At 64.5% G+C, this 57671-nt stretch carries 47 protein-coding genes and 2 tRNA genes (1 of these 49 running past the window's edge); 26 read left to right on the top strand and 23 right to left on the bottom strand.

Annotated elements, in window-relative coordinates; all coding sequences use genetic code 11:
• Together mutS and L8F97_RS17930 are read right to left on the bottom strand one after the other, a co-directional pair.
• Positions 1-6: the 5' portion of a DNA mismatch repair protein MutS gene (gene mutS, locus L8F97_RS17935; RefSeq protein ID WP_242153457.1), read on the bottom strand. The gene continues 2565 nt to the left of window position 1, outside the view; the window shows 6 of its 2571 coding nt (coding positions 1-6); it begins with the start codon at positions 4-6; the stop codon falls past the left edge of the window.
• A 59-nt stretch (positions 7-65) separates the two neighbouring features.
• On the bottom strand, positions 66-818 hold the full coding sequence (locus L8F97_RS17930) for an SDR family oxidoreductase (RefSeq protein WP_242153394.1): 753 nt from the start codon (positions 816-818) through the stop codon (positions 66-68).
• A gap of 94 nt (positions 819-912) precedes the next feature.
• Here L8F97_RS17930 and L8F97_RS17925 point away from each other — a divergent pair, with 94 nt between their 5' ends.
• Both L8F97_RS17925 and L8F97_RS17920 read left to right on the top strand, forming a co-directional pair.
• A complete protein-coding gene (locus L8F97_RS17925; protein WP_242153391.1) occupies positions 913-1296 on the top strand; it encodes a winged helix-turn-helix transcriptional regulator in 384 nt (127 codons plus the stop codon).
• A 60-nt stretch (positions 1297-1356) separates the two neighbouring features.
• Positions 1357-3615, top strand: a complete 2259-nt coding sequence (locus L8F97_RS17920) for an NADP-dependent malic enzyme (protein ID WP_242153388.1) — start codon at positions 1357-1359, stop codon at positions 3613-3615.
• A gap of 89 nt (positions 3616-3704) precedes the next feature.
• Here L8F97_RS17920 and L8F97_RS17915 read toward each other — a convergent pair whose 3' ends face one another.
• A complete protein-coding gene (locus L8F97_RS17915; protein WP_242153385.1) occupies positions 3705-4163 on the bottom strand; it encodes a hypothetical protein in 459 nt (152 codons plus the stop codon).
• Between the two features lie 203 nt (positions 4164-4366).
• Here L8F97_RS17915 and L8F97_RS17910 point away from each other — a divergent pair, with 203 nt between their 5' ends.
• Positions 4367-4915 carry a CHAP domain-containing protein gene (locus L8F97_RS17910; protein ID WP_242153382.1) on the top strand — a complete coding sequence of 183 codons (549 nt, stop codon included), beginning with the start codon at positions 4367-4369 and terminating at the stop codon, positions 4913-4915.
• A gap of 78 nt (positions 4916-4993) precedes the next feature.
• Here the strand turns inward: L8F97_RS17910 and msrB are convergent, their stop codons facing one another.
• From msrB to L8F97_RS17895, 3 genes are all read right to left on the bottom strand, one after another.
• Complete coding sequence (gene msrB, locus L8F97_RS17905; protein ID WP_242153379.1) at positions 4994-5479, bottom strand: peptide-methionine (R)-S-oxide reductase MsrB; 486 nt, start codon at positions 5477-5479, stop codon at positions 4994-4996.
• Between the two features lie 82 nt (positions 5480-5561).
• Positions 5562-6812 carry an ABC transporter permease gene (locus L8F97_RS17900; protein WP_242153375.1) on the bottom strand — a complete coding sequence of 417 codons (1251 nt, stop codon included), beginning with the start codon at positions 6810-6812 and terminating at the stop codon, positions 5562-5564.
• Positions 6809-7744 carry an ABC transporter ATP-binding protein gene (locus tag L8F97_RS17895; protein ID WP_409929060.1) on the bottom strand — a complete coding sequence of 312 codons (936 nt, stop codon included), beginning with the start codon at positions 7742-7744 and terminating at the stop codon, positions 6809-6811. Before L8F97_RS17895 ends, L8F97_RS17900 begins: the two co-directional genes overlap by 4 nt.
• 54 nt (positions 7745-7798) lie before the next feature.
• Between L8F97_RS17895 and queG the strand changes: the two genes are divergently transcribed.
• A complete protein-coding gene (queG, locus tag L8F97_RS17890; RefSeq protein ID WP_242153370.1) occupies positions 7799-8923 on the top strand; it encodes a tRNA epoxyqueuosine(34) reductase QueG in 1125 nt (374 codons plus the stop codon).
• A 13-nt stretch (positions 8924-8936) separates the two neighbouring features.
• Here queG and L8F97_RS17885 read toward each other — a convergent pair whose 3' ends face one another.
• The gene (locus L8F97_RS17885; RefSeq protein ID WP_242153367.1) at positions 8937-9335 is read right to left on the bottom strand and encodes a hypothetical protein; all 399 of its coding nucleotides are present in this window, start codon (positions 9333-9335) and stop codon (positions 8937-8939) included.
• Between the two features lie 82 nt (positions 9336-9417).
• On the opposite strand from L8F97_RS17885, the gene L8F97_RS17880 reads away from it, so the two are divergent.
• A complete protein-coding gene (locus L8F97_RS17880) occupies positions 9418-9696 on the top strand; it encodes a hypothetical protein (RefSeq protein WP_242153364.1) in 279 nt (92 codons plus the stop codon).
• On the top strand, positions 9693-11450 hold the full coding sequence (locus L8F97_RS17875) for a hypothetical protein (RefSeq protein WP_242153361.1): 1758 nt from the start codon (positions 9693-9695) through the stop codon (positions 11448-11450). The genes L8F97_RS17880 and L8F97_RS17875 overlap by 4 nt, the downstream gene beginning before the upstream one ends.
• An 18-nt stretch (positions 11451-11468) precedes the next feature.
• On the opposite strand, the gene L8F97_RS17870 is transcribed toward L8F97_RS17875, so the two are convergent.
• Entirely contained in the window at positions 11469-12686 is a 1218-nt protein-coding gene (locus L8F97_RS17870) for a UbiH/UbiF/VisC/COQ6 family ubiquinone biosynthesis hydroxylase (protein ID WP_242153358.1), read from the bottom strand.
• Positions 12687-12809: 123 nt separating this feature from the next.
• Between L8F97_RS17870 and L8F97_RS17865 the strand changes: the two genes are divergently transcribed.
• The 6 genes from L8F97_RS17865 (at position 12810) to aguB (ending at position 19748) form a co-directional block, all read left to right on the top strand.
• On the top strand, positions 12810-15149 hold the full coding sequence (locus L8F97_RS17865) for a DNA translocase FtsK (protein ID WP_242153355.1): 2340 nt from the start codon (positions 12810-12812) through the stop codon (positions 15147-15149).
• A gap of 85 nt (positions 15150-15234) precedes the next feature.
• Entirely contained in the window at positions 15235-15843 is a 609-nt protein-coding gene (locus L8F97_RS17860) for a LolA family protein (RefSeq protein ID WP_242153353.1), read from the top strand.
• Between the two features lie 268 nt (positions 15844-16111).
• Positions 16112-16918, top strand: a complete 807-nt coding sequence (locus L8F97_RS17855; protein ID WP_242153350.1) for an exodeoxyribonuclease III — start codon at positions 16112-16114, stop codon at positions 16916-16918.
• Positions 16915-17976 carry a GTP cyclohydrolase II gene (ribA, locus tag L8F97_RS17850; RefSeq protein ID WP_242153348.1) on the top strand — a complete coding sequence of 354 codons (1062 nt, stop codon included), beginning with the start codon at positions 16915-16917 and terminating at the stop codon, positions 17974-17976. The genes L8F97_RS17855 and ribA overlap by 4 nt, the downstream gene beginning before the upstream one ends.
• Before the next feature lie 60 nt (positions 17977-18036).
• Entirely contained in the window at positions 18037-18831 is a 795-nt protein-coding gene (locus tag L8F97_RS17845) for an EcsC family protein (protein WP_242153345.1), read from the top strand.
• Between the two features lie 68 nt (positions 18832-18899).
• Positions 18900-19748, top strand: a complete 849-nt coding sequence (aguB, locus tag L8F97_RS17840; RefSeq protein ID WP_242153342.1) for an N-carbamoylputrescine amidase — start codon at positions 18900-18902, stop codon at positions 19746-19748.
• Positions 19749-20041: 293 nt separating this feature from the next.
• Here the strand turns inward: aguB and L8F97_RS17835 are convergent, their stop codons facing one another.
• Positions 20042-20740, bottom strand: coding sequence for a uracil-DNA glycosylase (locus L8F97_RS17835; protein ID WP_242153454.1), 699 nt, complete (start codon positions 20738-20740; stop codon positions 20042-20044).
• A gap of 25 nt (positions 20741-20765) precedes the next feature.
• Here L8F97_RS17835 and folK point away from each other — a divergent pair, with 25 nt between their 5' ends.
• The 3 genes from folK (at position 20766) to L8F97_RS17820 (ending at position 23622) form a co-directional block, all read left to right on the top strand.
• On the top strand, positions 20766-21257 hold the full coding sequence (gene folK, locus L8F97_RS17830) for a 2-amino-4-hydroxy-6-hydroxymethyldihydropteridine diphosphokinase (protein ID WP_242153339.1): 492 nt from the start codon (positions 20766-20768) through the stop codon (positions 21255-21257).
• Positions 21258-21273: 16 nt separating this feature from the next.
• A tRNA-Lys gene (locus L8F97_RS17825) sits at positions 21274-21349 on the top strand.
• 143 nt (positions 21350-21492) lie between these two features.
• Complete coding sequence (locus L8F97_RS17820) at positions 21493-23622, top strand: TonB-dependent receptor (protein ID WP_242153336.1); 2130 nt, start codon at positions 21493-21495, stop codon at positions 23620-23622.
• Here L8F97_RS17820 and L8F97_RS17815 read toward each other — a convergent pair.
• The 7 genes from L8F97_RS17815 to L8F97_RS17785 form a co-directional block, all read right to left on the bottom strand.
• Positions 23619-23990 (bottom strand): tRNA-binding protein, encoded by a 372-nt coding sequence (locus tag L8F97_RS17815; protein WP_242153334.1) that lies wholly within the window; start codon positions 23988-23990, stop codon positions 23619-23621. The two genes, L8F97_RS17820 and L8F97_RS17815, sit on opposite strands and share 4 nt — an antisense overlap.
• Positions 23990-24661, bottom strand: coding sequence for a glutathione S-transferase family protein (locus tag L8F97_RS17810; protein WP_242153331.1), 672 nt, complete (start codon positions 24659-24661; stop codon positions 23990-23992). Before L8F97_RS17810 ends, L8F97_RS17815 begins: the two co-directional genes overlap by 1 nt.
• Positions 24662-24705: 44 nt before the next feature.
• Complete coding sequence (gene gltB, locus L8F97_RS17805; protein ID WP_242153328.1) at positions 24706-29217, bottom strand: glutamate synthase large subunit; 4512 nt, start codon at positions 29215-29217, stop codon at positions 24706-24708.
• Positions 29214-29855 (bottom strand): DUF2059 domain-containing protein, encoded by a 642-nt coding sequence (locus L8F97_RS17800; protein WP_242153326.1) that lies wholly within the window; start codon positions 29853-29855, stop codon positions 29214-29216. Before L8F97_RS17800 ends, gltB begins: the two co-directional genes overlap by 4 nt.
• Positions 29852-31294: an NAD(P)-dependent oxidoreductase gene (locus L8F97_RS17795; RefSeq protein WP_242153323.1), complete on the bottom strand. Its 1443-nt coding sequence runs from the start codon at positions 31292-31294 to the stop codon at positions 29852-29854. Before L8F97_RS17795 ends, L8F97_RS17800 begins: the two co-directional genes overlap by 4 nt.
• 159 nt (positions 31295-31453) lie before the next feature.
• Positions 31454-32263, bottom strand: a complete 810-nt coding sequence (locus L8F97_RS17790) for an undecaprenyl-diphosphate phosphatase (RefSeq protein WP_242153320.1) — start codon at positions 32261-32263, stop codon at positions 31454-31456.
• A 67-nt stretch (positions 32264-32330) separates the two neighbouring features.
• Positions 32331-33266: a complex I NDUFA9 subunit family protein gene (locus tag L8F97_RS17785; protein WP_242153317.1), complete on the bottom strand. Its 936-nt coding sequence runs from the start codon at positions 33264-33266 to the stop codon at positions 32331-32333.
• Between the two features lie 132 nt (positions 33267-33398).
• On the opposite strand from L8F97_RS17785, the gene L8F97_RS17780 reads away from it, so the two are divergent.
• From L8F97_RS17780 to L8F97_RS17765, 4 genes are all read left to right on the top strand, one after another.
• Positions 33399-33485: transfer RNA gene (locus tag L8F97_RS17780), tRNA-Leu, on the top strand.
• Between the two features lie 95 nt (positions 33486-33580).
• Positions 33581-35287 (top strand): site-specific integrase, encoded by a 1707-nt coding sequence (locus L8F97_RS17775; protein ID WP_242153314.1) that lies wholly within the window; start codon positions 33581-33583, stop codon positions 35285-35287.
• Positions 35288-35391: 104 nt separating this feature from the next.
• A complete protein-coding gene (locus tag L8F97_RS17770) occupies positions 35392-35805 on the top strand; it encodes a hypothetical protein (protein ID WP_242153311.1) in 414 nt (137 codons plus the stop codon).
• A 1633-nt stretch (positions 35806-37438) separates the two neighbouring features.
• Entirely contained in the window at positions 37439-39025 is a 1587-nt protein-coding gene (locus tag L8F97_RS17765) for a hypothetical protein (RefSeq protein WP_242153308.1), read from the top strand.
• 222 nt (positions 39026-39247) lie between these two features.
• Here L8F97_RS17765 and L8F97_RS17760 read toward each other — a convergent pair whose 3' ends face one another.
• A complete protein-coding gene (locus L8F97_RS17760) occupies positions 39248-39799 on the bottom strand; it encodes a recombinase family protein (protein ID WP_242153305.1) in 552 nt (183 codons plus the stop codon).
• A gap of 750 nt (positions 39800-40549) precedes the next feature.
• Here L8F97_RS17760 and L8F97_RS17755 point away from each other — a divergent pair.
• A complete protein-coding gene (locus L8F97_RS17755; protein WP_242153302.1) occupies positions 40550-41125 on the top strand; it encodes a hypothetical protein in 576 nt (191 codons plus the stop codon).
• A 592-nt stretch (positions 41126-41717) separates the two neighbouring features.
• Here L8F97_RS17755 and L8F97_RS17750 read toward each other — a convergent pair.
• Together L8F97_RS17750 and L8F97_RS17745 are read right to left on the bottom strand one after the other, a co-directional pair.
• Entirely contained in the window at positions 41718-42515 is a 798-nt protein-coding gene (locus L8F97_RS17750; RefSeq protein ID WP_242153298.1) for a hypothetical protein, read from the bottom strand.
• A gap of 256 nt (positions 42516-42771) precedes the next feature.
• The gene (locus tag L8F97_RS17745; protein ID WP_242153295.1) at positions 42772-43143 is read right to left on the bottom strand and encodes a hypothetical protein; all 372 of its coding nucleotides are present in this window, start codon (positions 43141-43143) and stop codon (positions 42772-42774) included.
• Positions 43144-43791: 648 nt separating this feature from the next.
• Between L8F97_RS17745 and L8F97_RS17740 the strand changes: the two genes are divergently transcribed.
• From L8F97_RS17740 to L8F97_RS17730, 4 genes are all read left to right on the top strand, one after another.
• On the top strand, positions 43792-44520 hold the full coding sequence (locus L8F97_RS17740; RefSeq protein WP_242153292.1) for a hypothetical protein: 729 nt from the start codon (positions 43792-43794) through the stop codon (positions 44518-44520).
• 43 nt (positions 44521-44563) lie between these two features.
• Positions 44564-45484: a DUF2971 domain-containing protein gene (locus tag L8F97_RS17735; protein WP_242153290.1), complete on the top strand. Its 921-nt coding sequence runs from the start codon at positions 44564-44566 to the stop codon at positions 45482-45484.
• 235 nt (positions 45485-45719) lie between these two features.
• On the top strand, positions 45720-46052 hold the full coding sequence (locus tag L8F97_RS22985) for a PilZ domain-containing protein (RefSeq protein WP_409929059.1): 333 nt from the start codon (positions 45720-45722) through the stop codon (positions 46050-46052).
• A gap of 517 nt (positions 46053-46569) precedes the next feature.
• Positions 46570-46848: a hypothetical protein gene (locus L8F97_RS17730; protein WP_242153287.1), complete on the top strand. Its 279-nt coding sequence runs from the start codon at positions 46570-46572 to the stop codon at positions 46846-46848.
• 815 nt (positions 46849-47663) lie between these two features.
• Here the strand turns inward: L8F97_RS17730 and L8F97_RS17725 are convergent.
• From L8F97_RS17725 to L8F97_RS17710, 4 genes are all read right to left on the bottom strand, one after another.
• On the bottom strand, positions 47664-47996 hold the full coding sequence (locus tag L8F97_RS17725) for a hypothetical protein (protein ID WP_242153284.1): 333 nt from the start codon (positions 47994-47996) through the stop codon (positions 47664-47666).
• A 521-nt stretch (positions 47997-48517) separates the two neighbouring features.
• The gene (locus L8F97_RS17720) at positions 48518-50764 is read right to left on the bottom strand and encodes a glycosyltransferase (protein ID WP_242153281.1); all 2247 of its coding nucleotides are present in this window, start codon (positions 50762-50764) and stop codon (positions 48518-48520) included.
• A 57-nt stretch (positions 50765-50821) separates the two neighbouring features.
• Complete coding sequence (locus L8F97_RS17715; RefSeq protein ID WP_242153278.1) at positions 50822-53059, bottom strand: tetratricopeptide repeat protein; 2238 nt, start codon at positions 53057-53059, stop codon at positions 50822-50824.
• Entirely contained in the window at positions 53056-54060 is a 1005-nt protein-coding gene (locus L8F97_RS17710) for a glycosyltransferase family 2 protein (RefSeq protein WP_242153276.1), read from the bottom strand. The genes L8F97_RS17715 and L8F97_RS17710 overlap by 4 nt, the downstream gene beginning before the upstream one ends.
• Before the next feature lie 143 nt (positions 54061-54203).
• On the opposite strand from L8F97_RS17710, the gene L8F97_RS17705 reads away from it, so the two are divergent.
• Both L8F97_RS17705 and L8F97_RS17700 read left to right on the top strand, forming a co-directional pair.
• A complete protein-coding gene (locus L8F97_RS17705) occupies positions 54204-54968 on the top strand; it encodes a glycoside hydrolase family 75 protein (protein ID WP_242153274.1) in 765 nt (254 codons plus the stop codon).
• A 175-nt stretch (positions 54969-55143) separates the two neighbouring features.
• On the top strand, positions 55144-57546 hold the full coding sequence (locus L8F97_RS17700) for a DUF3772 domain-containing protein (RefSeq protein WP_242153271.1): 2403 nt from the start codon (positions 55144-55146) through the stop codon (positions 57544-57546).
• Positions 57547-57671: the final 125 nt, after the last annotated feature.

The following is a 57671-nucleotide window of genomic DNA, read 5'->3' as shown; positions in this document are numbered from 1 at the left end:
CATCATCGGCGTGGGGGCGGCGGGTTCGGTCACACCCACGCCGATAGGGGTTCGCGGCTATCGGCTCAATGCTGCTGGTTGATTGTCGCGAAGGTCTGGTCGTACCGGCCTTCGCGCTCGGCGTTGCGCAGGAACTTGACCCGCTCCACCGTGTTCTCCGGCCCCTGCGGATGCGCCTCCAGCAATGCCATTGTCTCGGCGATATAGGCTTCGAGCGGCATCGAATTGGGGTTCTCGGCATGGCCGGGCATCAGATCGGTGGCGACGGCGGGCGGCGCGATCTCGATCACGTCGATGCCGATCGGCTCCAGTTGCGCGCGCAAAGACTGGCTCCAGCTATGGATCGCCGCCTTGGTCGCGCAATAGGTGGCGGTCGCCGCCATCGGTACGAAGGCGAGGCCGGATGACACGGTCAGGATCGCGGCGTTGGGCTGCGCGCGCAGGTGCGGCAGCAGCGCGGCGGTCAGCCGGATCGGGCCGAGCAGGTTGGTCGCGATCGTCGCCTCCGCCGTGTCGAGCGCGAAGTCGTCGGCAAGCAGATCCTCCGCCTGCATGATGCCGGCATTGTGGATCACGACGTTGAGCGCCGGATGCGCGGCGGTCACGCTCTCCGCGAACGGCGTGATCGCCGCCGCATCGGCGACGTCGAGCTGCGCGACCGCGATGCCCGGCACCTCGGCGGCAAGCGCTTCGAGCGGTTCGAGCCGCCGACCCGCGACGATCACCGCGTTGCCGCGCTGGTGCAGCGCGATCGCCAGCGCGCGACCGATGCCCGATCCGCCGCCGGTGATGAGGATGGTGTTGCCGGTGATGTCCATGCTGCGTCTCCTTGCTTGGTGGACACGATGTAGCGTGCCGCTTACCGATGGGAAGTAAGCACCGAAAGGTGCGGTACTTACCGCGAGGGAACCGATGGACGCGTCGTTATGCCACCCCGACCTCGATCCGCGCGTCGAGGCGCTCGTCACCGACGTGATCGGCCGCGTCGCCGACAAATGGACGATGATCGTGCTGGAGGCGCTCACCCAGCATCCCGTGCTGCGCTTCTCCGAACTCGCCAAGGAGGTGAGCGGCATCAGCCAGAAGATGCTGACCCAGACGGTGCGCGCGATGGAGCGCGACGGGTTGGTGATCCGCACCGTCCGTCCGGTGATCCCGCCGCATGTCGATTACCGGCTGACCGACCTCGGCCACAGCCTCAGCGAGGCGTTCTGCGGCGTATGGATGTGGGCGGAGGCGAACGTCGACCGGATCGATCGCGCGCGGCAAGACTTTGACACGCGGAAACTGGGATAGCGGCGTTCCCTTTCCCAGCAAGTGGCACTAAGGCGGAACCATCCGGAGAGAGCCTGCGCCATGTCGAACGAATCCAACGTCCAGTTTTCCGAACGCGAAGCCCTGCTGTTCCATTCGGAAGGACGCCCCGGCAAGATCGAGATCATCGCCTCCAAGCCGATGGCGACGCAGCGCGACCTCGCGCTCGCCTATTCGCCCGGCGTCGCGGTGCCGGTGCTGGCGATCGCGCGCGATCCGTCGCTGGCCTATGATTACACCGCAAAGGGCAATCTCGTCGCGGTGATCTCGAACGGCACCGCGATTCTGGGTCTCGGCAATCTCGGTGCGCTCGCCTCCAAGCCGGTGATGGAAGGCAAGGCGGTGCTGTTCAAACGCTTCGCCGACGTCGATTCGATCGATCTTGAATTGAAGACCGAGGATGTCGACCGCTTTATCGACGCGGTCGAGCTGATGGAGCCGAGCTTCGGCGGCATCAACCTTGAGGACATCAAGGGGCCGGAGTGTTTCATCATCGAGCAGACGCTGCGCGAGCGGATGAACATCCCGGTGTTCCACGACGATCAGCACGGCACCGCGATCATCGCTGCCGCAGGCCTTATCAACGCGCTGTTCCTCACCGGCCGCGACATCAAGACCGTCAAAATGGTGATTAACGGCGCCGGTGCCGCCGCGATCGCCTGCGCCGGCCTCATTAAGGCGATGGGGCTGCCGGGCGAGAATCTGGTGATGTGCGATCTGGGCGGCGTGATCTATCAGGGCCGTGAAGGCGTCAACCAGTGGCAGTCGGCGCATGCCGCGATCACCGAGGCGCGCACGCTCGAACAGGCGCTCGACGGCGCCGACGTATTCATCGGCCTGTCGGCGGCGGGCGCTCTGCCGGCGGAATATCTCGCCAAGATGGCGCCCCGGCCGATCATCTTCGCGATGGCCAATCCCGACCCCGAGATCACCCCGCCCGACGCCAAGCGCGCGCGGCCGGACGTCATCATCGCCACCGGCCGTTCGGACTATCCGAACCAGGTCAACAACGTGCTGTGCTTCCCGTTCATTTTCCGCGGTGCGCTCGACGTGCGTGCGACGACGATCAACGACGAGATGAAGCTTGCCGCCGCGCAGGCGCTGGCCGCGCTCGCCCGCCAGCAGGTCGCGGAGGAAGTGCAGCAGGCGTACGGCGTCAAGCACAGCTTCGGCCCGGATTACATCATCCCCGCGCCGTTTGACCCACGCCTGATGGAGATCGTTCCGGTCGCCGTCGCCAAGGCGGCGATGGATTCGGGCGTCGCGACCAAGCCGATCCTCGATATCGACGCCTATCGCCAGACGCTGAAGGCACGCCTCAACCCGACCACGTCGGTGCTGACGCTCGCCTATGAGGGCGCACGCGCGCACCCGAAGCGGGTGCTGTTCGCGGAAGGCGAGGAGGAGACGGTGCTGCGCGCCGCGATCGCGTTCAAGGACGGCGGTTACGGCGTGCCGGTGCTGGTCGGCCGCGATGACGTGCCCGACCGGTTGCGCGCGCTCGGCGTCACCGATCCGGAGACGTACGAACTGCACAACAGCCGCAATTCGCCGCTGGTGCCGCGCATGGTCGACTTCCTCTACGCGCGCCTCCAGCGGCGCGGCTTCCTGCGGCGTGATTGCGAGCGGATGATCAACCAGGATCGCAACATCTTCGGCGCCGTGCTGCTCCAGCTCGGCGAGGCCGATGCGATGATCACCGGCACGACGCGGACCTATGCGCAGACGATGCGCGAGATCCGCCGCGTGATCGATCCGGTCGCCGGGCGGACGCCGTTCGGCATCCACCTGATGGTCGGCCAGACGCACACGGTGTTTCTCGCCGACACCACCGTCAACGAACGGCCGAGCGCGGTCGAGCTCGCCGACATCGCCGAGGATACCGCGCAGGTCGCGCGCCGCATGGGGCATGAGCCGCGTGTCGCGTTCCTCAGCTATTCGACGTTCGGCAACCCCGGCGGCGTGTTCCTCGACAATATCCGCGATGCGGTGAAGGTGCTCGACGAACGCAAGGTCAGCTTCGAATATGAAGGCGAGATGGCCGCGGACGTCGCGCTCAACCCCAAGCAGCTCGCCAACTTCCCGTTCGCGCGACTGTCGGGGCCGGCCAACGTGCTGGTGATGCCGGGCCTGCAATCCGCCAACATCTCCGCCAAGCTGCTGCGCGAACTCGGCGGCGATGCGGTGATCGGGCCGATGCTGGTCGGCATGGAGAAGAGCGTGCAGATCGCGCCGATGACCTCGACCGCGAGCGAACTGGTGACGCTGGCGGTGCTGGCGGCGGGCGGCATCGCGCGCTGACCTCGGTTCGTACGCAACGGCGATGCGTAGCGTCGTGAGCGCCGGACGTACGCGGTGGGTGTGGTCAGGTAGCGTCGCGGCGGCGGCGCTTAGCCGGCGCGCGCCTGCACGAACGCGCTTGACACCCACCCTGATTTGCACGGGCCGGTGTAACCGCGCGCAGTAGCGATCGGGGCATCGACGCCGCAGTCGGCGGCACCGCCGCCGGCGGGCGGCACAACCACCCCCTGCCACCGCTGATCGAGCGAGTGCGAGCATAGCAGCAGCGCGGTTCCGTTGGTCAGCCGCGCGACTTCGCTCGCCTCGGTGAAGGGTGCCGCGCGCAGCGAGAGATACGACTCATTCGTCGGCGACAGATTGACCACGACGCCCGACCCCGCGCAGGCGGCGAACGCGGCACCACCCTCGCCGATCCGTACCGGCTGCACGCCAGGGGAAAGCTGCGCCTCCTGCTCGCCAGCGTTATAGATCGCATCGGCATCACCCGACGATCCGCGCGATGAACACGCGAGGAGGAGCAGGCACAGGACCGGCGCTAGGGCTTTCATATCCGTGATTCTACAGGGTTTCCCGCGATCTGGCGAGCACAGACGCGTGCCAAGCGCACCGAAGCGCGGTGCCGAGAGGCAGTCATCGCCGGTGAAACACGCTTCGTCCTAAAAGGTTCCACGATGAGATGCAGATGGGTTTTCTTTATAACCGCGACCTGCTCAATAGCCTCATCGAAGCCAAATGACCTTTGGGGGGTCGCATGAAATTCCAAGTACTTGCAGCGCGTTTTGCGCTGGTGTTGACGTGCGCCCTGACGATGGCGGCCCCGGCAGCGGCTCAGTTCTGGCAGTGTGCTCCCTATGCCCGCAGCATTTCGGGCATTGAGATCCGCGGTAATGCGAACACCTGGTGGTCGCAGGCCGCCGGTCGTTACGAGCGTGGCCGTGCGCCGAAGGTCGGCGCGGTCCTCGCGTTTTCCTCGACCAGCCACATGCGGATGGGCCATGTCGCGATGGTCAGCGCGGTCGTCAACGATCGCGAAGTTCTGCTCACCCACGCTAATTGGTCGCGTCGCGGGGGTATCGAAACCAACGTTCGCGCGGTCGACGTGTCGGCCAATGGTGACTGGAGCATGGTCAAGGTCTGGTATGGTCCGCAGCACGGTCTTGGCACCAGCGCCTACCCGACCAAGGGCTTCATCTATTCGGATCATCCTGGCCATGGCGACACCGCCGAGCCCGACACGGATATGCCGAAGATGACGCTGGCCAGCGCCACCACGTCGCCGACCAACACCGCCGACTTCTAAGCCTTTCCCCCAAAGGCTTACCAAAACGCCCTCCCGTCGGCAGCGACAGGAGGGCGTTTTCGTAATTCGCGAAGGCGATCAGGCGGGTTTGAAGGTCAGCGCCACGCCGTTCATGCAATAGCGCTTGCCGGTGGGCGGCGGGCCGTCGTCGAACACGTGGCCGAGGTGGCCGCCGCACCGGCTGCAATGCACTTCCGTCCGCGACATGCCGAGCGAGCCGTCGTTGCGCGTCCGCACCGCGCCCGGCAGTGGCGCCCAGAAGCTGGGCCAGCCGGTGCCGCTGTCGAACTTGGTCTTGGAGGCAAACGCGGCCTGTGCGCAGCCGGCGCAGGCGAAGGTGCCGTGGCGATGTTCGTTGTTGAGCGGGCTGGTGAACGGGCGTTCGGTGCCTTCGTGGCGAAGCACGTTGTATGCGGCGGGCGAAAGCTTCGCCTTCCACTGCGCATCGCTCATCGTCACGGCGAAATGCTCCGGCGGACCCGCCACTGCGCCGCGACATCCGAACAACAGGAACGCCGCCGCACCCGAGGCGGAGAGCGTCAGGAAACTTCTGCGATCGTACACCGCTTGCAATCCTCTTTGCCAATGACGTCAGATATATAGGTACGGGCTGCCGCAATGCACGGATGCAACCCTGGCGATCGCGTCAGGCTACACCCTCCTCGACGACGGCGGTCTTGCTGCGTCTCTTGAACCAACTGCCGCTACCCGATTGCAGCACGCCACGCCGGAATGCGCGCGCGCCGAGCGTGATCGCGATCGCGACCCACAACGCCTGCCACGCGAGCGCGAGCAGATGCGGCCAGATGTCGGCGAAGTTCGCGGCATGCGCTGCCATCGCAAACGGCGAGCTGAACGGGAAGATCTCGGCGAAGCGTGTTACCCAGCCATCGTGGCCGCCCGCCGCGCGCAGCGCGAGGCTGAACATCAGCACCTGCACGATGGTGATCGGCAGCGACAGCATCTGGAGCTCGCGCGGGGTGGTCGCCTGCGCACCGACGCCGAGGAATACCGCGCCGAGCAGCATGTACGCCATCGCGAAATAGGCGAAGAACAACGGCACGAACAGCGGCAGGCCGATCGCGGGGCCGATTTCGCCCAGCCCGCCTGCCATGGTGGCGGGCAGAATGGCGGTGATCTGGCTGGCGAGCGTTCCCCAGAAGCCGACGAACAGCACCGCCGAGCCGAACATGCCGAGCAGCTTGCCGAAGAACACCGCCTCCAAGGGCACGGCGGCGGCGAGGATTTCGACCACCTTGTTGTTGCGTTCCTCCGCCATCGTGCCGACCGCCTGACCGGACAACAGCAGCGACAGGAAGAAGATGCCGAACACGCTGAAGAACGCCGCCTGACTATGTCCGCCCGAGGAGGCGCGCGCGCGCGCCACGCTGGTGAAGGTCGCGGTGCTGACCGGTGCGGTGCCGGTGCGATCCGCGCGCAGCGTGCCTTCGGCAAGCTCGGCGAGGTAGCGCGAATCGCCACGTCCTTGCCCGCCGTAGAGGATCTTTGGCGCAGCGAGGTCGCCGTACAGCGCCGCCGTGGTGTCCGGGCCGGCGCCGGAGAAGGCGCGGCGCGCCTGCGCCTGCGGGTCCGCGCCGGGCGTATCGAAGGTCAGCACCGGCGGTTGATCGGAGCGGCCGAACAACTTGCGTAAGCGCGCGTCGGTCGCCCGCATTGCCGCCTGTTGCTGCGGCGCGACGATCGCGACGATCCGCGCCTTCTCCGCCGCGCTGGTCGCCATCGAGGAGGCGCCGAGACCGCCGATCAGCCCAAACGACAGCATGATGACCGGAGACAGCAGGAACAGCAGGAAGGTCGGCGTGAACACCGTCGCCACGAAATCGCGGCGGGCGATGGTCAGCGTCTGGCGGACGATGCGGTTGGAATTGGCGCTCATGCCACCGTCTCCTGCTTGCCCTCTGCCGCCGCGGCGCCGACGATCCGCACGAACGCATCGTGCAGGCCGGGCCGTTCGATCGACAGGCCGGCGATGCCGTAGCCGCCATCGATCAGCCGCCGCAGCGCCGCCTCGACGCCGCCGTCCGGCACCGGGAAACGCCAGCCGTCGTCGCCGTGGACGGCGCCTTCCGGCAGATGCGCGGCAAGGTCGGGCCCATCACGATCCGGCACGTAATGCGCGCGCATCGGCAGGAGCCCACGCGCCTGTGCGACGGTGCCCTCGAAGCGGTGTTTGCCGCCGGCGATGATGACGAGACGGTCGCACAGCCGTTCGGCATGCGCCATGACATGGGTGGACATCACGATCGTCGCGCCGCGATCCCGCTCGGCAAGGATCAGTGCTTCCAGGCGCTCCTGGTTGACCGGGTCCAGGCCGGAGAACGGTTCATCCAAGACGAGCAATTCCGGCTGGTGCACCACGGAGCCGAGCAACTGGACGAGCTGCGCCATGCCTTTGGAAAGCTTTCGGATCTTCGTGTCGGCGGCGTAGCCGAGGCCGGCGTTCTCCATCAATCCTACCGCGCGTTTTCGACCGGTCTTGAGGTCCAGGCCGCGTAGCGCCCCCATGAAGGCGATCGCATCCTTGGCGCGCATCGCGGGGTAAAGCCCGCGTTCCTCGGGCAGATAGCCGACACGGTCGCTGGCATCGCGCGGGTGGCTGTGGCCGAGCAAGGTCCGCTTGCCGCCATCGGGTTCGATGATGCCGAGCAGCATGCGCAGCGTCGTCGTCTTGCCCGCGCCGTTCGGGCCGAGCACGCCGTAGATCGCGCCGCCGGGCACGCTTACGTCGACGCCGTCGACCACGCGCTTGCCACCGAAGTTCTTTACGAGCCCACTCGCGCTGATCGCCAGATCGCCTGCCACTTGCATCCTTCCGTGCACACGCGGTTTCCGCGCGCCGCTGCAACGTGGTAGCGGGCATCGATGCGCGAACACAAGCAGCTAACGGCCGGACTGAAGGCGAAGGCGGCGGAGCTGGGTTTCGCCGCCTGCGGAGTCGCGCAGGCCGATATCTCGCCGCGCGTGAGCGAGCGGTTGCACGCGTGGCTCGCCGAGGGGATGCACGGCGACATGCTGTGGATGGCGGAGCGGGCCGGGCAACGTGAAAGTCCGGGCGCGCTGTGGCCGGAGGTGCGCAGCGTCATCGCCTTGGGGATGAGCTACGCACCGGCTACGGACCCATTGGCGCTGGCCGACGAGGGGCAAATCGGGCGTATCTCCGTCTATGCGCAGGGCAGCGACTATCACGACGTCGTCAAGCGTGCGCTGAAGGCACTGGCGCGCTGGTTGGTGGCGGAGGCGCCGGGCGCGGACGTAAAGGTGTTCGTCGATACCGCGCCGGTGATGGAGAAGCCGCTTGCCGAGGCGGCGGGACTCGGCTGGCAGGGCAAGCACACCAATATCGTCAGTCGCGACGGCGGAAGCTGGCTGTTCCTGGGCGCGATCTACACCACGCTCGATCTGGTGCCCGATGCACCGGGTGGGAACGCTTGCGGCTCATGCGACGCCTGCCAGCGCGCTTGCCCGACCGATGCTTTTCCTGCGCCCTATCGGCTCGATGCGCGGCGGTGTATCTCGTATCTCACGATCGAACATGCCGGGCCGATCCCGGTCGCGTTCCGTGAAGGGATCGGCAACCGCATCTACGGTTGCGACGATTGCCTCGCGGTCTGCCCGTGGAACAAATTCGCGCAGAGTGCCGCCGCCAATCGGGCTTTCCTGCCGCGCGCGGAGCTGGTCGCGCCGGCGCTCGCCGATCTGCTGTGCCTGAGCGATGCGGACTTCCGCACGGTGTTCGCAGGATCACCGATCAAGCGGATCGGGCGGGACCGGATGGTGCGCAATTGCCTGATCGCGGCGGGGAACAGCGGCTCGGCGGCGCTGGTGGTGCCGGTGACGCGGTTGCTGGACGACCTTTCTCCGGTTGTACGCGGCGCGGCGGTGTGGGCACTTGGGCGGCTTGATGGCGCGCTGGCCGGGGCGGAGCGGACAGCCCGCGCGGCGGGCGAGGCGGATCCGGGTGTTTGCGCGGAATGGGCGGCGATCTGACGATGGCGCGCCTTCAGCTTCCCGCGTAGATCTCGACGACCAGCGCGCGCGCGACCGCCGGCTCGGCGCCGTGCAGCGCGGCGGTAAGGTCGTGCGCGAGTTGCTCGGCGTTTACCGCTTCGGCGGGGGAGGCGTAGAGGCGCGAGAATTCATTGCCGGCGCTGGTTGCTACCGCGCGCAGTTGCGGGGCCTGCGCTGCCAACCGCGCCGCGCCGGCTGCGTCGCTGGCTTGCAGCACCAGCTTGAAGCGCAGCTTGCCCGAGATGCGATCGGCATCGACGATCGGTACGGTGATGCTGTCCATCGGCACGAGGTTCTGCGTGTTGCCCGCAGCTTTCTCGCCACCTGACGCGGCGGCACTCTGCGGAAGCAGCGCCGCGGCGAGGGTGAGGATGGGCAGTTTGATCCGCAACGTAGAACTCCATTCGGCGCGCACCGCAGCATCGCTGCGCCGTTACCCTCCTATAATAGCATCAAAAGCAGGATGTCGTTTGATGAGCCGTGATCAGAAACCAGGCAAGGTGCGCCATGTCGGCGCGGTGCAGGAGCGTCGCCAAAGCGATGCCGCCGCCCAGCCGAATGCCGGCGCCGGTGCGACGAACGGCGGTGGGGCGGGGGCGACTGCTGCCGGGTCTGCTGCCGCCGATGCGGCCACGCCTGCGGCCAAAGGTGGCGGCATGGGAATGATCGCCATCGTGTTGTTTCTGGTGTTCGCCGGCGTCGGTGGCGGCGGTATCGTCGCGCTCGCGCCTGTTCTGGGATTATGGCCATGAAGCGCGCGCTTCGCATCGCCGCGCTGCTGCTCGGCAGCGCGAGTGCCGTCGCAGCGGGCGCGGTCACGGCGGGCGTGCCGGTGGCGCGACTGCCGGGGTTCGCGGCGGTGCTCGCCAATGCCGCCGTGCCGGCCGGGCCGGGTGGTTGGCAGGTGATCGACGGTGAAAAACTACGCAGCGAACTGGTGCGCGGTGGTCGTGCCGGGCGGCAGGCGGCGCGCTGGGACATGGCGCGCAGCTTCCTCGGCCGGGCGCATGGGGCGGAGGCGCTCGGTGTGCTCGAGGTGATGCAGCAGGATGATCCCGATCTCGCGCTCGTGCCTGCGTTCCTGCTTGCCAAAGGTGCGGCGCTGACCTTGCTCGATCGCCCGGTCGAGGGGCTGGCCGCGCTGAATGCGCCGATGTTGGCGGACAATGCGGAGGCCTGCGCGTGGCGGTTGCGGCTGTTCGCAGCGCAAAATACCATGGGCGATGCCGCGCTGGCGCAGGTCGGCTGCGCGCTGCCGGCGATGCAGGCGCGGGCCGGCGGCGCACGGCGACCATTCGTGCTGGCGGTCGCATCCGCCGCGCTTCAACAGAACCAGCCGCAGCGCGCGCTGCACTGGCTGGGGATGCTCGGCGACGGCGATGTTCAGGCCAATCTGCTGCGCGGGCAGGCGTTATATGCCAGCGGCGACGCGCAGAACGCCCGGCTGCGGCTGGCGCGCGTGGAGCAGGCCGGCACCGAGGAACAGCGCATCGATGCCAAGCTGAGCGGGATCGAGGCGGCGGTGGCGCATGGCCAGACCTCGCCGGCGATGGCGAAACAGATCGACCAGATCCGATTCGAATGGCGCGGCGGCGATATCGAGGAGCGCGCGCTGCGGGTCGGCTACAAGCTCGCGGGCGCATCGAACGATCTGCGCGGCGAACTTTCGAGTGGTGCGCCGTTGATCCGCTATTTCGCGATCGGCAAGGATGCCGGGCCGATGCTCGCGCAGTTGCAGGCCGCACTCGGCACCGCGATCGCGCCGGACAGCAAGCTGTCGACCGGCGACGCCGCCGGGCTGTTTTGGGACTACCGCGATTTGGCGCCAGGTGGTGCGGCGGGCGATGCGATGCTCAACCAGCTCGCCGGGCGGTTGCAGGCGGCGGGGCTGTTCGAACGCGCGGGCGATCTGCTCGCCTATCAAATGAACTCGCGCGCGCAGGATATCGAGAAGGGGCCGGTGTCGGTGCGGGTGGCGAGCCTCTACATCCTTGCCGGCAAGCCCGACCGTGCGCTGAAGGCGTTGCGCGATACCGCAGCGCCGCCCTATCCCGACGACATGCGCTACGCCCGGCAGCGGGTGGAGGCGGTGGCGCTGTTCCAGCTCGGCCATCCTGATCAGGCGATGGCGGTGCTCGACACGGTGCCGGGGTCGGAGGGGATCAAGTCCGAAGTGGCGTGGCAGAGCCGCGACTGGACGACGCTTGCCGACGCCAAGGTGGGCGCCGCGCGCGGCACGCTCGCGCCCGTCGATCAGGCGCTGGTGCTCAGGCGCGCCGTGGCGCTGGGGATGCTCGGGCGCGAGCCGGACCTGGCCAGGCTACGCGCGCAATATGTCGGGGGCTTTCGCGGCACGGCGGCGGCGGCGTCCTTCGATCTGCTCACTCAGCCGGTCGGCAAGCTGACGCCCGACACGATCGCCAAGGCGATGGCGGCGATCCCGGCGGCAAGCCCGGCGGGGGATCTGGCGGATCTGTTCGCCGCCAGGGGAGCGCTGTCGAGCTAGGCGAAGACGCGGAACAGGCTAGACCATCATCCCTTGCAACAGCTTGGGCACGTCGCCGCTTTCGCCGCGCGCTTCCGCCATGAAGCGATTCTTCAGCGGCGGCAGCCGGTCGACCGCCGCCAGCCCGAACCGGCGCGCCGCGTTGGCGGTCTTGCCGGGAATGCCGAACAGGCGGGTCAGCCCATCGGTGGCGGCGGCAACCATGAACGTGTCGAGGCTGCGCCACCGCTCGTAGCGCGCGAGCAATTGCGAATCGCCGAGATCGAGCCCGGTGCGCTTGCCGTCGACCAGCACTTCGACCAACGTCGCGACATCGCGGAAGCCGACGTTGACGCCTTGTCCGGCAATCGGGTGGATGCCGTGCGCCGCATCGCCGACCAGCGCGAGCCGCTCGGCTGTGATGGTCGCGGCATGGTGGAAGCCCAACGGATAGCTCCAGCGGTTGCCGAGCGGGCCAAGTTTGCCCAGAAACCCGCCCATCTTCTTGTCGCATTCGGCAAGGAAGCCGCGTTCGGACAGCTTGACCATGCCCGGCGCCTCATGCCGCTTGACCGACCATACGATCGCCGAGCGGTGGCCCTGATCGTCATCGTTGAGCGGCAGGATCGCGAACGGTCCCTGCGGGTAGAAAATCTCGAACGCGATGTTCTCGTGGCTATGTTCGTGGTGCAGCGAGGTGACGATCGCGCTGTGGTCGTACTGCCAACGCGCCACCTTCAGCCCCGCCGATTCGCGTGTCGGCGAGTTGCGGCCCTCCGCCGCGATCAGCAGCGGCGCGCGGATCACGTCGCCCGAATCGAGCGTGACCGTGACACCGTGCGCGTCGCGGACGGTGGAGACCGCGCGCGTCTTCATCCGCACCTCGACGCCCGGCGCGGCTTGTGCCGCCTCGAACAAGGCGCGGCGCAGCAGCCGGTTCTCGAACATCGTGCCGAGCGCGGTTTCGCCGTCTTGCGGAGTGAAGTCGAGCTTGCCTGGATCGAGCCCGTCGCTCACCCGGATGCCCTGGATCGGGCAGCCCGCCCCCGCCAGCCGATCGAGCACGCCGATCGCGCCGAGCATCCGATGCGGTGCGCTCGCGATGGCGGAGGCGCGCCCGTCGAAGCCGGCGGCGAGGATGACCTCCGGATCGGCGATGTCGATGACGATCGCGCCGAGGCCATGCGCCGACAAAGCGACGGCCAGCGCGCTGCCGACCAGCCCGCCGCCCAGAATGATGACGTCTGCTTGGTTCATGTGCGTTGATGTAGCGCCTGGGCGGCGATGCGCCAGACCTTCCGTGTCCGCTGCCCGCAAACTTGACGCCGCACCCCACACGCGCGATGATGGAACCAACAGCGCACATTCAGGGAACTTATCATGGCGAGCCGCGTGCAGCCGCCGCTTTGGCGTGAAACGGTGAAGGCGGGCGCGATGCGCAGCAGCCGGGTGATCGGCGCCATGGCGATCGTGCTTGGGCTGATCGCGTTCGTGGTCGCGCTGGCGAGCTATCATTCGGGCGATCCGTCGTTCAACACCGCTTCGGCAGGTCCGGCGCGCAACTGGCTGGGGCCGGTGGGGGCGTGGGCGGCGGACATCACGCTGTTCCTGTTCGGGCCGATCGTCGTGCTGATGATGCCGGTAATGGTGCTGATCGCGATGCGGCTGTGGCGTGACGTGCCGGTCGGGCGCTGGCGGCTGATGCTGCTGCTCGCGACCTCGGGCGTGATGCTGATGGGGACGACGCTGGCGCTGATTTCGGCGACGGCGGTGCTGTGGCTGCCGGCCGGCTTCGGGGGGCTGGCCGGGCTGACGCTCGCCGACCTGATCCGCTTCGCGCTCGGCTTCATCCCGAACCAGCAGGCGATGCTGTGGACGGCGCGCGGAATCGGCACGCTGGTGGGGCTGGGCGGGCTGGCCTGCTGGGCATCGAGCTTCGTCGTCGGGCTGGACGGGGCGACGATCAAGCGTCCGCTCAGGGCACTCGCCGACTTGCGTGAACGCTCGGCCGAACGCGCGTTCGCGGCGGACGACGATGACGAGTTTTACGAGGTTGAGGACCGGCGCCGCGCCACCCCGGACGCGCCGCGCATCACCGTGCCGCGCGCGGTCGCCGCGCCGGACGAGCGGCCCGCGCCGGTCATCAGCGATCGCACGATGGCGGCGGTGGCGGCACCGCGCCCGAAGGCGCAGCAGACCTCGTTCGATCTCGGCGACAGCTCGCAGCTGCCGTCGATCGACCTGCTCAAGCCAGCACCCGCGCCGACGGGCGGGCCGATCGACAAGGCCGCGCTGGAACGCAATGCCCGGCTGCTCGAATCGGTGCTCGACGATTTTCATGTGAAAGGCTCGATCGTCAACGTGCGGCCCGGACCGGTCGTGACGATGTACGAACTGGAGCCGGCGCCCGGCATCAAGGCCAACCGCGTCATCCAGCTTGCCGACGATATCGCGCGCAACATGTCGGCGATCTCCGCGCGTGTCGCCACCATTCCAGGGCGCACCGTGATCGGCATCGAACTGCCCAACGCGCGGCGCGAGATGGTAGGCCTGCGCGAACTGATCGAGGCGATCGAGGATGAGCCTGGCGGTCTGCCGCTGGTGCTCGGCAAGAATATCGCCGGTGACGCGGTGATCGCCAATCTGGCGCCGATGCCGCACCTGCTCGTCGCGGGTACTACCGGTTCGGGCAAGTCGGTCGGCTTGAACAGCATGATCCTGTCGCTGCTGTACCGGCTGCGGCCCGACCAGTGTCGCATGATCATGATCGATCCGAAGATGCTCGAACTGAGCATGTACGAGGATATCCCGCACCTGCTTTCGCCGGTCGTGACCGATCCCGCCAAGGCGGTGCGTGCGCTGAAATGGGCGGTCGAGCAGATGGAGGATCGCTACCGGCAGATGTCGTCGGTCGGCGTACGCTCTCTCGCCAGTTTCAACGACAAGGTGCGGGCCGCCAAGGCCAAAGGGCAACCGCTCGGGCGGAAAGTGCAGACCGGTTACGATCCCGATACCGGCGCGCCGACCTATGAGGAGGAGACGCTCGACTACCAGATCCTGCCGCAGATCGTCATCATCGTCGACGAGCTCGCCGATCTGATGATGACCGCGGGCAAGGAGGTCGAGTTCCTCATCCAGCGGCTCGCGCAGAAGGCGCGTGCAGCCGGGCTTCACCTCATCATGGCGACGCAGCGGCCGTCGGTCGACGTCATCACCGGCGTCATCAAGGCGAACCTGCCGACGCGGATTTCCTTCCACGTCACCTCCAAGATCGATTCGCGCACCATCCTCGGCGAACAGGGCGCGGAGCAGCTGCTCGGTAAGGGCGACATGCTCTACATGCCCGGCGGCAAGGGCATCGTGCGTGTACACGGCCCGTTCGTGTCGGATGACGAGGTGCATGCGGTGGCCGACCACTGGCGTTCGCAGGGGCGGCCCGACTATATCTCCTCGGTCACCGAGGAACCGGCGGAGAGCTTCGCGATGGACGGCGCGCCCGCTGGCGAGGATTCGGCGGAGGACCAGCAGTATCGCAGCGCGATTCAGTTGGTGTGCGAGAGCCAGAAGGCATCGACCTCGTGGCTGCAACGCCAGCTCCGCATCGGCTACAATTCGGCGGCGCGGCTGATCGAGCGGATGGAGAAGGACGGTATCGTCGGCCGTCCAGACCATGTCGGCCGCCGCGAGGTACTGCGCGACCGCGAGGGGCAGCCGGTCTGATCCGCTGAACAACGCCTGCCTCATGCGTTAAGAGCGGGTTCAAGCCGCGCCAGCTAGGTGCGGTCCCCGATTTCAGGAGTTCCCCATGATCCGTTCGCCGGCCTGGGCGCTGTTCGCCGCGCCTGCCCTTCTTGCCGCCGCGCCCGCCAGCACCGAACTCGCGCAAGTGCAGCAGCATCTGCGCGCGATGAAGACGATGACCGCCGATTTTGCCCAGACCGATCGCAACGGCAAAGTGGTGACCGGCACGCTGACGCTGAAGCAGCCTGGCAAGATTCGCTTCCAGTATCAGAAGGGTGTTCCGATCCTGATCGTCGGCGACGGCAAGGCGCTGACCTTCATCGACTATTCGGTACGGCAGGTGCAGCGCTGGCCGATCGGGTCGACGCCACTTGGCATCGTGCTCAACCCCGACAAGGACATCAGCGGCATCGCCCATGTTGTCGATACAGGCGACCCGCGCATCGTCTCCGTCGACGCGAGCGACCCGAAGCACCCGGAGTTCGGGCGGATCAACATGGTCTTCATCCGCGACGCGGCGGCGCCGGCGGGGCTGCGGCTGGAGGGCTGGATCGCGCTCGATTCGCAGAGCAACCGCACGACTGTCCGCTTCTCCAACCAGCATTTCAATGTTCCGGTCAGCGACGGCATGTTCCGCTGGAACGATCCGCGCAGCAAATCTCCGAAAGGCTGACGGTGACGCAAATGTCATCCAAATCGCCCAAGTTTTGTCGTTCCCGTTCATAGTGGCGACAGGTTCGCGCGCCTAAACGGGCGATGCGGTTGCGGGGACCTTGAGATTCCCCCTGTTGCTTAAGGCTCCGCTCCCCGCCTGCGTGACGAACGCCGGTCGGCCCTCGCTCCATGCCCCCGGAGCGAGGGCCTTTTGGTTTCTGGTAACGTGCGCCGCACACCAGCGTGACCTACTGGCGCGGGGCTGACGGCATCGCTACATCCCCGCAATGATTTCGACTGCTGCCGATACGCTGAAGATCGTTTCCTGGAACATCAATTCGGTGCGGTTCCGCATCGAAATTGTCGAACAGTTCCTCCGCGAAGTGTCGCCCGACATCCTGTGTCTGCAGGAAACCAAGGTGATCGACGGCGATTTCCCGACCGCGCCGTTCAAGGCGCTCGGCTACAAGCACATCACCCTGCACGGGCAGCGCATGCACCACGGTGTCGCGATCATCAGCCGCGTGCCGCTGGTCGAGGACGACCGCTTCGACTGGCAGGCCAACCGCGAGGCACGTCACGTTGGCGTGCGGCTGGAAAACGGCATGCGGATCGAGAACGTCTACGTGCCAGCGGGCGGCGACGTGCCGGACCGGGAGGTGAACGCGAAGTTCGGGCAGAAGCTCGACTTCGTTGAGCGCATGATCGGCTGGTCGCGCGATCTGAGCGTGCCGACGCTGCTGGTGGGCGATTTCAACATCGCGCCGCTGCCGTCGGACGTGTGGGGGCACAAGCAGTTGCTGAACACGGTCAGCCATACGCCCATCGAGGTCGATGCGCTGGAACGGCTGCGCGCGTCGAATAGCTGGGTCGATCTCGGACGGCACTTCTACCCTGCGCCGGCGCGGCTGCATACGTGGTGGAGCTACCGCTCGCCCGATTTCACCGTGAACGATCGCGGGCGCCGGCTCGACCATATGTGGGCGACCGCGGACGTGGCCACGAAGGCGGCATCGCACACCGTGTTCGAGGGCTGCCGCAGCTGGCTGAAACCGTCCGACCATGTACCGATCATGACCGAGTTTCGCGCATGAGCGACGCGAGGGCAACCGCGATGGCGATCGACGCGCTCCGGCGTGGCTGGCCGATCGCGATCCGGGGCGCGGACGGTATGCTCGCGCTGCTGCCGATCGAAACCGCCGATCCGGCACGGCTCGCGGCGTTCGATCCCGCCGGCAGCGCGCCGGTGCTGCTCAGTGCCGGGCGGGCGATGACGCTGAAGCTCGCCAACCAGCGCGCGGCGGCAGCGCCCGACGCGCCGGTGCTGGTGGAGCGCGTGGCTTGGCTCGACTTCGCCACCGCCACGGCGCTGGCCGATCCGCAGCTCGATCTTGGCACGCCGCTGAAGGGGCCGTTCCGCGCTATCCCGGTTGCGCAGACGCAGGCGGCGGGCGCGGCGCTGACGCTGGCGCGGATCGCGGGGATGCTGCCGGCGTTCTTCGCGGCGGCGGACGGATCGGCCGCGCTGACCATCACGCCGGACGATATCGCGTGCCATGAGGATGCCTCCCGGCTGACCGTCGCCACCCATGCCCGCCTGCCGGTGGCGGGTGCGGAGCAGGCCGAGATCTACGCGTTTCGCACGCCCGAGATGCCGGGCGAGCATGTCGCGCTGGTGATCGGGACGCCGCATGGCCAGCCGCCGTTGGTGCGGCTGCACAGCGAATGCCTGACCGGCGACGTGCTCGGCAGCCTGAAGTGCGATTGCGGGCCGCAGCTCGATGCCGCGATCGCCGCGATCCAGGCGAGCGGCTGGGGCATCCTGTTGTACCTGCGGCAGGAGGGGCGCGGCATCGGCCTCATCAACAAGCTGCGCGCTTATGCGTTGCAGGATCAGGGGTTCGACACCGTCGATGCCAACACGCGGCTTGGTTTCGCAGTCGATTCGCGGAATTTTGCGGTGGCGGCGCGCATGCTGACATTGCTCGGGCAGGAGCGGGTGCGGCTGCTCACCAACAACCCGGAGAAGGTCGCGCAGCTCGAGGCGGCGGGGGTTACCGTGGTCGAGCGCGTGCCGCATGTGCTGCCATCCAACCCGCACAACGCACAGTATCTCGCCACCAAGCGCGACCGCACCGGACACCAGTTCTGAGGCGCTTCGCCGGTTCGGTGCGTTGTGCGCGCGGTAACGGTGACAACGAGGATGGTGACGATGGACGAGCGCGACCTCGGTAACGCCTGCGCAGGGCTGGACGCCGACGTGATGGCGGAACTGCGCGCGATTGCCGATCGCTACCGGACCGCGAACGGGCTGTTGATACGGCTTGCCGGTTGGGCCGGGCAGCGCGCCGAACGTGTCACCGCGCGATTGCCTGCGGTGGTGCAGACGGCAATCGGCGAGGCCGCTACGCTGGCGCTTCGGCAGAGTTATGCGGTGGCGTTCGCGACGCAAGGGGCGGCGGAAGGATCGGTGCCGTCGCGCGCGTTGCGGCGCTTGCGGGGCGAGGTCGCGCACCGTGTCGCGACCGGGATCAGCGGCGCGCTAGGCGGTTTCGGCGGAATGGCGACGACGCTGGTCGATCTGCCGGTGACGACGACGCTGATCCTGCGCTCGGTCCAGCAGATCGCGCGCGATTACGGCGAGGATCTTACCGATCCGGCGGTGAAGGCGCAGTGCGTCGCGGTGTTTGCGCTCGGCGGTCCGCTCCCCGAGGACGATGCGGCGGAGGCCGGGTTGTTCGCCAGCCGGCTCGCGCTTGGTGGCAAGACGTTGGCGGAGATCATCCGGGCGGCGGCGCCGCGCTTCGGCGTGGTGCTGGGGGAAAAGGCGTTGGCGCAGGCGACCCCGCTGTTCGGCGCGTTGGCGGGCGGCGCGATCAACCCGATCTTCACCGGCTATTATCAGGCGATGGCGCATGTCCACTTCCGCCTGCGCCGGCTGGAGCGCGATACCGATCCTGAGCAGGTGCGCGCCTGTTTCGAGCGGATCCTGCGCGCCAGTGGCTGAGCTTTCCCTTACAATCGCGCCGGTCGCACACCATTTCCGCGCCGGCTATGAGCGGCTAAGGGATGGCTATGACCGAAATCACCGTGGCTGCGCTGCAGCTAAGCTTCAGCAACGATATCGACGCCAATATCGCGCATGTTTCCGACCTCGTCCGCGAGGCGGCGGGCAGGGGCGCGCAGGTCATCCTGCCGCCCGAACTGTTCGAAGGCGAGTATTTCTGTCGTGTCGAGGACGAGGGGTTGTTCGCCACTGCCAAGCCGACCGACCAGCACAAATCGGTGCAGGCGATGCGCAAGCTCGCCGCCGAGCTGAACGTCTACATCCCGACCAGCTTCTTCGAGGCGGATGGCCCGCACCATTACAATTCGCTGGCGATGATCGGCCCCGACGGCAAGGTGATGGGCGTCTACCGCAAGAGCCATATCCCCGATGGCCCCGGCTATGAGGAGAAGTTCTACTTTCGCCCCGGCAACACCGGTTTCAAGGTGTGGCCCGGCCCGCAAGCTACGCTTGGCGTCGGGGTGTGCTGGGACCAATGGTACCCGGAAACCGCGCGCGCGATGATGCTGATGGGGGCGGAGCTGCTGTTCTACCCGACCGCGATCGGCAGCGAGCCGCATGACACCGATCTCGACACGTCGCGGTTATGGCGGCGCGCGATGGTCGGCCATGCCGTGTCCAACGTGGTGCCGGTGGTGGCGTCGAACCGGATCGGTACCGAGCATGGCCAGACTTTCTACGGGCATAGCTTCATTTGCGACGAGCGTGGCGACATGCTGGCCGAGTTTGGCGCGGGCGAGACCGGTGTGCTCACCGCCACGCTCGATCTCGACCGGGTGAAGCGTCACCGCGCCGCCTTCGGTTTCTTCCGCGATCGTCGGCCGGAGCTGTACGGGCGACTGGTGCAGGATATTTGATCTGCATCAATTCCGATTGCGCAACTATGGATGCATTTTTTGCACTTGCGAGCAGCCGTGCTGCGGTGCACAAAGAGTGTGCCTTTCAGGCATCCTCTCCTAAAACTTTTACGGCCGGGCTTGTCCCGGCCTTTTTTTTTAATTTCGACTCGGTTAGGCAAAACCCGTCGTAGCGCCAACCAACTACAAAATATCCTGGGGAGGATGCCGCCGGTAAAACCGGCATGGCGATACGATAGCGCGGAGGATCGAGCGAGGGTGCTCTCCTCCGCGTTCGTGGTGGGGCTGGCAGGTCAGCCCATGTCGCGAAGGACAATGGCCCGCGCGAACACCGCCTCGAACATCTCCGACGTCAGTTTGCCGGTGTTCTGATTATAGCGCGAACAGTGATAGCTATCGATCAGTACGCGCCCGTCCGGCATGCGGTGTTCGGCGCCGTGGGCGAAGGGCGCCTTGGGCAAGCGTCCGCCCAGTACCTTTACCGCCGACTGGTGCGCGATCTGTCCAAGTGCGACGAACACGCGTGCGTTCGGCAGTGCGGCGACCTGATCGTCGAGGAAGGCGCGGCAGGTGCGGATTTCCTCCGGGGTCGGCTTGTTCTCCGGTGGCAGGCATTTGACCGCATTGAGGATCATCGCCCCGTCCAGCGCGAGCGTATCGCCCGGCTTGCCTTCATAGGTGCCGCTGGCGAGGCCGAACTTGGTGAGAGTGTCGTACAACAGCGCACCCGCCGAATCGCCGGTAAAGGCGCGGCCGGTACGATTCGCGCCGTGCTTGCCAGGGGCGAGGCCGATGATCCCTAGCCATGCCGCCGCATCGCCGAATGCCGGAACGGGCGCGTTCCACCATGTCGGATATTCCGCGCGAAGCGCATCGCGCACGGCGACGAGACGCGGGCAGCGCGGGCAATCGTGCGGCGGTTCGGTCGCGGCCAGCGGGCTGGGCGGAGCGATAGGCTCTGGATTCGGAAGCGGGGGGCTTGGGGGCAACATGCGGCTGGCGTAGGCGGGTGTCGCCATGCCGACAAGCTACGCCATCGCCATCGGGTCGAACCGCAGCGGCCGCCACGGCCGGCCGGAGGCGGAGGTGCGCGCCGCTATGGCCGCGCTTGGCGCGCTGGGGCAGGTGACCGCGACCGCGCCGATCTTCGACACCGCGCCGCTCGGGCCATCGTCGCGGCGATTCGCCAACAGTGCGGCGCTGCTCGAAACGTCGCTCGATCCGCTGGCGCTGCTCGCCGCGCTGAAACAGATCGAGCGCGCGTTCGGGCGTCGGCGGGGCCGACGGTGGGGGGCGCGGGTGATCGACCTGGATATCGTGCTGTGGAGCGGTGGCGCGTGGACGCAGCGTGACCTCGTCATCCCGCATCCGGCCTTCCGCATCCGCCGCTTCGTGCTCGATCCGCTGGTCGCCATCGCGCCCTCATGGCGTGACCCGCGCACCGGCCATAGCACCCGCCAACTCGCCGTCCGCGCGCACAAGGTTGACCGCAGGCCCGCGCACCCCTAACGCGCGTCCTTCGGTCGGGCTCGTAGCTCAGTCGGTAGAGCAACGGACTTTTAATCTGTAGGTCCCGGGTTCGAATCCCGGCGAGCCCACCACCGACAATAGCCGGTTCAGCTTCCCGCAAGCATCGAACCGGCAACGGGAGACGTCTGTGGATCGTGCCCGGGAGGCTTGACGATCCGGAGACTTTACATCGTATCGTCCTGGCGCGAGCGCGCTAACCGGAGCCTCCCTGTCCATGCTCTTTCGCACCCTGCTGCTGAGCGGCGCGACGCTGCTGTCCACCCCTGCCTTCGCCGAGGATGCACCCGCCCCGCAGCAACCCGCGCCTGCGGCCACGCCTGCGCCGGCGGTGCCGAAGGACATCGTCGTCACCGGCCGGCTCGACGCGGCGCGCGCCTCGATCCAGCCGAGCCTGGGTGCGACGACCTATTCGATCTCCAACGCGACGATCCAGGCGCTGCCCGGCGGCGACAACCAGCAGTTGAACCAGATCCTGCTGCAACTGCCCGGCGTCTCGCAGGACGGGGCGGGGCAGCTTCACGTTCGTGACGATCATGCCAACCTGCAATATCGCATCAACGGCACGATCCTGCCAGAGGGCATCGCCGTATTCGGCCAGACGCTGTCGCCACGGTTGGTAGATCGATTCGATCTGCGCACCGGCGCACTGCCCGCGCAATATGGGCTGCGCACCGCCGGCATCATCGACATCACCACCAAGAGCGGGTTCGAGAATGGCGGCGAGCTGTCGTTGTACGGCGGCAGTCGCGGCACGATAGAGCCGAGTGTGGAATATGGCGGCAAGACCGGCAGCACCAATTACTTCGTGACCGCCAGCTACCGCCACAACGACCTCGGCATCGAATCGGTTGATGGCAGCACCGACGCCCTGCACGACCAGACCAATCAGTATCAGGGCTTCGTCTACCTCGATCACACGATCGACGACGGCAACCGCGTCTCGCTGATCGGCGGCTATTCGGACCAGCGATTCCAGATTCCCAACCCGCGCGGGCTGCATCCGGACAGCGGGTATAATGTCGGCGGCGTCAGCGATTTCCTGAGCGACGATCTCGACGAACGCCAGCATGAACGCACCGCGTTCGGCATCCTCAGCCTGTTGCACGATGCCGGGCCGGTAACGCTGCAGGGCTCGCTGTTCGCGCGCTATTCGTCGCTGCAATATACCCCCGACGTGCTCGGCGAGCTGTTGTTCAACGGCATCGCCCAGGCGGCCAAGAAGCAGGATTTCACCACCGGCATTCAGATGGAGGGTGTGTACCGGCTGAGCGGCGCGCACACGCTGCGCGGCGGCTTCGTCATCACCCGCGACCACGGTACCAGCCGCACCACCACACAGGTGTTCCCGGTCGATGCGCAAGGCGCGCAGACCGGCCAGCCGATCGCGATCGCCGATAATGGCTCGGCCACCGAGATGACGTACAGCGTCTACCTCCAGGACGAATGGCAGCCGATCGACCATATCACGATCAACTTCGGCGGCCGCTTCGACCATTACGACGGCTATCGCAGCGAGCAGCAGTTTTCCCCGCGCGTCAACGCGGTGTGGGCGCTGGGCGGCGGCTTCACCCTCCACGGCGGCTATGCGCGCTACTTCTCGCCCGCGCCGTTCGCCAATGTCGCCACCACCACCATCGCCAAGTTCGTTGGTACCAGCGCCGAGGCGCCGGGCAGCTTCGGCGACGTACCGTTCGCCGAGCGGCAGGATTATTTCGACATCGGCGCCGAGCAGAAGATCGGACCTGTAACGATTGGTGTCGATGGCTATCACCGCCGCTCGCGCAATTTGCTTGACGAGGGGCAGTTCGGCGCGCCGATTATCCTGACGCCGTTCAACTACCGGCGCGGGCGGATCGACGGGATCGAGGGCAACGTCAGCTACACCCACCACGGCTGGCTGGTGTACGGCAACATCGCGCATGCCGAGGCGAAGGGCACCGACATCAGCTCGGGGCAGTTCAACTTCGACCCAGCCGATCTCGCCACGATCAGCCGGCAGTACATCTATCTCGATCACGACCAGACCTGGACCGGCTCTGGCGGCGCGTCCTACCGGTTCGATCGCGGGTTTCTACAGGACAGCAAACTGGCGGCGAGCATGATCTACGGCTCGGGCCTGCGCCGCGACGGCGCAGTGCCGAACGGCGGTAAGCTGCCCGGCTATGCGGTGTTCAACATCAGCGCGAGCCACAAGTTCACCGGACCCGGCATCGAAGTGCGCGCAGACGTGTTCAACCTGTTCGACCATGTCTACGAAATCCGCGATGGGTCGGGCGTCGGCGTGGGCGCGCCGCAATATGGTCAGCGGCGCGGATTCTTCTTCGGGATCAGCAAGAGCATCTAGAACAGCCGGCCGCCGTTGGGGACGCCTGCGGTGGGCGTCACCAGCACGACCTTGCCGTCCGCATCCGGGAAGCCGAGCGTCAGCACCTCGGACAAAAACTTGCCGATCTGGCGCGGCGGGAAATTGACCACCGCGGCGACCTGCCGGCCGGGCAGATCGGCGAGCGTGTAATGTTCGGTGATCTGCGCGGAGGATTTGCGCAGGCCGATCACCGGGCCGAAATCGATCACCAGCTTGAACGCGGGCTTGCGCGCCTCCGGGAAGGGCAGCGCCTCGACGATCGTGCCGACACGGATATCGACGGCGAGGAAGTCATCGAAGCCGATCGTCGGCGCGGGCAAGGCGGCGGGATCGTGCGTGACGTGCATCAGAAATCGGGATCGTCGTAATGTGGGGTCGGCTGGATGCCGTCCATCCGTTCCGACAGTAGCGGGCGGAAGCTCGGCCGGCTTTTCAGGCCGCGATACCAGCGTGCGGTCTGTTCGTGGTTCTTCCAGTCGATCCCGCCGAGATAATCGACCACCGAGATCTGCGCCGCCGCCGCCAGATCGGCGAGCGTCATGGTCGATCCCGCCATCCAGTTGTTATGGTCGAGCAGGTAATCGGTATAATCGAGGTGCCGCACCGCCGCACGCATCGCCTCGCGAAGTACCTTCGAATCGGGCGACTGGCGCGTGACGAGCCGCTTCTCCATGCGTTCGTGAAGCAGAGGCGCGGTGATGTCGGCGAAGAACTGCGAATCGAACCACGCGACCTGCCGGCGGATCTCGGCGCGGTATGTGGCGGGACCGGAGATCATCGCGGACTTCTCGATCGTCTCCTCGAAATATTCGCAGATCGCCATAGAATCGATCAACAGGATGCTGCGGGTCGCATCGGTCATCACCGGCACCTGGCCGGCCGGGTTCATGTCGATGAACTCGTCACGCCGCTGCCACGGCGATTCGCGCACCAGCTCATAGCCGATGCCCTTCTCGCCGAGCAGCAGGCGGATTTTCCGGGAAAACGGGCAGAGCGGGAATTGATAGAGTTGCCACATGCCGCCCGTGTAGCGGGGCGGGATGTGGACCGGAAGGCTCTAAACTACTCCGCCGCCTCAAGGCTCTCGCGATCGTCGAGCGGTTGGGCGAGGCGCGTCAGCATTTCCTTGGGTACGACCTGCCAGAAATGCTCAAGTACGCGGCCCCAATCGTCGAGCAGCGCGCCCGACCATTTGCTATCGGTGGCGGCATGGTGCGCGCGGACATGGCCGAGCAGCACCGATTCCCAATGCGACGAGGCCAGCCGGTTCCAGGTGATGTTCTCCGGGTTGGCGCGGCGTTCGAAGCTGCCGTCGGGATCGTAGACGAACGCCATGCCGCCGGTCATGCCAGCACCGAAGTTGGTGCCGACCGCGCCGAGTACCACCGCCATGCCGCCGGTCATATACTCGCAGCCATTGGCGCCGCAGCCTTCCACCACCACGATCGCACCGGAATTGCGCACTGCGAAGCGCTCGCCCGCCTGGCCTGCCGCGTACAGTTTGCCCGAGGTCGCGCCGTACAGCACGGTGTTGCCGATGATGGTGTTCTCGTTCGATTTGAGCGGGGAGGACACCACCGGGCGCAGCGCGATGATGCCGCCCGACAGCCCCTTGCCGACATAATCGTTGGCATCGCCGAACACTTCGAGCGTGATGCCCTTGCACAGGAACGCGCCGAGGCTCTGCCCCGCCGAGCCGCGAAGGCGGATATGGACATGCCCGTCGGCCAGCGCATCCATGCCGTAGGTGCGGGTGATCTCGCTGGACAGGCGGGTGCCGACCGCACGGTGCGTATTGCGCACCGAATAGGTGAGCTGCATCTTCTCGCGGCGCGAGAACACGGCGGCGGCATCCTTGATGATCTGCGCATCGAGGCTGTCCGGCACGTCGTTGCGGAACGTCGACAGGCTGAAGCGCCGTTCGAAATCGTCCGCATCGACCTTGGCGAGAATCGGGTTGAGGTCGAGATCGTCGAGATGTTCCGCGCCACGGCTGACCTGACGGAGCAGTTCGGTGCGGCCGATCACCTCGTCGAGGCTCTTCACGCCCAGCCGCGCGAGAATGTCGCGGACTTCCTCGGCGATGAAGGTCATCAGGTTGATGACCTTTTCGGGCGTGCCGGTGAACTTCGCGCGCAGGCGCTCGTCCTGCACGCACACGCCGACCGGGCAGGTGTTCGAATGGCACTGGCGCACCATGATGCAGCCCATCGCCACCAGCGATAGCGTGCCGATGCCGAACTCCTCCGCGCCGAGGATCGCGGCGATGACGATGTCGCGCCCGGTCTTGAGGCCACCGTCCGCGCGCAGCTTGATCCGCCCGCGCAGACCGTTGAGGGTGAGCGTCTGATTGACCTCCGAGAGGCCCATCTCCCACGGCGTGCCGGCATATTTGATGCTGGTTTGCGGCGACGCGCCGGTGCCGCCGACATGGCCGGAGACGAGGATGACGTCGGCATGCGCCTTGGCCACGCCCGCCGCAACCGTGCCGATCCCGGCCGAAGAGACGAGCTTCACGCACACCCGCGCGCGCGGATTGATCTGCTTCAGATCGTAGATGAGCTGCGCGAGATCCTCGATCGAATAGATGTCGTGGTGCGGCGGCGGCGAGATCAGCGTCACGCCCGGAGTCGCGTGGCGCAACTTGGCGATGAACTCCGTCACCTTGAAGCCGGGCAGCTGCCCGCCCTCGCCAGGCTTGGCACCCTGCGCTACCTTGATCTCGATCTCGTCACAGGCGTTGAGATATTCCGCCGTCACGCCGAACCGGCCGCTCGCGATCTGCTTGACGCCGGAGTTGGCGTTGTCGCCATTGGCATAGGGCGTGTAGCGCAGCTTGTCCTCGCCGCCTTCGCCCGAAACCGCCTTGGCGCCGATCCGGTTCATCGCGATCGCCAGCGTCTCGTGCGCCTCCGGGGAGAGCGCGCCGAGCGACATGCCCGGCGTTACGAAGCGCTTGCGGATTTCGGTGATCGCCTCGACCTGATCGACCGCGACACCCTCGTCCGGATAGTTGAACTGAAGCAGATCGCGCAGGTATACCGGCGGCAGCCCCTCTACCCCGCGCGAGAATTGCAGGTAGGTCGAATAGCTATCGGTCGCCACCGCCGACTGCAGCAGGTGCATCAACTGCGCGGAGTAAGCGTGCGTCTCGCCGGTATGGCGCTGGCGGTAGAAGCCGCCGATCGGCAGCGTGACCACCGCCGAGTCGAACGCCGCATCATGGCGCAGCTTCGCATTGAGGTGGAGCGAGGCATAGCCTTCGCCCGAAATCTTGGCGGGCATGCCGGGGAAGAAGTCGTTGACCAGGCTGCGCGACAGCCCGACCGCCTCGAAATTATAGCCGCCGCGATAGCTGGAGATCACCGCGATCCCCATCTTCGACATGATCTTGAGCAGCCCCTCGTCGATCGCATGGCGATGGTTGGCGAGGCATTCCTCGAGGCTCAGCCCCTCGAACAGCCCGCGCGCGTGACGGTCGACGATCGCCGCTTCGGCCAGATAGGCATGCACGGTGGTCGCGCCGACGCCGATCAGCACCGCATAATAATGCGTGTCGAGACATTCCGAGGTCTGGATGTTGACGCTCGCGTAGGAGCGCAAGCCGCGGCGGACGAGGTGGGTGTGCACGGCGGCGGCGGCCAGCACGCCGGCGATGGCGATGCGATCCTCGCCGACGTTGATGTCGGTGAGGAACAGTTCGCTCTTGCCCTCACGCACCGCCTGTTCGGCCTCGGTGCGGATACGCGCGATCGCGGCGCGCAGCGTCTCCGGGCCGCCATCGGTGGCGAAGGTGCAGTCGATCTCCGCCGCCTGCCGGCCGAAATGCGCCTTGAGCCGCGACCAGTCCACCCCGGTCAGCACCGGCGATTCGAGCACCAGCACGCCGTCGCGGCGGCCCTCGGTATCGAGGATGTTGGCGAGGTTGCCGAACCGCGTCTTGAGCGACATGACATGGCGTTCGCGCAAGGGGTCGATCGGCGGGTTGGTCACCTGGCTGAAGTTCTGACGGAAGAACTGGCTGATCAGGCGCGGCTTGTCCGAGATGACCGCGAGCGGCGTATCGTCGCCCATCGAGCCGATCGCTTCCTTGCCGCCTTCCACCATCGGCGCGAGGATCAGCTCCATATCCTCGAGCGTCTGCCCGGCGGCGACCTGACGGCGGGTGCGGTCGGCACGGTCGAACCGCATGGTCGCATCGGCGGGCGCGGGCGGCAGATCGCCGACCGCGATGAAATTGCCGATCATCGCCGCATAATCGGCCTCGCTGGCGATCTGGTCCTTGATGGCGAGATCGTTGAACACGCGACCTTCATCGAGATCGACCGCGATCATCTGACCCGGACCCATCCGCCCCTTCTCGACCACGGTCGATTCGGGAACGACCACCATGCCGCTCTCCGACCCGACGATCAGCAGACCGTCCGAGGTGCGGGTATAGCGTAAGGGGCGCAACGCATTGCGGTCGACCCCGGCCACCGCCCAGCGGCCATCGGTCATGGCGAGCGCGGCGGGGCCGTCCCACGGCTCCATCACGCTGGCGAAATATTTGTACATGTCGAGGTGGCTCTTGGGCATCTCGCCCTTCGGCCCCCACGCCTCGGGCACCAGCATCAGCTTGGCGGTCGGCGCGTCGCGGCCGGAGCGCACGATCGCCTCGAACGTCGCGTCGAGCGCGGCGGTGTCGGAGGCGCCGGCCGGGATCACCGGCTTGATATCCTCGGAATGCTCGCCGAACGCGTTGGCAGCCATCTTGATCTCGTGGCTGATCATCCAGTTCTTGTTGCCGCGGATCGTGTTGATCTCGCCATTGTGCGCGAGGCAACGGAACGGCTGCGCCAGCCACCATTGCGGGAAGGTGTTGGTCGAATAGCGCTGGTGGAAGATCGCCACGCGGCTTTCGAAGCGCTGGTCGGTCAGGTCCGGGTAGAACACCGACAGCGATTCGGCGAGGAACAGCCCCTTGTAGATGATCGACCGGCACGACAGCGAACACACGTAGAAGCCGCTGATCTGCGCGGCGATCACGCGCTTCTCGATCCGCCTGCGGACGAGGTAGAGGTCTTTCTCGAACTCGGCGGCGCTCTGTTCGTCCGGCATCGGCCCTGCGATCATGATCTGCTCGATCTCGGGCCGCGTCGCCTGCGCCTTCTGGCCGATCACCGACACGTCGACCGGCACCTGCCGCCAGCCGTAGATCGTATAGCCCTGCTCGATGATCGCGCTTTCCACGATCGTGCGGCACGCCTCCTGCGCGCCGAGATCGGTGCGCGGCAGGAAGATCATGCCGACCGCGAGCCGGTTGGGCATCATGCGGTGGCCCGACGCTGTGACGGCATCGTCGAAGAACTTGATCGGCAGATCGACGTGCAGGCCGGCACCGTCGCCGGTCTTGCCGTCGGCATCGACCGCGCCGCGATGCCACACCGCCTTCAGCGCATCGATCGCGGATTGCACGACGCGGCGCGACGGCTTGCCATCGGTCGCGGCGACGAGGCCGACGCCGCAGGCATCACCCTCGAACTCGGGGCGATACATGCCATGCTCGGCGAGATAGGCGCGTTGGTCGGTCATGATGGTGCCTTCTGGTCGGCGGTTTCGGCCGCGGCCTTGGTCAGATAGCGGCGCAGGATGGCGCGTTTGCGGCCCTGCACGTCGGAAATGATCTGCGGGTAGAGATCGCCGTAGCGCTGCCCGACCGGCGTGCGGAAGAACCGCGTGATCTCGTCCATCTCCGCCACGGTGAAGCGCCGCGCGTAGACCGACTGGCTGGCCGCGATCACCTCGTCCAGAATGGCCGACACGCTTTCGGCGAGCCGTGCGCGCATCGCCTCGCTCGGCTTGGCGATCGCGCGGCACGTCTGCAAGTTGCGCCCGTCGATCGCGCGCTGGAGGCATTCGTCCGCGACTTCGAGCTCGGCGGCACGCAGACCCTCCTGGATCGTCACCGCCTGGCGTTCGCGAAAGCGGCTGGCGACGAGCAGCCGCGCGGCGGCGGCGCGACGCGCGTCCATGTCGACGGGGGCAGGGGACTGCACCGCCGGCTGAGCTTGCGCCGGACGCGACGCCAGCGGTGAAGCCGTATGCTGGTCCGGTGTCATCACGCCGTCGAGACGGGTGGCGGAGGGGCGTGTCGGTGTCGGCCGCGAAACCGGGGTCTGCGCGATTGCGGGGGAGGCCAGCGACACAGCGATCAGAACCCGCGCGATCATGCCGCGACCTTTCCTGCGCCCGCCTTCGCCTTGAGGTAGCCGTGCATCGTCGCCGCCACGTCGCGACCGTCGCGGATCGCCCACACCACCAGCGATGCACCGCGTACGATGTCGCCGGCCGCGAACACGCCGTCGAGCGAGGTCATCAGCGTCTTGTTGTCGACCAGCACCGTTCCCCAGCGCGTCACGCCGAGTTCGGGCGCGCCGAACAGGCCGGGCAGATCCTCCGGATCGAAGCCCAGCGCCTTGATGACGAGATCGGCGGGCACGTCGTAGCCACCGGCGGGATCGACCTCGGGGGCGCGCCGGCCGCTCGCATCGGGTGCGCCGAGCCGCATCCGGCTCGCCTTGACCGCCGACACCTTGCCGTCCGCCAGGAACGCCTCGGGTGCGGTCAGCCAAACGAACTCGACGCCTTCCTCCTCGGCATTGGCGACTTCGCGCTGCGATCCGGGCATGTTGGCGCGGTCGCGGCGGTAGAGGCACTTCACGCTGGCGGCGTTCTGGCGGACGGCGGTGCGCACGCAGTCCATCGCGGTATCGCCGCCACCGATCACGACGACATGCTTGCCCTCCGCATCAAGGCTGCCGTCGTCGAACGCAGGCACGGCATCGCCAAAGCCCTTGCGGTTGGAGGCGGTGAGATAGTCGAGCGCGTCGACCACGCCGTCGCTGTCCACCCCCGACGCCTTGATCGCGCGCGGCTTGTACACGCCGGTGGCGATCAACACCGCGTCATGGCGTTGGCGCAGCTCGTCGAGGCTGGCGTCACGGCCGATCTCGAACCCGTTGTGGAAGATAATGCCGCCCGCCGCGAGCCGCTCGACGCGACGCGTGACGACATACTTCTCCAGCTTGAAGCCGGGGATGCCATATGTGAGCAGCCCGCCGGAACGATCATAGCGATCATAGACATGCACCTCGTACCCGAGCGTGCGCAGATAGTCCGCCGCCGACAGGCCGGCCGGACCCGCACCGATCACCGCCACCGATTGCCCGCGCGGACGACCGGGGACGAGCGGCTCGACCCAACCCTCTTCCCAGGCGGTATCGGTGATGAACTTCTCGACCGAACCGATCGTCACCGCGCCGTGCCCGGAGAATTCGATCACGCAATTGCCCTCGCACAGCCGGTCCTGCGGGCAGATGCGACCGCAGATCTCGGGCATGGTCGAAGTCGCATTGGACAGTTCGTAGGCCTCGCGCAGGCGGCCTTCGGCGGTGAGGCGAAGCCAGTCGGGGATATGGTTGTGCAGCGGGCAGTGCACCGAGCAATAGGGCACGCCGCATTGCGAGCAGCGCCCGGCCTGATCCTCCGCGGTAGGCGCTGCGTAGCGATTGGCGATTTCTCGGAAATCTTCCGCGCGCACGTCAGCCGCACGTTTGTCCGGATAGCTTTGCACCCGATCAACAAATTTTAAAAGATGCTCGTTCGCCATAGTCGTCTGCCTTGCTGCAGACGCCTCACTACAGACGCTTATCGCGTCTGTCACGCAATATTACCCTACTAGGTAAGCATAACTTACATATTATTTCGAATCCGTCGGCTTACGGAAGAAATTTCCACAAACATCGACGCTTATAGGTCCGATACGGCATTACCTAGCTAAAAGCCAGATCAACGCAGCACCGCCAGCGACAATGCGATACCAAGCGAATGGCGCAAAACCGCGCTTGCCGACGATCCCGATGAACCATCGCACCACCAGCAGCGCGACAATGAAGGCGACCACGAAGCCGATCGCGATCGCGCCGAACCCAACCCCGCCGCCGCTCGCCAGCTCATGCCGGTTCTTGAACAGCTCCAGCGCGGTTGCCCCCAGCATGGTGGGTATAGCGAGGAAGAAGCTGAACTCCGCCGCGGTCCGCCGCTCGACCCCGAGCGTCAGTGCGCCGAGGATCGTCGCGCCCGAGCGGCTCACCCCCGGGATCATCGCCAGGCACTGGATGAAGCCGATGCCGACGACCTTGGGCAGCGGAATGTTCGCGACGCCGGCAATATCGCCTTCCTTTACCGTGCGTTCGATGAACAGGATCGCGAAGCCGCCGACGATCAGCGCGACGCACACTGTCAGCGGCGATCCGAGCAGCGCCTCGATCTGCTTGTGGAGCGCCAGCCCGATTACCGCCGCCGGCAGGAACGCGACGAGCAGGTTGCGCACGAACCGGATCGACAGCGCGTCGCCACGCAACAGCCCGAACAACACCGCCCAGAACGTCCGCCAGTACAGCACCACGATCGCGAGGATCGCGCCGAGCTGGATGACGATGTTGAACACTTCCCAATAGGCGGCGTCATAGCCGAGCAGCGCGGAGGCGAGGATGAGATGCCCGGTCGAGGAGACCGGCAGGAACTCGGTCACGCCCTCGACGATGCCGAGCAGGATGATGGTCAACAGATCGGTCACGCAAGTCCCCCTTCCGGACGGCGCGAGATCGCGCCGCCGTTTCTATGCCGTCGCGATGCTCCGCCGTTCAGGCGGCAGCGCGCGCGCCGAACCTCCCGTTGCGGCGATAGCTGACCAGCCAGGTCGGCGCGACCGATGCGAGCGGGGTCGGGGATATTCCGAGATCAGCGAAGCCCGCCGCGCCCGAGCTGACGACGTTGTCGTGCTGGAGCATCTTCCATTGATCCTGCGTGATCGGCGCACCGGGCAACGCACCGCCCATCGCGATCAAGCTGCCGATCGCATCGGGCAGTTCGAGGAAGGTCGGCTTGCGGCCGATCGCGAGTGCGATCCACCGCATCAGCGCACCCATCGTCATCACATCGGGGCCGCCCAGTTCGATGGTCTTGCCTGCCGCCAGCTCGGGATCGGCAATGGCGACGGCGACCGCGTCCGCCACATCGCCGACGAACACCGGCTGGAAGCGGGTCTGCGCGCGCAACACCGGCACGAACCGCGTGCTCGCGATCATCGATGCGAAGCGGTTGAGGAATGCATCCTCGCGCCCGAACACGACCGAAGGGCGCAGGATCGTCGCTTGCGGGAACGCCGCTCGCACCGCGGCCTCGCCCTCGCCCTTGCTGCGGCCATAGGCGGAGTCGCTGTTGGCGTCCGCGCCGATGGCCGAGACATGGACGAGCGTCTGCACCCCGGCCGCGCGCGCTGCTTCCGCGACGACGCGCGCGCCCTCGACATGCACCTTGGAGAAATTGCCCGACAGGATACCGACCAGGTTGACCACCGCATCCGAGCCCGCAATCGCATGGGCGATCGTCTCGGGTTTGGTCACGTCGGCGCCAACGAACTGGACGTTGCCGAACGTGCCGAGCGGTTTGAGGAACCACGCCGCGCGCGGATCGCGCTGCGCCACCCGCAGGCGGACCTCGCGCTTCAGCAGCGCCTGCGCGACATAGCGGCCGAGAAAGCCGCCGCCGCCGATCACCGTCACCAGCTTGTTCTTCATGCCCGTAGATCCCTCATGCTGAGCCCGCGAAGCGTACCGATGCCGCTTCAAATCACGCAAAAGCCCTTGCCCCAGCAACAGGGCTGTTGACAAGGCCGCGCGACCCGCCCTAAAGGCCCGCCCCTACCCCGTGCCCAGATGGCGGAATTGGTAGACGCACCAGCTTCAGGTGCTGGCGATCGCAAGGTCGTGGAGGTTCGAGTCCTCTTCTGGGCACCATTTTCCCGTAAGTGGCTAATATGCCTGTAAAACAACCCCTTACGGGGGCCGCTGCACAGCGATCCGGTACGAAGCTCGGTACGCTGGAGGGCCTTTTGGCTAAAGATATTCCGTGGGTTTCCGAAGAGAAAAAGACGGGTCGTCTCCTCTTCCGTCGATCTTATCCGGCCGATGTTCGCGGGTCTTTGGGCTGGGAGAAGAAAGTCACGCTTGGCGCCAACAGGCGAATGACCGAGGCCGCCTCTCGCGTCTACTACATGGCAAGCGATGATTACGACCGCGAGGTTCGGGAGGCCCGCTTGGCGGCCAAGAAAGCTGCCGAGGCGTTCGATACCCTCACTCCGGAAGACGTCCGGGGCCTCGTGCAGGCTTACAGGTCCGATCGTCACGCCAGCATAGCCGCGAAGATGATGGAGGGCGGGGACTGGGCGTCTCGTGCCTCTGAGGGCCTTGTGTGGACTGCGGATGACCTTCAGCGCTGGAAGGTTGAGGCAGATTATGAAGAGATGGAGGGCCACTGGGGCAAGACTGCCGACAGACTCCTAGCTAAGGCGGGCTTCACGTTGTCTTCGGATGACGAGGAGAGCCGTCACCGCCTTCTATGGGCCCTCAACGACGCTGGCATGGAGCGGCAGGCGGACGACCGGAAGCAGCTAAGCGGCAAGTTTGTGGAAGCGCCGCCAAAACCTGCACAGCCAAAGAACCCCCTAGGCCGGGCTCGGACCGTTTCTGCCCTAGTTAGCGCCTACAAGCTCGCCCAGTGGGATCGTTGGGCCGTGTCGAGCCGGAAGGGTGTAGACGCGCCTTTCCGCGTCTTGGAGCAGCTGCTCGGGACCACGGCCGTGAACGAAGTGGATAGGGAGGCCGCTCGGGCTGTGTTTGAGGCCGTGAAGGCCCTTCCAGTCAGCATTGGCAAGAACCGGCATCTAAAGGGACTCACCGTTCTAGAGGCAATAGAGCGCGGCAAGACGCTGGGCATCCAAACTATAAGCCCGAAGACCGTTAACGGCTCTTACATGGCGTTCATTTCCTCGGCCTTCGAGTGGGCGCACAAGGAACGCTGGATTGATTGGAACCCATTCAAAGGATTGGCGCAGCCGGACCCGATCGACGAGCGTGATAAGCGGGACGCCTTCACGTCCGATCAGCTACAGGAACTCTTCACCGCAGCCCCGTGGGACCGTCCTCGCGCAAACGACGAGGATGCTCAGCCGGGCCGGTACTGGGTTCCGTTGATCGCACTCTTCACGGGGATGCGCCTTGGAGAGATTTGCGGGCTTCGGATAGCGGACGTGGAAACGATCGACGGGGAGCCGTGCTTCCGGGTCCGCCGGTATGAGGGCCGCAGCATCAAGACCGCAGAAAGCCGCCGTGACGTGCCAGTCCCGCAGGCTTTGCGCCGCCTCGGGCTCCTCGCCTTTGTTGGGCACCAAAGGCAACACGGCACTCCCGACGCCTTGCTGTTCCCAGACGGGGACGCAAACAACCGCCAGCAATGGGGGGCAAAGCTCAGCGAGCGCTTCGTGAAGCATTTAGCGCGACGTGAGATCACCGGGACGAAGCTCGGGATGCACAGCTTCCGGCATGGCTTTGAGGACCGCCTCAAGGCCGCAGGGCTGTCCGGGACCGCCGAGGCCCTAGCGGTCTCCGGAAGGGCCATAGCGGGCTCCCAGAGCATCTACGGGACCATCGGCGGCGGCTTCCCGATCGCCAACCTCCTCGCGGTGCTGGAGAAGCTCACATATCCCGGTCTGGACCTTTCGCACCTTGAGCCGGACAGCAGGGACGGTGAGGGGGCCTAGGTGCCTAATGCTCCACGATTGTGGATATTCTGCAATCCCAAGAGCCTGTTGACCGGCCAGCGTACAGCGGCAATCCCCGCGCCCTACAGTCGAAGGGGGAAACTATGTCGGACAGCGCTCTCCAAGCTTTCTACAGCGCCAATAGGGCGTTGATGCAGTTCATGAAGAAGAACGCTTCAGCTCGGCATATTTCGGTGTTCCTGCATGTCGCCATGAAGGACTCTGTAGATTTAAAGGCCCTCACGAAGATGGTGGGCGGCAAGCCGGGAACGGTCTACGATGACTTGCAGGACCTTGGGAAGGTCTCAGCTACCGGAAGGACCGGCTACAATCTTGTGGAGGAGGTGAAGCCTGCCGTCGAGGGCGGAGCGTACCTCTACCGGCTCACGGGGCGCGGCAGGATGGCGCTGGAGGCCATGGCGTTCCAGATGAACGCCTATCTGGCCCCGCACGTTGACGATGAGGACGACAAGCCTCTGGAGGCCTATTGGGACTCTCGGGCGGTTGTGAGGGGGTGACGAACCCTTGCCGTGTCCATAGTTGAACCTTTGGACCACGCGCTTCGATTGATTTATCTAGTAAGAATAAGGAGGCGATAGAAGTGGCCTATGTTGATAGTAATCAGCTTCAAAATCACGCTCGTCTAAGATTAGAGATTTGACGTAGTCTGCGTTATGATCGTGGTTATTTAGGGCAAACCACAAACTTCTGCGGGCGAGATGTTCGCCGCCCGGCCAACTGGCGGTAGGGTCCACTACAAACATCATCCTGGACAAAGCGGGCTTATGTGGGGTCGGATCGAACACCTCGCCATTTGAATGGCACCAGATTGCATGGTGCTCTGCGCGGGCGTATGTGTGTTCTAGCTCCCATATTCTCCAGCCGGTAATCATGTGGCCCGACTGTTCTGTGACTAAGCGCTCGACATTCTGGAAGCAGCGCCCCGTTGTGCAGCCCGGCTGAGGTTTGCCGGTGACGTACTGAAAACCCTCAGTGCCTCTTCTTTCCCTCAACATCGCTAGAATGCCTACGACAAAGGGCGAGGTAGGGTTTTGAGGCTGCAAGGGGGATAAAGTCATATTCGGCATAGAGGGCTCCAGAGACTAGGCTTTCAGTCCGTGAACCGGGCACACGCTTACCTTCTTGCAGATCAGGCCCCCGGTCAACGCGGGATCGTCCGAGGCGCCCCCTGCGAACGTTGCGGAGGTCCCGGACAGTCCTGCGTTCCTGCCGATCCGGAGGGACGCTGAAGGAGCCTGAAGAGGCCGCATGTTCACGGCTGGAACGGCCGATTTGGGCTCTGGAAAATCTTGTGGGATGTCAGCGGCTTGGAATTAGTACTGACGTATAGAGTAATGTGGTGCCCCGCCGCCGCCCGAAGCAGCCCGGCAGCCTCTCTGCTGATTTAGTGCAGACAGATAGAGAAGTCGCGCCGCCGTCTTCGAGTAGCCCAGCGGGTGCCAGCGGGACCGCCCGAGTTGCCACCCACGTAGGGACAGCCGCGCCCCTTCCGGAAGAATTGCCCCGCACATATGAGCATCGACGGGGGTACCGCTGATTTACTGCTCATATATGCATAAGTAGGACTGCTGCGGCGATATACTCCTTACATATGAGCAAGTCTGCCAAGCGCTCTCCAGCCGTGCCGGTCCGTTCTCGGGCTGTCGGGCTCTCACGCATTTTGTACGGACATAGGGAAACCTCCAGCGCCACCGCGATGCATTTGCCCCCAACGTAGGAGCAGCCACAAGGCCCGCTGCGGGCCTTATCCCTCACGTAGGAGCAGGCTGCCCCTTCGAGGCCCTAGAGACCTACGCGCTTTCCGTGCTGTCTGAAGAAGGGCTGGAGAAGCTGGAGGCACTGGAGAAGCCCGTGCGGGGCACCCTCGATCTAGCGGACGTCCTGAGGGCCGATTACGCCTTCGCCTGAACGGGCACCAGATGCAGATAGTCTGCAATTGGCGATTTACCCCATACGTATGCACTGTCGATCAAACCGCAACTTATGTTCTAAAGAGTAATCTTTAAGGGACTAGTTGCACTTTACGATGAAAGACCCTGAAGAAGGGTATTCAATGGAATAATCATAATGATAATCACTCAAGGGCCTAAAGGGTCTCAAGAGAATGCTTTAGCGTCGGTCCAATCGGCAATGGCCGAGATGCTCTCAGGAACCCTAAAGTCCTCGGTCCATCTTTTGGCATCTCTAGACCCCGGAGCCGGTAAGACTGAAGCGCTGTGTTCATTTCTCCGCTCATGGAAGGCCGATCACTTCAGCCCAGCCGGTGGCGCTCTCGTGGTCCTCGCGACCCACAAGGAAATCCAGAGCTGCATTGATCGCGCTGGGCTAGAGACGCAGGACTTCGCGGTCCTGATCCACAAGAACGCCCCTCTAGCGTCTATCGGATCGACAGACCCCGCAGCCGCTCCTGTCCTCTTCACGACCCGCGAGATGCTCCACAGGCGGTGCCAAGGCAAAACCTTCGCCGAGACTAGCTGCTATTACTACCTCGGCCGCCCTCGAACTCTGAAGGTGTGGGACGAGGCCTTCATGCCCGCCAAGGACGTAACGCTTCGAAAAGACCTGATCGTCCAGCCATTGGCCGAGCTACGTCTCCGCGACTTCCCCGCCGCAAGGACGCTAGAGGCCCTAGGGGACTCACTGAGCGCCGATCGGATCGGGCAGGCTACCCATGTAGCTCTCGCCGTCTCAAGCGCCCCTAAGGCCCTCCAGACGCACCTAGGCTTGAAGGCTGGCGATCACCTCTCGGCCCTCCAGTCCCTCGCAGGCCGGGAAGGCGTCGTCGTCGATTGCAACGGGCTGGGCCTGCACCTCGCCGGGGCCGTCATGCCCCTGCCGGAGGATTTTGCGCCCTGCCTAATTCTAGACGCCTCAGGGCGTGTTCGGGAGACCTACATGGCTATGGAGACGGCGGGCACCCTCAAGCGCCTGCCGGGCTTCACAGCCGGCTACAGCGGCCTCCGCGTCCGCCACTGGAACCGGGCGGCCAGCCGATCGACCCTCAAAGACGATGAGGCCCGGCGAGAGGTGTTGTCAGCCGTGTCCGACATCATCAACGAAGGGGACGACGCTGAACCGTGGCTAATCATCCATGCACAGGACCGCGACAGCTACAGCATCGTAGAGGAGCTGCGGGGCCTCACGATCAATCCCGAGCGCCTTGCGTTCCTCCACTGGGGCAGCCACCACGGCACCAACGAATACCGGCACATCCGCCGCGTAGTTGTCCTGGGGCTCTGGCGGCAACCCTCGCCGACCTACTCGGCCCTGCACATCGCCGCAGGGGGTCCGCTGGAGACGGCTGCGGTTAGGGAGACCGTTGAGGCCATCAAGGCCGGAGAGCATCGGCACAACCTCTTGCAGGCCGTGTGCCGCTCCTCGATCCGAGAGGGCAAGCCGTGTGAGGTGTATATCGTGGACAAGCTCAAGGGCGCCGCTGGGCTGCTCACGGAGACCTTCCCCGGTGCCGTAGTGTCCTCATGGAACCCTGAGGGCCTGAAGCTCCCTACGGCGGCCCTGCGGCTCTCTATGGCCATTGAGGAGGGCCTTAGGGCCAGCGGGGGCGGGACGGTGACTAAGCGGACCGTCATGGACCTGTATGGCGCCAGCGGGGCGGCCTTCCGGAAGACCGTCACGAGCCCGGCGATGGTCGATTGGATGGGACTAAGGGGACTGCGGGTGGCAACGCGGTACTTTGAGGACTTGAGGGCCGCATGAGCCGGAGGGGCTTCCGGTCCCTCTGCGGCCTTCGACGGTCCCTCGCTGTCAACACCCAACCTGTTGGCGGGATCACCCGACCTTGCGTAAACGGAGGCAATCACAACCCGTGTATTATCAATACAATACACTTAGAGGCCTAACGAATAGCAGCCGCCTTCAAACCCGATTATCTTCCCGGCCGTGCGCCCCGCATGTGCCGCTCAAGAGCGTTAGGTCCCCTCAGGACACGGCCTCCAAGACCCGGTAGACGCTCGCGCGGCCGATCCCTAGGCGCTTGGCGATCTCCGCCGGGCCCACACCCGCGTCCTTCAGCTCCCGGACCTGAGCAACGTTGATCGACGGCTTGCGGCCCTTATAGACCCCTGCGGCCTTGGCCTTTGAGATGCCTTCCATCTGCCGTTCTTTCCGTAGCGCGGTTTCAAACTCGGCGAAGACCCCGAGCATTTGGAGGAACGCCTTACCGGCTGGCGTAGAGGTGTCGATAGGCTGCTCTGTGGCCCGCAGGAACGCGCCGCGATCCTTCAAGGTTTTCACGATGGCCTCAAGGTCAGCAACGGACCGCGCAAGCCTGTCGATCCGCGTAACCATAAGGGTGTCGCCGGGTTGAATGAAGGCCAGCAACGTCTCCAGCTCCGCGCGGCCCTCCATTGCCGTTCCGCTCTTCTTCTCCGAACGAATAACCGTGCAGCCTGCCGCCTTGAGGGTGGCCTCTTGGATCGCCGTGTCCTGATCCACCGAGGAGGCCCGCGCGTAACCGTAACTATTGCTCATGTGTGCCGTTCCGTCTCGTTAGGGTCTAGATGATCCTTAAGTGAGCGTCTCGCAAATCGAAGTCAACCCTATTAAGACGGGATTAGCGTCTCATTCAAGCGTCCCGCTCAGGTATACCTCTGCAAGACGATGCGGCTGGAGGGGAAATATCCCCCCCAGAGCCCGGCCAATCCCTCCGGGCATCTGCCGACTCACTCGGCCCTGCCGCGCCAATGTTTCCCAAGGTCCTCGACGGCATCCGGCAGGAGGCGGCACGCGACACGGACACGGCAGCCCTCGCGGCGCACCGCAGGGCTCGGCTAGGCAGAGGCAGACGGTAGGCTCCCCCTACGGGTCCCTCTCGGCGCCTGCGGGCTCCTGTCGCCCCTCTTTGCCAAATCGCAATTCAAAAGTGGCGCTTCGCTCGGGCACAAATTCTGGCGTCAGACCACGCACGCCACCACGGCCGCTCCTGAGTTTTCTATGGGTCCCCTAATCCCTTTGGGTCCCATCCACCCCCTTCCGATGGAACCGGATGCGAAACAACAATCGCTCCGCAGAACACCAGGCGTCCTGAAATTACAGGGGCCCCTCGGTTCCATCCGAACCACCTCCGTTCACCTTGCCGGGTTCCTCCGATGCTGAACGGCCGCCTGAGGCTCTGCGCTTCAACCCTCCAAACCAACTTCATCGGCCTGTCGGATAGCTACCGACCATCCCGCATGATCCGCGAGACCCTTGAGGGTCCGCATCATCCCCAAAGAAACCGAAATGACCGATCAAATCGAAACCATACCCACGTCCTTACTCTTCGAGGGCAAACCCATAGCGATTGTCACCTTCGAGGACGGCGGCGTTCCCTATTTCGCCCTTGACGACCTCTGCGATGCCATCGGCTGGAGCAAGGAAGTCGCAGCCGCCAAGGTCCAGAGCTACCTGTTCCCCGCCCACGGCAAGCGCATCGCCCAAGAGGCTACCGAAGACGGCATCGTCAACGTCACTGTCCTAAGCCCGGTAGGCGTATTCTACCTCGCGGACCTCATCGACGCCCCCAAGGGCCAGCGCCTCACCGCATGGGCCAAGCGCGAGGCCCGCAAGCTCTGCCCGAACGCTTCCGAAAGCGATCCGGCGATGTTCCTAACGCTCTCGCCGGGCCGTCGCCGTCCTCCACGCCCCATGAGGTACTCCGGATGGCTCGCTGAATGGCTCGTCCTCAAGGCCACGACCAATGCTCTAGGCGCTCACAACCCCGGCCGGGAGCTGCAAGAGTTAGCGCTGGAACGTGCGTGGGAAGCCCGAGCGGAGCAGCTCAAGGCGGCGCGGGAAGCGAAGGGGGAGGTAGCATAATGGCACGTGTCCCACGCAATCGTTCATCCGCTGGGTCCTACGGCGCCCTCACCGAAGCAGAAGCGGCAAGTGCCGTCCCCCGTGGTGCTCTATCCGAGGCCGACGCGGCCCGCGCGGTCCCTCGCGGCGCCCTCTCGCAGGGGGATGTTGCCCGGCTTCAAGCCGCTGGATTGCCTGTCCCTGCGCTCCACTCGTCCCTGATGGCCGGAAGGAGCACGCTGTCCCAAGCGGATGCTGTCCGGATGAAAGGGAGCCGTTTCTTGCCGGGAGTTCCTGCGGGGTACAGCGGGCCCATGACGGAGGAAGAGGCGCAGCATTTCGCTGGAGGGGCCGTACCGTCCCGTCAGGTGTCCGGGCGGTCCTCTATACCATTAAACCGACGCTTCATGTCCGAAGCCGATGCCGCACGTCATCAGGGCTATATGTCCCAAGCGGACGCTGATCGCCAGCAAGCCCCCTCGTGGTGGAACTGGCTCGGGTTTTAGATGAAGGCATTCCTCGGCTGTCTTTAGGGGTAGCCGAGGCACTCGCGGCCCTTTGCTGGGCCCGATTCGTCGCACTACACCGGGTCGCCTGTAACGGGAGTTGCGTGTCATGCTCCATGGGGAAGAAGAGCTACGATCGGATGTGCGATTTGTGCGGCTGCTGTAAGCGCTCCGTAGCCCCTGAGGACCCAATCAGCCGTTTCGCTCACTTCTTTAGCGAACTTAACGCGATCAAATATCTTCTGAAGAACTTCGCCTGTCTTCTTGACCATAGCTTCATATGGGGGCGAGACGCCTGCGTCCGGAGACCCTCGATCCAGTGCCAGATATGCAGCAACAACTTCTCGCAAAGACGCGAAAGTCTCAGGCCACCCGTAGATGCCCACTTTTGTCAGCTTTAATACAAATGCTTCGAGCCCTTCGATTAGTGCCGAACGAATGAAATCTCTCTCCGATAACTCCCGTTCCCGAAGCCATTCGAGAAGCTGCTCGATGTCAACCACCAGCTCTTCGAGCTCTTCATTAGAAACAACAGTATATCCATATTTCGGTCGCAAGTAAGCGCTCGCCATACGAATGGGGAGCAAATTTGCATCAGTGAGATAATGACTTGTGGCATGGGCCCATTGGTTCTGAGTGCCGGCCGGGGTAAACGCGTGACGGGTCGTGTTTAGGCAGTTTACAGCCGTGTCTGCGATATCTTCATCTAGACCGACCTCCTTCATCATTTTGATAAGATCGTCGATGCGAGTGTGAATTGCAGCCAATATCCTGACAAAATCACCTGACCACGGCGGAACGCCAAACTGAGTCCCGAGATAATTTTCGCCGGAGTCGGTGGTGGACATCCGTATCCGCATGCAAAGATCGGTAAACTCTCGTGCGGGATCGGTCTGTTCGGACATTTTGGTTCCGGTAATCGCTGCTAAGCCGTTCACACTGACCCGCGACAATCCGCCGCGCAATGTGCTTGATGCGATTGCTACCTTATACTCATCCAGAGGGGCACGGTAGGGCCCACTGGGGTCGGCTTGTTTACCGATCGGCTGATAGTTCCCTTGGTTCCCTTCTGGGTTCCGGGGGTTATTTTTCAGGCTGCGATGCCCTGCGCTCCAGAAAGGTTCGGCCGAGCCCCGGAAGGATGCTAGGAGCCAAGGCCGGTCAATTAATCCCGATCGCCTCCCTTATCTCATTGATAAGGTCTATGCAGTGGCTTACGAATTCGCCGCGAGTATCAACCAATCCCCCAACCTCTGAAACATCGCCTTCGTCGAAAAAGGCTTCGCCTGCGCCTTTAATGGCGAACGGCAGTTCCGTACGTCTGGACAGTAAAGTGTTATAGCTGCGCCCTGCGCCATGTTTTAGCACGTTAACGGCCAGCCGATAATCGACGAGGCGGTCTGCTAGGTCGCAACGCTTTTTGTCGCGGAGCATCTTGTCCAGCTCGGCGTAAGCGTCATTGCACGCGAACCGTTGCTGGAGCATCCCCTCGAACGTGCCAATCACGCCTACGGCGATGAGGGTGATCGCCATTGAGCAAGTCCGAAGCCCATTCACATCAACCGTGCGTGCCCCTGTCATGAGGTTTGCCACGAGCCTACTAATGGTCTCCTCCACCTGCGCTGAAAGCATGCGAGGGGCGCGGGAGAGGTGCTCAAAGTCAGACACGGCGGCCATACGGCTAACTTGGCAGCAATAACGCAAAACGCAAGGAAGGCGCAGACGGCCGCCTCAATGTACCCTAAGCGCCTGCGGCCAATCCTCTTGCCCCGGTACGTCCTGCCAAGTCTTCAAGTCGTTGGCGTACCTCGTCGCTACTGCATCGGCGTTACGGCGCCGTTCCGCGCCCGTTTTCGCACCGCCACAACGGAGGCCTCACAGCTTGCCCAACCGTTGCCGCAGGGCCTCCCACAGGCACCTCCACGCCTCGCGCTGCTGCAGCCCCCTCAGGAGGCCGCAGGAGAGTCGTCACAGGCCATCGTCCCCTATCAGGCACCGGGAGTACCCGGAGCGCCCGGTAGTGGCCTGCCGGTCCCCTATGAGGCCCCCGGAGGCCTTGGCGCTGGGGTACGCGCAGAGCCCGGTGATGGCCTCCCGCTCTAATGCCCTTGCGGGATCGAGGAAAAGGCTTCAAGCCGTCTAAGTCGATCCCACCTCCTGCTATCGGCGCTCTAGATTGTCGTGAGCAATCAAAATGCGCCTTCTCTTGGCGAGTTGACGCAGTATTTACGGACCATGTCCCGCAAGCCTCTGCCCGCCCCGACTGAAACCGGCGTCCTAGTGCAGTCGCGGCGGCGATGCTGCATCTGTTTCGGACTGAACAGAGATACGCAACTCAAGGCGGGACAAATTGCGCATCTCGACCAGAAGAGTTCAAACAACGCTGAGACTAACCTCGCCTTCCTCTGTTTCGAGCACCACGATGAGTACGATAGCGTCTCATCGCAACGCAAGAACCTCACAATTGGCGAGGTGAAGCAGTTCCGAACGGAGTTGTATGAGAGCATCAACAAGGCCTTCACACAGCAGGTGCATTTCGGCGAAATAACGACGCCCGCAAGTGATCCCTTTGCGGGATCATGGATACGCGTTGGCTCAGGCGAGGATGGTGCCGAGCTGAACTTCACGCCGCTGCCCGACAGCTTCGAAGGGAATGTGCAGTATTACGTTTCGGGGCTTGCCCTTTACGGCACCAGCCGTCCCTATGGCCCGAACCTCGGCATCCTCGAATTCACGGGAGAGCTGATCGAAGGATGCGAAATCGTTTACGCACGACCGCTTCGCGAGGATGAGGTGACAACGACGTGGCTTCGCTTCATCGACGGAATGTTAGAAGTGACCGAGGAGAATTGGCTCGGCGCATACGGCATGAACGCGTCGTTTCGGGGGAAATACATCAAAGCGGTTTAGATAACCCTTCACCGTGGGACTTTGTTTAACAGGAGCCGCCGATATGACAGAAGAAGACGCTACACCTTCCCTGCCAACGATACATGATCGTGTTTTCAGGCCTGACCCAAACGCAGCGCTGTATCATTATTGCAGCACCGCAACTTTTCTAGCCGTTGTTGAAGGAGGAAAGTTACGGTTCAGCGACGTTAACATGATGAATGATGCTAGAGAAACCGCCTATGGGTACGGAGTATTTGAAAGTGCGGCTACCGCCGCCTTGAAGCTGGCTCGCCAAAAGCCTGAATTAGACGGCTTAGACGTCAAGTTCCTTGATAGCGTTGATGCTTATATCTCTTCCAAGCAGCTTATCAGTCACCCGGTCATATCCTGCTTTTCGAAAGACCCGGACGTGCTGAGTCAGTGGCGCGGTTACTCAGATAATGCGCAAGGCTGGGCAATAGGTTTCGACGCCAATGCTTTAAGCAGGATGCCCATTACGCTGTTTGAGGTTCTTTACGATCGCGACCGCCAGATCGAAGAAGTGCGCAATGAACTAATTTTCCTATTCTTGAAGTTCAAAGAGTCTGGGAAAGATTTCAAAGGTGCGGTTGGTCAAGACGCGGCGCGTCTAGCCAGCTACCTTCTAGCTTATAAACACTCATCGTTCCGCGAAGAGCAAGAGGTGAGGGCGGTACACGAACTGCGAGTAGATATCGCGGAGGACGGTTGGCAACTAGTCGATGAAGGAGGCGTATGCGACGGGTCGCCTGTGGCGGGGGAGACCATTCGGTTCAGAGCAGCAGGCGCGGACGTGATTGCATATGTGGATATCCCGCTGGCACGGGGAGAGGGGCCAGTGATCCGAGAGCTATGGTTCGGACCCAGGAATCAGAATGGTCCGGGCAATGCTCTATACCCGCTATCTCAGCATGGTTATCGATCGGTGGCCTTGCACCACTCAGCGTCCAGTTTCAGGGGCTAAGGCCGATCGACCGAAACTAATTTTGGCGTCACCCTCAACCGGTTAAGAAGACGGACCCACAGTTCCTCACGGTCCATCCAGTCCGGCCTCGTGGGCTCCTCAGGGATCGGCTTGATGCTCATCGGCCGTTTTGGAGCCGATAACGTCGCCCCGTCGCCTGCCGCCATCCTTCTGCCCCGGTCGCAATCACCGCAGCCTTGAGATTGCCTTAAGTAGTTTTGCGTAGGCGTAGGCTATGGTCGATGCGAGGCTTCCAACAAACCGTTCAGCTTGGCGCGACGAGCGTTATGTCGAGCGACAGCCAGTTCGGCTACCGATTAGAGTAACCTCAGCGATGATGGGGGACGTACCCGGCATCCTTCTGAACGTCTCCGTGTTAGGAGTGCATATTAGCACACCATTCGCGTTGCAGCACGGAGCGGACGCGACAATCAACGTGCACGGCGAAGCGGCTCAATCGTGTCGGGTGGCATGGTCTGTTTACGGCTTTGCCGGGCTTCAGTTTATCACGCCGCTTTCAGAAGCGACGGTTGCTCACATAGTCCATATCAGCAACCATCAACGCTGATCGTTGCTAGGTTCAGCGGTGTGACAAGCATACGGCACTCCGCTCGCTATCATCTTGAGCCGCTCAGCCCCTCAAGCGTTTCACCAGCCGGACCCAAAGTTCCTCGCGGTCCATCCAATGGGGCATCGTGGGGCCTTCAGGCGTCGGCTTGATGCTCACCGGCCTCCCTCGGCACTCAATGCACCGCAGACGCCCTCCGCAGACCTCCAGCCACTCGTTGTCCCCGTGGGCTGCAACCCAACGCTTGAACTTCACGGCATCCACGACGCCCACGTGGCCGCAACGGCACTTGGCCCGCACGTTGGCCTTGTTGCGGATGTAGTCCGAGAGGGACCGGAAGCGAGTGTTTGCGCCCATGCGGGGGCAGAATGGAACGGAAAGGGAACTGTAGGAAAGGGCGGTAGCATTTTAAGACTCGGTTTACCGCCTCCGTACACCGCCCCGTCTTACCATCGGTTAACATTTACCTTTTGTTAACCCGCAACGGCGACTTTTCAGCCGAAGACGAGGTGGCTACATGCAGAAGTCGAAAGCGGTTCCGATAAGGCATGCACCTGCAAATGACGATTGGACGCAAGGTCTCGATGATGCGGCAGTGCGCCGGATCAAAGATGCTGCTCGGGAAAACATCGATCTACTTCGGAACGGGGTGGGGCAATGTGTCCATATCGCCGTTGAGGCCTCTGAAGAGGTCGCGGCAACGATGATTGACTATGCAATTCAGCTAAACGGCCAAGCAAAGGAGGCAATCCGACGCTATGGCAGCGCCGCCGAGCGGTGGGAACGACTTCGCTAACTGTAGGCGCCGCTCGGGCCTGCCACGGCGTTGGAAGACACCTGTGGCTTCTACGGAGCCTCGCGGTTACTCGATGACAACCAGTTTTGTTTAGCAGCGCCTTGTCCGCGCCTTGGTAGTGGACGGCCATCCGAGACGGTTTCGTTTGCGGTGGTCGGGCTAGACTGTGCGAGTACGCTGCATCGGTCTAGTCCTTCAGTTACCCGGTGCGCGGACAGTTAGCGCAAGCTCAGGGCCGCTCGCCGCGAACCCGCAGCACTCCGCAGACACCAGAAGGGGCGCCGAGTACCCCCAGAACGCTCGACACGCTCCAGCGGACTCCCAGCGCCCCTACAATGGCCTCGGGACGGTATGCTACTTCTTCAAGCTGCAATGGCCTGCACGTTCCTCAACGACCCGGAAGACTGCAAGATGCCGCGCCTCGGTTGAGGCCTCTCGTGTCGTGCCCGTGCTTGAGTTTTCTAGAACCCCGTCCAGTAACTCATCGTCCTTCCCGATCGTATCTTGGCACGCCACTAGGACCGCGTCCGCGACGTCCCGAGCCGGGTCGGTGGAGGCTGCCAGTTTGCGCGACCAATCCACGATGCAAGTTTGTCCGGCGTCGGACACATGCTCGGCCTTGGGGCCTGACGCGGTGGAACAACGATCCGGGTCATAGGAGCCTGTGCAGGCTGCTAGTGAAGCCAAGAGGATGATTGGTACAGCAAGGCGCATGATGGCTCCCCAAGGTCACGACGGGCGCTTTGGCGCCCTTATACAGAAGCCCCGACACTCTTCAGAGCGCCGAGGCATCCGTCAGTCAATCCGCTGGGCGGTCAAGCCGCGAGCCGTAGGACCTCCGTGTCATTCGCGGAGAGCGCCACAGACTGGACCGGGTGTCCCTCGACGGTGCGGTCCGCCTGTTCGATTAGGAAATGGTCGCCCATCCAATGTGCCCGACCATCCTCAAGATAGACTGGCGTAACCGCGCCCTCGTGCGCCCGAAGGGTCTCAAGGTCTTCAAGGGTTAGAACCACATTCTGCATCGGCTTGCCGCTAATAGTTTCGTCCCGCTGCAAGACGACAAACAATCCGTCCCCTAACGGCTCCGCAGTGCCTTCCTCCAGTTCGATTGTAAGGACCGCAGCGCTCTCGCTCGTAATCATCATCTCAAACCCTCCCGCTAGTGACCCGCCCGAGCCCGTTAGCTCCCCCGGCGGGTTAACCGTATTGCACAAGCCTTGACTAGGTACAAGCATACGTACAAAAACGGAGCGGATGTTGTGCAGTTTACCAAGCAAAACCGCCACTTTTCGGCTCTGGTGACACAGTCCTCTTCTGGGCACCAGCACTTCTCATGTGCTTGCAGTCTCTCGGGGATCGTTCAAGGAACGACCCCCGGAGAGCACCTGCTACCCTGCTGGATCGTTCCGAAGTCTGGCGTTTTCTTCGGACTGACCGCCTCGCTATGGCGCCGCGTCGATTTGCGGGAGTGGTGGCCCGGATCGAGATGGGGATCGAACCTGTCCGCGCTAAAGCTGGCCAGTCGGTCGATACGATGCTGATGCAACCGTCGATCCACAAGCCTGCCGAACATCCATTCCGATCTGCTCGCCACCCGTTTGGCGCTTTCCGTACAGTAGCCCGCTTACTCTGGTCGCGGCGTATCGCCGCTACGACCAGACGCCGGTTAGAGCCCGTTCAGCATCTTCAGGCCCGTGCTGTAGATCGTCGGCATGCCATGCTCGATATACAGCGTCCGCGCGTAATCCTCGATCACATCGGCGCGATAGGCGGTCATGTCGTTACCGAAGCGCAGCACCACATAGTCCACCTCCAGTGCCGCCAGCAGCGCGCGCTGTTCGTCGGGTTCGAGGCACTGAATCTCGAAGTGGATGACCATCGGCAGCGCGCCGTGATCAAGGATGTCGAGGATGATCGCCTTATCCATGCCCTCGGCATCGACGACGAGGATGTCCGCCGCGCGTCCGCCAGTTTTGGCCAATACGTCCTGATAGGTGACGACCGGCACTGCGATCTTGTCGATGCACGACTGGATCCGCGACTTCATTGCTTCATCGACCGTCTTGCCGCCGATCGCATTCTTGTCGTCGTAGATGGAGGACAGGCCGATCACCCAGCGCGGCAGGTCCAGTTCCGCCACCCGCGTCGGATTGATGGCGTTCAGTATGAGTTCGCCCGGACCGGTGCCATATGCGAAGGGCAGCAGCAGCGCGTTGCGGTTGTTGCGATATCCGCGCTCCAGCGCCGCGAACATGTAAGGATTCGGCTCCAGCAACACCGCCGGCGGATCGTAGTTGATCATCACCGGGCGTAGCGGGTCGACCAGCATGCCGTCGGCCGCGCCGATCTGCCAGACCATCCGATCGTCGTCACAATCGAGCAGCCAGGCGACGACCTTGCCGAATTCAAACGCGATCCGGTCTTCCGCGTCGATCGACATATCTTGATGCAGCACTGCCGCGGTGGCGACGCTGCTGGTGCGGATCTCGCGCATTCCGGCGATCAGCAGGCCGACATCCTGCGACCATTCATCATCATACCCGGCAAGAATCGCGACGGGTTCTTGCAAATCACCCTTGCCGAGCAGATCCATCGCCTTGTCCTTGCGCGCCTGCGCGGGAAGCCAGGAGCCACCCCAGACGTGGATGCCGAAACTGTTGCCCAGCGTGCATCGGCGCACTGCCGACAGCGGCTGGTCGTAGAGATAGGGGTAGAACGCCTCGGTTCCGAGCCGGCGGTGCGCGTGGCGTTTCAGGAATGCGCCGAACAGCCATGGCCCGGTGGAAACGTTGGTGCGCGTCTCATCGAGGTCATGCGTCATGATATGGTCGAGCAGTTCGCGGAAGATCGCGTGGCCCTTCGGCGCACCGACAAAACCGACCGAGCAATATTCGGTCGAGGCGTCCTCATTGCAGACGGTCAGCGTGCGCGACATCTCGGCGACGTCGAAATGCTGGTACGGCATGATGTCGCAGTCGAGGTAGATGCCGCCGAAACGATAGAGGATCTCGTAGCGTGCGATATCAGCCCGCATGGAGAAAACCGATATTTTCTCGATCTTGTCGCGCGAAATGGTCAGCGTCGCCACGTCGGCGTCGGTCCAGGTGATAAAGCGCGCCTCTGGGAACTGCCGCTGCCATGCGGCCCAATACGCTTCGTAATGCGGCGGCATCGGCGTGTTGCCGAGCCAGACACGGTGGAACAGGCCATTTTCCAGATCCGGGTCTTGCACCACCCCCGGAGCAACCGGTTGCGTGACGGCAGTCGCGGCACTGGAGAGCGCCTGCTGATGGATCACGTCGTAAGCGCCGCGCGTCGACCCCCAGAGTTGGTGCGCGTAGACGGGATCGAGGCCGTCATAGGTGATGCCGGTGAAATGCTCCGGGATGAAATAATGGCTCGGATAGATGCGCAGGCGGATATAGCCGTACGTGCGATAGGCGTCGGTCAGGCGCTGCGGACCGACGCTCTGCCACGCCATGCGGTCGACAACGGTCGTCTCGGCCGCGATGTCCTTGATGATCTGGCCGACGAACGGATTTCCGGCTTCGCATCCGAAATAGCCTGCAGCGATCAGCCCTGGACGCGCGACTTCGTTCTCCCACGCTGCGAACGCGGCGCATTCGAGGAGAAAGTCGTCGAGCGGACGGATGCAGATGCTGTCGGCATCGACCAGCACGCCGCCGTGGCGGTAGAGGATTTCCCAACGCATCATGTCGGCGACGCCGTTGAGTTCGCGCGTCCACATCGCGTCCATATGGGCGCGGTTGATCCATTCGGTGGCGGCGAAATCCTGATTGCCCCACAGTCGAAACTCCCAATCCGGGTGCAGGGCGCGCCAGGTTTCGATGCAATTGTCCGGCCGCTTTGCGTCGTCACCGATCCAGATGACGTGAATGCGCTTTGGAATCATGTCGGCGTTACCTTCTTGGCCGGGACCGGATGCTTGCCGAGTGGTAAACAGGCATGTTTAAGTTTGTGTTATCGTAATCGGCGCGGGGAGCAGCCCGTCGAGACGGCGGCGGTGTGCGCTCTCGAACGCCGCCTCGATCGCACGGGCGTAGCGAGGCGTGTCAAACAGCGGCGCGCGGGTGCGGTTGGCGCCGAGCCGCGCCTTGATCGTCGTCAGCTTCGCCGGATCCGTGGCGAGGTCGAGCGCGGTCGCTTCATACTCCGCCTCGGTTTTCGCGATCAGATCGCGCAGGTCAATCGCGGTGAGCAGGCTCGCGGCGACACGTGCGGCGAACTGGCGGCCAATCAGGGTGAGCACAGGCAGGCCGCCCCACAACGCATCACTGGCGGTGGTGTGTGCGTTGACCGCGAAAGTATCGAGGAACAGGTCCGCATGGGCCTGACGGGCGAGATGGTCGGCATGCGGCAGCTTTGCGGCGAAGATCAGTCGCTCGGGATCGACGCCACGCGCCTGCGCTTGCTTGCGCAGGTTCGCTTCCGCAGTGGCGTTGCCGCGGATCAGCCACAGCACGCTGCCTTCAACCGCGCACAGCAGCCGCATCCAGATCGCCCATTCGTGCGGGCCGATCTTCCAGTGCTGGTTGAAGCAGCAGAACACGAAGCCGGCCGCCGGCAGGCCGACCGCGGTGCGGTCCGCAGGGCGTGGGCCGATCGGACGACGGTCGTCGTTCGGCTGGTAGCTGCCCGGCAGGCGGATGACACGCTCGCTATAATGCGCGCCGTCGTCGGGCGGGATCACCGTCGCATCGGCGATGATGTAGTCGAGGAAATCCGCGCCGATTGACCCGGGATAGCCGAGATAGCCGATCTGCACCGGCGCCATCCGCCGTGCGAACAGGCCGGAGCGTGCGTCGCGGGTATGGCCCTTCAGGTCAATCGCGATATCGAGCGCGTGGCTGCGCGCCAGAGCGACCGCCTGTGCATCGGTGAGCGCGTGCAGATCGTGGAAACCGTCAAGGTACGTCGATACGTGCTGGCGCAAGCCTTCATCTGTGTCGGCGCCGAAACTGTAGGCGTGGATCTCGAAGCGGCTCCGGTCATGCTCGCGCAGCAGGCCGGCGAGCAGGTGGATGGTCGCGTGATCGTGAAAATCGGCGGAGAAATACCCGAGCCGGATTCTGGCGCCCGGCAGCGGTGGCGTCAAAGCGATGTCCGCTTCGTGGGGCAGAGCTGCGGCGAAAACGCGCGCCCTCGCCAGGCTTCGCGCGGGATCGTCCTCGAACGGCAGCGCGGTGAACGGCGCGATCGGCTCGACGCCAGACGCAGGTTCGATAGGCAGGGCGGCGAATGTGTCGCGCCCGGACCAGTCGCACAGATGCGCGTCGAGACTCAATGTCTGTGCGCGCAAGGCGGTATCGTCGGGGTGCAGCGCCAGTGCGTGCGTGAAGGTGGCATGGGCCTCCTCCAGCGCCCCGGCCAGCGAAAGGGCGGTGCCGAGGTTGACGAGCGACGGCACCACGTCCGGTGTGACCGCGACCGCCTGCCGGAAAGCCGCGACGGCAGCGTCGCGAGCGCCCATCTCAAGGTGCGCATAGCCGAGATTGGTCAGGGTATCCGCATGATCCGGCCGTATCGCCAGTGCCCGCGAATAGAAGGCGGCCGCTTTGCCGAACGCGCGCCGCTCACGCAGCAGGTTGCCGAGATTGTAGAGCGCGTCGGCATGATCGGGCCGCAGCGCCAACGTGGTGTGGTAGGCAGCTATCGCCTCATCGTCGCGGCCCTGCGCACCGAGTAGATTTGCGAAATTATAGTGCGCCTCGACCAAATTGGGCCGGAGGGCGAAGGCGCGGCGATGGCAATCCTCGGCTTCCGCGAGCCGCTCCTGCCGCCGCAACGCAACCCCGAGATTGGTGTGAATGACCGCATCGTCAGGTTGCGCTGCAAGCACGGCGCGGAACGCCGCCTCGGCACGCGCGGCATCGCCGACGCCAAGATACGCGGCGCCGGCTACCCCGTGCAGCGCCGTCACGTGTGGGAAGCGCGCGATCAGCGCCTCGGTGTCTCGGGCTGCCTGCGCGTGCTCGCCCCGTGCATAGCTGGCCGAGACCGCCGCTACGCCGGCTTGCAGAACGGCGTTGTCGTTGTCCGGGGGGGCGAGGCGGGCTAATCCCTCGACCGCCTTGCGGTTGCCTGGGTAGCGCGCCAGTACCTCCTCAAGGAGGCGCCGCGCTTCCGCCACATCGCCACGCCGCTCGGCGCGTTTCGCCTTGGCGAAGATGGTGTCCGTTCCGCTCATCCCAGCACCGCCAGCTGTGAGCGCACGACACCCAGATTATGCGCGGCAAGGTGGCTGCCGCGCCCGGCTACGCTGCCTTCCAGTGCTGGCCGCTCGCCAATCGCAAGGCAGCGCTCCCATGCACCGCTCGCCAGCGGTAGCCATTTGCCGATCGCTTGTCGGGGATCGGCAATCGCCTGCTCGAGCAGCACATCGCCAAGCACGAAGAAGAAGTCGGGCGATTGCGCCCAATTGCCTAATTCGGCATCGGCGAGGTCGAGCGCATCCTGCAAGCGCCCCGCCCTGGACAGAGCCTGTAGCGCGCAGACGACGAGTTCGTGCCGCCAATTGGCATCGGCGGGAGTCACCGCCAGCGCCAGCGCATAGTGGGTGCAGGCGTCAGCTCGGTCCGCGCGCATGTCGGCATCCTTGCCGAGCTGGTAAAGCAGGTACGGGTCGTTTGGGCGTTCGCTGAGGTCGCCGAGCAGCAACGCGTGGTTGCGGCCATGCTTGCCGGTGATCTGCGCGTCGAGATAGCCGTCGTGGCCAAGATGCAGGTCGATTCGCGCGCGCGGCAGATCGGAGGCGACCTGCTCATGCACGCGGCCTTGATAGCGCGTGCCGCGTGGCAGTACGCGCGTGATCCAATTGCGCGTGGTGGATGCTCCTTCGGCATCGCTATGGATACACACGCGACCAAGCCGGGGCGGACCCGCGCACCATGCGCGAAGGTGTTCGCCACCGCTGTTGAGCCACTCGTCGGCGTCGAGCACGAGATTGAAGTCGGCGTCGGCGAGCGCAAGCGCCTGATTGCGAGCGACCGCGAAACTGTCCGGCCACGTCATGTGGTGCACCTCCGCCCCCGCGCTGCGGGCGATGGCGGGGGTGTCGTCGGTTGAGCCTGTGTCCAGCACAACCATGCGATCGACCCAAGGCGCAACGCTGTCGAGGCAACGCGCGATGCAGCGCGCCTCGTCTCGGACGATCAGCGCGGCGGCAAGGACAGGACGGCGCTGCGGCATGGGTTTCTCGATCAAGAGGGTGTTGCCGCTCTTGTCGCAAGTCATGGTTAACAAACGCTTGAACATCGCGGTGGCGTGTTCGCGTTGCGGAGCCATATGCTTGCACGGCAGTTCTCAAGTGACCATTTCCCGAAGGATTGTGCATGTTGAAATCCGGTGTTCTCGCGGTGATCCTCGCCACGTGTGCGATCACGCCCGTCTGCGGTGCGCCCGTGACGGGCTCGGCCGGCGTTGCCGCGGGTGTGGTGATCGACGAAGCGTATCGCCGCGAGTTCGGCGTGTGCGACCGGACCGATACGTTCTACGGGCACGCAGTGCACGGGTGTCGCAATGATCCCAACGCGGTGACGATGCTGCGGCGACGGGCGGATGGCGCGATCGTCTATGTGTCGAAGCTCGCGGTTGATCTCGATGGCTCGCCGTTCGCCTGTAGCCCGAATCATGGCGCAATGGATCAATGTCCGACCTCGCTGATGCTTCCGGACGGTAAAGGCGGGGAGGTGCCGGTCGACGCCGATGCGGTGCCTTATGTGGTGATTCCATGGGCGGGTCCGCGTGATGTGCGGGGCAGGTTTACCGCCCTGACGGGCGTGCGTACCGGTGATTTCGGGTACGTGACCTATCACGGCGTCACTGTGCCCGTGATCGTCGCCGACACCGGCCCCTTCGAGAAGCTTGGCGAAGGATCGCTCGCGCTGCATCGTGCGCTCGGGCGTGAACTCTGCGCCGCGCGTGACCGCAAGGGACGGTGTACGCAAGTCGTCGATCCGATGGAAAGTATCGGCGGCGACGTCACGACCGTGCTGTTTCCCGGCAGTGCGCGCCATGACCTGACGCCCGCGACAATAGCAACGACAATACGATCGGAGGTCGCGCGGCTGCGCGCATCCGAGAAGCACGCGGGCTAAGGGTCGGTCGCGGGTCAAAGCGTTAGCAGGCTAGGGGGCGGGGTTGAATGCAGCGGCCCGCACACGTTGAGTCGGCAGGGGCGGTTTGATACGGGGCATCCACATCTTTCTGGCAGTATCCTTCCTGGCTCCTGTCCGGAGCCGCTGCTCTGGTTCGGGTGGCAAGGAGGCGCGATTGCGACGACCTGTACGCGTGACGATACGGTGGCTGCTGTGCGCGCTGTCGCTGATCCTGATCGGCGTGCCCGCGTCGGCGCAAACGCCGCCGCTCGCCGCGACCGTGGCGCAGATCGGCCAGGCCGAACACGATCTCGGTGCAGTCGACCGGGCTCTGGATACCCGCGTCGATGATGAGAAGCGCAAGGATCTGCGCACGAGCGCGATGAAATCGCAGCAAAGCGCGCGCGATGCCGCCGGCGCGCTGGAGGATCAACTGACTCTGGTGCAGGCGCGGTTGACCGAGCTCGGCGGCGCTCCGTCGGGCGGTGGTGAAGCGCCGGAGCTGCACAACCAGCGGGCCAGTCTGACGCGGCAGCAGCGCACGATCGACGTCGCGATGCGCCGTGCCAAGCTTGCCGATGTCGAGGCGCAGCAACTGCTCGACGAGATCGACCGCAGCCAGGCTGAACAGTTCGGCCAGACGCTCGCCACCCGCGTCGATTCGCCGCTTACCCCGTCCTTCTGGGCCAACGTCATCGCGGCGGTGCCGCGCGATGTCCGGCGCACCAGTCTGTTCCTGTCGCAAGGCGGCACGCAAATTCGTGCGCAGTGGCGTGGTGGCTGGCCATGGCAGGCGTTTGTCGGACTGGCGCTCGCGATCACGATCCTGTTCCCATTGCGTCGTGCGACCCGCCGTGCAGGCCAATCATACCTGATTGAGGACGCACCCGGCCACCGCCTGCGCCGGTCCGCAAACGCGTTGTGGCGGGTCGCGACCGGCACGTTGTCGCCTTTGTTGGCGGCGGTGGCGGTGGTGCAGGGCATGCGCTGGGCCGGGTTGCTGCCGAGCCGCTGGAGCAGTCTGCTCGACGCATTGGTGGTCGCGGGCGGATACGCGGGCTTTAGCGCAGCCGTGACCGGCGCGGTGCTGATGCGCAGCCAGTCCTCGTGGCGGATCGCGCCGATCGACGACGAAACCGCGCGGCGTCTGCGCCCGCTGTCGCTGCTGCTCGCCGGGCTGGCTGGCGTGAGCATCGTCGTGGATGCTTTCAACACCGCGATCGGCGCCAGCGGTGCCGCGATCGTGTTGACCGAAGCGGTAAGTGCCATGCTCCACCTTCTGCTGGTCGGCGCTTTGTTGCTCTCGCTTGGGCGGTTGCGTGGGCAGCGGCTCGATCAGGAAGATGCGAACAGTCTGTCGGTGAGTGCGACGCTGGGCGCGGCGATGCTGATCCTATGGGTGGCGGTAGCGGGCGCCTTGATCGCGCTGGTGCTCGGTTATGTCGGTTTCAGCGTATTCGTCGGCCGCTTTCTGGGATGGACGGCGGTGTTGGGCTGCGCGTTGTACCTCATGACCAAGGCCGTCGACGATTTCTCGACAACTGTGTTCGTACGCAGCAGTCGGGTGGGCCTGACCTTCACCCGTGCCTTCGGGGTGCGCGGCAGCGTGGTAGAGCAGTTCGGCATCCTGTTGTCCGGCTTTCTGCGACTCGCACTGGTCGTCGTCGCACTCGGGCTGTTGCTGTCGCCGTTTGGAACAGGCGGCGGCATTGGGACGCTGTTCGGCCGCCTCGGCACGCTTACGCAAGGGCTGGAAATCGGCGGGGTAGCGATCTCGCCTGGCGTGATCCTGCGTGGCGTCGTGGTGCTGTTCGTCGGGCTTGCCCTGGTGCGTGGTCTGATGGGCTGGCTCGAGAACCGCTACCTGCCCGCGACCGATCTCGATGGGTCTAGCCGTAACTCGGTCAGCCTCGTGATCCGCTATCTCGGTGTCGCGCTGGCCGTACTGTGGGCGCTCTCATCGCTCGGGATCGGCGTCGAGCGTATCGCGTTGCTGCTATCGGCGCTGTCCGTCGGTATCGGTTTTGGCCTTCAGGCGATCACGCAGAACTTTGTCTCCGGCCTGATCCTGCTTGCTGAACGCCCGATCAAGATCGGCGATCTTGTGCGTGTTGGAACTGACGAAGGCGATGTGAAGCGAATCAGTGTGCGATCCACGGCGATCGAGCTTGGCGACCATTCGACACTGATCGTGCCGAATTCCGAGCTCATTACCAAGTCGGTCCTCAACAAGACGCTCACCGGCCCGCTCGGGCGCGTGCAGATCCAGTTTTCGGTGCCGCTCGGTACGGATGTCGACGCCGTCGAACGAATCGTGCTGGAAGCCTACACCGAGGAGAAAGCGATCCTCTCTGCACCACCGCCTTCGATCTTCATCGACTCAATCGTCGACGGGCGCATCGTATTCAACAGCTTCGCCCATGTGAGTGGGCCGCGCGCTTCCTACGGGGCGCGAAGCAACGTGTTTAAAGCCGTGCTGCGTCGGCTGCGGGAAGAGAGCATTGATATCGGCACCGTCGCGCAGCGCCTGGAACTTCTGACGTCCCCGTCCGAACCAAAGGCTGAACAGCAGGAGTAGCGCGCCCTCAGGCGTCGGACATGTCCCGGGGCGGAGTTGCGGTCGAGCAAACGTTTAGCTCTGGTCCGTGGGCAGGGAACGGAAAAAGTTCGGAATGTTGGAAAAAACAGTTTGACGATGTGTGG

The sequence above is a fragment of the Sphingomonas sp. BAUL-RG-20F-R05-02 genome (genome assembly GCF_022662305.1).
Taxonomy (GTDB): Bacteria; Pseudomonadota; Alphaproteobacteria; order Sphingomonadales; family Sphingomonadaceae; genus Sphingomonas.
Note: the sequence above shows the minus strand (reverse complement) of the source record. Positions and strands in the feature narration are given on the sequence as shown.

What these genes read in the sequence shown, in the direction of transcription:
- L8F97_RS17870 (WP_242153358.1), bottom strand. Translation starts at nt 12,686, where the DNA reads ATGAACCAAGCAGACGTCATCATTCTGGGCGGCGGGCTGGTCGGCAGC.
- L8F97_RS17815 (WP_242153334.1), bottom strand. Translation starts at nt 23,990, where the DNA reads ATGCACGTCACGCACGATCCCGCCGCCTTGCCCGCGCCGACGATCGGC.
- L8F97_RS17770 (WP_242153311.1), top strand. Translation starts at nt 35,392, where the DNA reads ATGTCGGACAGCGCTCTCCAAGCTTTCTACAGCGCCAATAGGGCGTTG.
- L8F97_RS17845 (WP_242153345.1), top strand. Translation starts at nt 18,037, where the DNA reads ATGGACGAGCGCGACCTCGGTAACGCCTGCGCAGGGCTGGACGCCGAC.
- L8F97_RS17810 (WP_242153331.1), bottom strand. Translation starts at nt 24,661, where the DNA reads ATGTGGCAACTCTATCAATTCCCGCTCTGCCCGTTTTCCCGGAAAATC.
- L8F97_RS17735 (WP_242153290.1), top strand. Translation starts at nt 44,564, where the DNA reads ATGACAGAAGAAGACGCTACACCTTCCCTGCCAACGATACATGATCGT.
- L8F97_RS17860 (WP_242153353.1), top strand. Translation starts at nt 15,235, where the DNA reads ATGATCCGTTCGCCGGCCTGGGCGCTGTTCGCCGCGCCTGCCCTTCTT.
- L8F97_RS17720 (WP_242153281.1), bottom strand. Translation starts at nt 50,764, where the DNA reads ATGATTCCAAAGCGCATTCACGTCATCTGGATCGGTGACGACGCAAAG.
- L8F97_RS17920 (WP_242153388.1), top strand. Translation starts at nt 1,357, where the DNA reads ATGTCGAACGAATCCAACGTCCAGTTTTCCGAACGCGAAGCCCTGCTG.
- L8F97_RS17710 (WP_242153276.1), bottom strand. Translation starts at nt 54,060, where the DNA reads ATGCCGCAGCGCCGTCCTGTCCTTGCCGCCGCGCTGATCGTCCGAGAC.
- folK (WP_242153339.1), top strand. Translation starts at nt 20,766, where the DNA reads ATGCCGACAAGCTACGCCATCGCCATCGGGTCGAACCGCAGCGGCCGC.
- queG (WP_242153370.1), top strand. Translation starts at nt 7,799, where the DNA reads ATGCGCGAACACAAGCAGCTAACGGCCGGACTGAAGGCGAAGGCGGCG.
- L8F97_RS17820 (WP_242153336.1), top strand. Translation starts at nt 21,493, where the DNA reads ATGCTCTTTCGCACCCTGCTGCTGAGCGGCGCGACGCTGCTGTCCACC.
- L8F97_RS17930 (WP_242153394.1), bottom strand. Translation starts at nt 818, where the DNA reads ATGGACATCACCGGCAACACCATCCTCATCACCGGCGGCGGATCGGGC.
- L8F97_RS17895 (WP_409929060.1), bottom strand. Translation starts at nt 7,744, where the DNA reads ATGCAAGTGGCAGGCGATCTGGCGATCAGCGCGAGTGGGCTCGTAAAG.
- L8F97_RS17910 (WP_242153382.1), top strand. Translation starts at nt 4,367, where the DNA reads ATGAAATTCCAAGTACTTGCAGCGCGTTTTGCGCTGGTGTTGACGTGC.
- L8F97_RS17785 (WP_242153317.1), bottom strand. Translation starts at nt 33,266, where the DNA reads ATGAAGAACAAGCTGGTGACGGTGATCGGCGGCGGCGGCTTTCTCGGC.
- L8F97_RS22985 (WP_409929059.1), top strand. Translation starts at nt 45,720, where the DNA reads ATGGTCGATGCGAGGCTTCCAACAAACCGTTCAGCTTGGCGCGACGAG.
- L8F97_RS17800 (WP_242153326.1), bottom strand. Translation starts at nt 29,855, where the DNA reads ATGATCGCGCGGGTTCTGATCGCTGTGTCGCTGGCCTCCCCCGCAATC.
- L8F97_RS17795 (WP_242153323.1), bottom strand. Translation starts at nt 31,294, where the DNA reads ATGGCGAACGAGCATCTTTTAAAATTTGTTGATCGGGTGCAAAGCTAT.
- aguB (WP_242153342.1), top strand. Translation starts at nt 18,900, where the DNA reads ATGACCGAAATCACCGTGGCTGCGCTGCAGCTAAGCTTCAGCAACGAT.
- L8F97_RS17925 (WP_242153391.1), top strand. Translation starts at nt 913, where the DNA reads ATGGACGCGTCGTTATGCCACCCCGACCTCGATCCGCGCGTCGAGGCG.
- L8F97_RS17730 (WP_242153287.1), top strand. Translation starts at nt 46,570, where the DNA reads ATGCAGAAGTCGAAAGCGGTTCCGATAAGGCATGCACCTGCAAATGAC.
- L8F97_RS17705 (WP_242153274.1), top strand. Translation starts at nt 54,204, where the DNA reads ATGTTGAAATCCGGTGTTCTCGCGGTGATCCTCGCCACGTGTGCGATC.
- L8F97_RS17760 (WP_242153305.1), bottom strand. Translation starts at nt 39,799, where the DNA reads ATGAGCAATAGTTACGGTTACGCGCGGGCCTCCTCGGTGGATCAGGAC.
- L8F97_RS17765 (WP_242153308.1), top strand. Translation starts at nt 37,439, where the DNA reads ATGGCCGAGATGCTCTCAGGAACCCTAAAGTCCTCGGTCCATCTTTTG.
- L8F97_RS17875 (WP_242153361.1), top strand. Translation starts at nt 9,693, where the DNA reads ATGAAGCGCGCGCTTCGCATCGCCGCGCTGCTGCTCGGCAGCGCGAGT.
- L8F97_RS17750 (WP_242153298.1), bottom strand. Translation starts at nt 42,515, where the DNA reads ATGTCCGAACAGACCGATCCCGCACGAGAGTTTACCGATCTTTGCATG.
- L8F97_RS17880 (WP_242153364.1), top strand. Translation starts at nt 9,418, where the DNA reads ATGAGCCGTGATCAGAAACCAGGCAAGGTGCGCCATGTCGGCGCGGTG.
- L8F97_RS17835 (WP_242153454.1), bottom strand. Translation starts at nt 20,740, where the DNA reads ATGTTGCCCCCAAGCCCCCCGCTTCCGAATCCAGAGCCTATCGCTCCG.
- ribA (WP_242153348.1), top strand. Translation starts at nt 16,915, where the DNA reads ATGAGCGACGCGAGGGCAACCGCGATGGCGATCGACGCGCTCCGGCGT.
- L8F97_RS17745 (WP_242153295.1), bottom strand. Translation starts at nt 43,143, where the DNA reads ATGGCGATCACCCTCATCGCCGTAGGCGTGATTGGCACGTTCGAGGGG.
- L8F97_RS17915 (WP_242153385.1), bottom strand. Translation starts at nt 4,163, where the DNA reads ATGAAAGCCCTAGCGCCGGTCCTGTGCCTGCTCCTCCTCGCGTGTTCA.
- L8F97_RS17725 (WP_242153284.1), bottom strand. Translation starts at nt 47,996, where the DNA reads ATGATGATTACGAGCGAGAGCGCTGCGGTCCTTACAATCGAACTGGAG.
- gltB (WP_242153328.1), bottom strand. Translation starts at nt 29,217, where the DNA reads ATGACCGACCAACGCGCCTATCTCGCCGAGCATGGCATGTATCGCCCC.
- L8F97_RS17755 (WP_242153302.1), top strand. Translation starts at nt 40,550, where the DNA reads ATGACCGATCAAATCGAAACCATACCCACGTCCTTACTCTTCGAGGGC.
- L8F97_RS17855 (WP_242153350.1), top strand. Translation starts at nt 16,112, where the DNA reads ATGATTTCGACTGCTGCCGATACGCTGAAGATCGTTTCCTGGAACATC.
- L8F97_RS17715 (WP_242153278.1), bottom strand. Translation starts at nt 53,059, where the DNA reads ATGAGCGGAACGGACACCATCTTCGCCAAGGCGAAACGCGCCGAGCGG.
- L8F97_RS17865 (WP_242153355.1), top strand. Translation starts at nt 12,810, where the DNA reads ATGGCGAGCCGCGTGCAGCCGCCGCTTTGGCGTGAAACGGTGAAGGCG.
- L8F97_RS17900 (WP_242153375.1), bottom strand. Translation starts at nt 6,812, where the DNA reads ATGAGCGCCAATTCCAACCGCATCGTCCGCCAGACGCTGACCATCGCC.